The organism is Pseudomonas sp. 21 (assembly GCF_000955805.1).
Taxonomy (GTDB): Bacteria; Pseudomonadota; Gammaproteobacteria; order Pseudomonadales; family Pseudomonadaceae; genus Pseudomonas.
Map to the genome: position 1 here is coordinate 84,389 of NZ_JYOA01000009.1, position 43,691 is coordinate 128,079.

Annotated in this window: 49 protein-coding genes and 1 riboswitch (1 of these 50 cut by a window edge); of the genes, 17 read left to right on the forward strand and 32 right to left on the reverse strand. The window is 66.8% G+C overall.

Features of this window, described 5'->3' with window-relative positions; genetic code table 11:
• On the forward strand, nucleotides 1–283 hold the 3' end of the coding sequence (locus tag UB43_RS21445) for a lytic murein transglycosylase (RefSeq protein ID WP_045215119.1). Its footprint begins 980 nt before the window's first position; 283 of the gene's 1,263 nt are visible here — the last part of the coding sequence; the start codon falls outside the window, past its left edge; its stop codon occupies nucleotides 281–283.
• A 47-nt stretch (nucleotides 284–330) separates the two neighbouring features.
• Here UB43_RS21445 and lipA read toward each other — a convergent pair whose 3' ends face one another.
• The 12 genes from lipA to UB43_RS21505 all read right to left on the reverse strand — a co-directional run bounded on the left by lipA (nucleotide 331) and on the right by UB43_RS21505 (nucleotide 11,598).
• Nucleotides 331–1,326 (reverse strand): lipoyl synthase, encoded by a 996-nt coding sequence (gene lipA, locus UB43_RS21450; protein ID WP_024763986.1) that lies wholly within the window; start codon nucleotides 1,324–1,326, stop codon nucleotides 331–333.
• Nucleotides 1,323–1,976 carry a lipoyl(octanoyl) transferase LipB gene (lipB, locus tag UB43_RS21455; protein ID WP_045215121.1) on the reverse strand — a complete coding sequence of 218 codons (654 nt, stop codon included), beginning with the start codon at nucleotides 1,974–1,976 and terminating at the stop codon, nucleotides 1,323–1,325. The genes lipA and lipB overlap by 4 nt, the downstream gene beginning before the upstream one ends.
• Nucleotides 1,976–2,275: a DUF493 domain-containing protein gene (locus UB43_RS21460; RefSeq protein WP_045215124.1), complete on the reverse strand. Its 300-nt coding sequence runs from the start codon at nucleotides 2,273–2,275 to the stop codon at nucleotides 1,976–1,978. Before UB43_RS21460 ends, lipB begins: the two co-directional genes overlap by 1 nt.
• Before the next feature lie 190 nt (nucleotides 2,276–2,465).
• The gene (locus UB43_RS21465; RefSeq protein WP_045215126.1) at nucleotides 2,466–3,623 is read right to left on the reverse strand and encodes a D-alanyl-D-alanine carboxypeptidase family protein; all 1,158 of its coding nucleotides are present in this window, start codon (nucleotides 3,621–3,623) and stop codon (nucleotides 2,466–2,468) included.
• Between the two features lie 98 nt (nucleotides 3,624–3,721).
• Nucleotides 3,722–4,747 (reverse strand): septal ring lytic transglycosylase RlpA family protein, encoded by a 1,026-nt coding sequence (locus tag UB43_RS21470; protein ID WP_177329816.1) that lies wholly within the window; start codon nucleotides 4,745–4,747, stop codon nucleotides 3,722–3,724.
• The gene (mltB, locus tag UB43_RS21475) at nucleotides 4,744–5,766 is read right to left on the reverse strand and encodes a lytic murein transglycosylase B (RefSeq protein WP_156160470.1); all 1,023 of its coding nucleotides are present in this window, start codon (nucleotides 5,764–5,766) and stop codon (nucleotides 4,744–4,746) included. The genes UB43_RS21470 and mltB overlap by 4 nt, the downstream gene beginning before the upstream one ends.
• Nucleotides 5,767–5,774: 8 nt before the next feature.
• Entirely contained in the window at nucleotides 5,775–6,878 is a 1,104-nt protein-coding gene (gene rodA / locus UB43_RS21480; RefSeq protein ID WP_156160474.1) for a rod shape-determining protein RodA, read from the reverse strand.
• Nucleotides 6,879–6,922: 44 nt separating this feature from the next.
• Entirely contained in the window at nucleotides 6,923–8,812 is a 1,890-nt protein-coding gene (gene mrdA, locus UB43_RS21485; protein WP_045215132.1) for a penicillin-binding protein 2, read from the reverse strand.
• A 15-nt stretch (nucleotides 8,813–8,827) separates the two neighbouring features.
• Nucleotides 8,828–9,295, reverse strand: coding sequence for a 23S rRNA (pseudouridine(1915)-N(3))-methyltransferase RlmH (rlmH, locus tag UB43_RS21490; RefSeq protein ID WP_045215135.1), 468 nt, complete (start codon nucleotides 9,293–9,295; stop codon nucleotides 8,828–8,830).
• Between the two features lie 7 nt (nucleotides 9,296–9,302).
• Entirely contained in the window at nucleotides 9,303–9,656 is a 354-nt protein-coding gene (rsfS, locus tag UB43_RS21495; RefSeq protein WP_045215138.1) for a ribosome silencing factor, read from the reverse strand.
• Nucleotides 9,657–9,676: 20 nt separating this feature from the next.
• Nucleotides 9,677–10,333, reverse strand: coding sequence for a nicotinate-nucleotide adenylyltransferase (gene nadD / locus UB43_RS21500; RefSeq protein ID WP_045215141.1), 657 nt, complete (start codon nucleotides 10,331–10,333; stop codon nucleotides 9,677–9,679).
• On the reverse strand, nucleotides 10,333–11,598 hold the full coding sequence (locus tag UB43_RS21505) for a glutamate-5-semialdehyde dehydrogenase (protein WP_045215345.1): 1,266 nt from the start codon (nucleotides 11,596–11,598) through the stop codon (nucleotides 10,333–10,335). The genes nadD and UB43_RS21505 overlap by 1 nt, the downstream gene beginning before the upstream one ends.
• Before the next feature lie 352 nt (nucleotides 11,599–11,950).
• On the opposite strand from UB43_RS21505, the gene UB43_RS21510 reads away from it, so the two are divergent.
• On the forward strand, nucleotides 11,951–13,177 hold the full coding sequence (locus UB43_RS21510) for an alpha/beta fold hydrolase (protein ID WP_045215143.1): 1,227 nt from the start codon (nucleotides 11,951–11,953) through the stop codon (nucleotides 13,175–13,177).
• Nucleotides 13,178–13,456: 279 nt separating this feature from the next.
• On the opposite strand, the gene UB43_RS21515 is transcribed toward UB43_RS21510, so the two are convergent.
• Nucleotides 13,457–14,311, reverse strand: coding sequence for a class I SAM-dependent methyltransferase (locus UB43_RS21515; protein WP_045215146.1), 855 nt, complete (start codon nucleotides 14,309–14,311; stop codon nucleotides 13,457–13,459).
• A gap of 63 nt (nucleotides 14,312–14,374) precedes the next feature.
• On the opposite strand from UB43_RS21515, the gene UB43_RS21520 reads away from it, so the two are divergent.
• Nucleotides 14,375–15,094 (forward strand): DNA-3-methyladenine glycosylase, encoded by a 720-nt coding sequence (locus UB43_RS21520; RefSeq protein WP_045215148.1) that lies wholly within the window; start codon nucleotides 14,375–14,377, stop codon nucleotides 15,092–15,094.
• Nucleotides 15,091–16,407 carry a bifunctional DedA family/phosphatase PAP2 family protein gene (locus UB43_RS21525; RefSeq protein ID WP_045215151.1) on the forward strand — a complete coding sequence of 439 codons (1,317 nt, stop codon included), beginning with the start codon at nucleotides 15,091–15,093 and terminating at the stop codon, nucleotides 16,405–16,407. Before UB43_RS21520 ends, UB43_RS21525 begins: the two co-directional genes overlap by 4 nt.
• Before the next feature lie 7 nt (nucleotides 16,408–16,414).
• Here UB43_RS21525 and UB43_RS21530 read toward each other — a convergent pair whose 3' ends face one another.
• Entirely contained in the window at nucleotides 16,415–17,329 is a 915-nt protein-coding gene (locus UB43_RS21530; RefSeq protein ID WP_045215153.1) for a LysR family transcriptional regulator, read from the reverse strand.
• 103 nt (nucleotides 17,330–17,432) lie between these two features.
• Here UB43_RS21530 and UB43_RS21535 point away from each other — a divergent pair, with 103 nt between their 5' ends.
• Both UB43_RS21535 and UB43_RS21540 read left to right on the forward strand, forming a co-directional pair.
• Nucleotides 17,433–17,720, forward strand: a complete 288-nt coding sequence (locus UB43_RS21535) for a putative quinol monooxygenase (RefSeq protein ID WP_017521835.1) — start codon at nucleotides 17,433–17,435, stop codon at nucleotides 17,718–17,720.
• Nucleotides 17,721–17,745: 25 nt separating this feature from the next.
• The gene (locus UB43_RS21540; protein ID WP_045215160.1) at nucleotides 17,746–18,759 is read left to right on the forward strand and encodes a zinc-binding alcohol dehydrogenase family protein; all 1,014 of its coding nucleotides are present in this window, start codon (nucleotides 17,746–17,748) and stop codon (nucleotides 18,757–18,759) included.
• A 189-nt stretch (nucleotides 18,760–18,948) separates the two neighbouring features.
• On the opposite strand, the gene UB43_RS21545 is transcribed toward UB43_RS21540, so the two are convergent.
• From UB43_RS21545 to nrdR, 13 genes are all read right to left on the reverse strand, one after another.
• Nucleotides 18,949–19,755, reverse strand: a complete 807-nt coding sequence (locus tag UB43_RS21545) for a cobalamin-binding protein (RefSeq protein WP_045215163.1) — start codon at nucleotides 19,753–19,755, stop codon at nucleotides 18,949–18,951.
• The gene (locus tag UB43_RS21550; RefSeq protein WP_045215165.1) at nucleotides 19,755–20,171 is read right to left on the reverse strand and encodes a hypothetical protein; all 417 of its coding nucleotides are present in this window, start codon (nucleotides 20,169–20,171) and stop codon (nucleotides 19,755–19,757) included. The genes UB43_RS21545 and UB43_RS21550 overlap by 1 nt, the downstream gene beginning before the upstream one ends.
• Nucleotides 20,168–20,797 carry a GTP cyclohydrolase II gene (gene ribA, locus UB43_RS21555; RefSeq protein WP_045215168.1) on the reverse strand — a complete coding sequence of 210 codons (630 nt, stop codon included), beginning with the start codon at nucleotides 20,795–20,797 and terminating at the stop codon, nucleotides 20,168–20,170. The genes UB43_RS21550 and ribA overlap by 4 nt, the downstream gene beginning before the upstream one ends.
• A gap of 133 nt (nucleotides 20,798–20,930) precedes the next feature.
• The gene (locus UB43_RS21560) at nucleotides 20,931–21,575 is read right to left on the reverse strand and encodes a TIGR02281 family clan AA aspartic protease (protein ID WP_045215171.1); all 645 of its coding nucleotides are present in this window, start codon (nucleotides 21,573–21,575) and stop codon (nucleotides 20,931–20,933) included.
• A 5-nt stretch (nucleotides 21,576–21,580) separates the two neighbouring features.
• On the reverse strand, nucleotides 21,581–22,366 hold the full coding sequence (locus UB43_RS21565) for an ABC transporter substrate-binding protein (protein WP_045215174.1): 786 nt from the start codon (nucleotides 22,364–22,366) through the stop codon (nucleotides 21,581–21,583).
• A 9-nt stretch (nucleotides 22,367–22,375) separates the two neighbouring features.
• The gene (locus tag UB43_RS21570) at nucleotides 22,376–22,891 is read right to left on the reverse strand and encodes a phosphatidylglycerophosphatase A (protein ID WP_045215177.1); all 516 of its coding nucleotides are present in this window, start codon (nucleotides 22,889–22,891) and stop codon (nucleotides 22,376–22,378) included.
• Between the two features lie 2 nt (nucleotides 22,892–22,893).
• Nucleotides 22,894–23,853: a thiamine-phosphate kinase gene (gene thiL / locus UB43_RS21575; protein ID WP_045215180.1), complete on the reverse strand. Its 960-nt coding sequence runs from the start codon at nucleotides 23,851–23,853 to the stop codon at nucleotides 22,894–22,896.
• 3 nt (nucleotides 23,854–23,856) lie between these two features.
• Nucleotides 23,857–24,336, reverse strand: coding sequence for a transcription antitermination factor NusB (gene nusB / locus UB43_RS21580; protein ID WP_045215183.1), 480 nt, complete (start codon nucleotides 24,334–24,336; stop codon nucleotides 23,857–23,859).
• Complete coding sequence (ribE, locus tag UB43_RS21585; protein WP_015475395.1) at nucleotides 24,333–24,809, reverse strand: 6,7-dimethyl-8-ribityllumazine synthase; 477 nt, start codon at nucleotides 24,807–24,809, stop codon at nucleotides 24,333–24,335. Before ribE ends, nusB begins: the two co-directional genes overlap by 4 nt.
• A 97-nt stretch (nucleotides 24,810–24,906) precedes the next feature.
• Nucleotides 24,907–26,004: a bifunctional 3,4-dihydroxy-2-butanone-4-phosphate synthase/GTP cyclohydrolase II gene (gene ribBA, locus UB43_RS21590; protein ID WP_045215185.1), complete on the reverse strand. Its 1,098-nt coding sequence runs from the start codon at nucleotides 26,002–26,004 to the stop codon at nucleotides 24,907–24,909.
• Between the two features lie 16 nt (nucleotides 26,005–26,020).
• On the reverse strand, nucleotides 26,021–26,689 hold the full coding sequence (locus UB43_RS21595; protein WP_045215187.1) for a riboflavin synthase: 669 nt from the start codon (nucleotides 26,687–26,689) through the stop codon (nucleotides 26,021–26,023).
• A gap of 154 nt (nucleotides 26,690–26,843) precedes the next feature.
• Nucleotides 26,844–27,006, reverse strand: a riboswitch (FMN riboswitch).
• A 122-nt stretch (nucleotides 27,007–27,128) separates the two neighbouring features.
• The gene (gene ribD, locus UB43_RS21600; protein ID WP_045215190.1) at nucleotides 27,129–28,229 is read right to left on the reverse strand and encodes a bifunctional diaminohydroxyphosphoribosylaminopyrimidine deaminase/5-amino-6-(5-phosphoribosylamino)uracil reductase RibD; all 1,101 of its coding nucleotides are present in this window, start codon (nucleotides 28,227–28,229) and stop codon (nucleotides 27,129–27,131) included.
• On the reverse strand, nucleotides 28,226–28,690 hold the full coding sequence (nrdR, locus tag UB43_RS21605) for a transcriptional regulator NrdR (protein ID WP_045215192.1): 465 nt from the start codon (nucleotides 28,688–28,690) through the stop codon (nucleotides 28,226–28,228). Before nrdR ends, ribD begins: the two co-directional genes overlap by 4 nt.
• A gap of 141 nt (nucleotides 28,691–28,831) precedes the next feature.
• Between nrdR and UB43_RS21610 the strand changes: the two genes are divergently transcribed.
• From UB43_RS21610 to trxA, 3 genes are all read left to right on the forward strand, one after another.
• Complete coding sequence (locus UB43_RS21610) at nucleotides 28,832–29,287, forward strand: YbaY family lipoprotein (RefSeq protein WP_371319008.1); 456 nt, start codon at nucleotides 28,832–28,834, stop codon at nucleotides 29,285–29,287.
• On the forward strand, nucleotides 29,284–29,940 hold the full coding sequence (locus tag UB43_RS21615; RefSeq protein WP_045215197.1) for a methyltransferase: 657 nt from the start codon (nucleotides 29,284–29,286) through the stop codon (nucleotides 29,938–29,940). The genes UB43_RS21610 and UB43_RS21615 overlap by 4 nt, the downstream gene beginning before the upstream one ends.
• Nucleotides 29,941–30,179: 239 nt before the next feature.
• Complete coding sequence (trxA, locus tag UB43_RS21620; protein ID WP_045215200.1) at nucleotides 30,180–31,049, forward strand: thioredoxin; 870 nt, start codon at nucleotides 30,180–30,182, stop codon at nucleotides 31,047–31,049.
• 78 nt (nucleotides 31,050–31,127) lie between these two features.
• Here the strand turns inward: trxA and UB43_RS21625 are convergent, their stop codons facing one another.
• Entirely contained in the window at nucleotides 31,128–31,478 is a 351-nt protein-coding gene (locus UB43_RS21625) for a hypothetical protein (RefSeq protein WP_045215202.1), read from the reverse strand.
• Nucleotides 31,479–31,607: 129 nt separating this feature from the next.
• On the opposite strand from UB43_RS21625, the gene UB43_RS21630 reads away from it, so the two are divergent.
• From UB43_RS21630 to UB43_RS21655, 6 genes are all read left to right on the forward strand, one after another.
• On the forward strand, nucleotides 31,608–32,177 hold the full coding sequence (locus UB43_RS21630; protein WP_045215204.1) for a DUF2796 domain-containing protein: 570 nt from the start codon (nucleotides 31,608–31,610) through the stop codon (nucleotides 32,175–32,177).
• 15 nt (nucleotides 32,178–32,192) lie between these two features.
• Nucleotides 32,193–32,900 carry an ABC transporter ATP-binding protein gene (locus tag UB43_RS21635; RefSeq protein WP_045215206.1) on the forward strand — a complete coding sequence of 236 codons (708 nt, stop codon included), beginning with the start codon at nucleotides 32,193–32,195 and terminating at the stop codon, nucleotides 32,898–32,900.
• A 2-nt stretch (nucleotides 32,901–32,902) separates the two neighbouring features.
• On the forward strand, nucleotides 32,903–34,168 hold the full coding sequence (locus UB43_RS21640) for an ABC transporter permease (RefSeq protein WP_045215208.1): 1,266 nt from the start codon (nucleotides 32,903–32,905) through the stop codon (nucleotides 34,166–34,168).
• A 53-nt stretch (nucleotides 34,169–34,221) separates the two neighbouring features.
• Nucleotides 34,222–34,740: a DUF3299 domain-containing protein gene (locus UB43_RS21645; protein WP_045215210.1), complete on the forward strand. Its 519-nt coding sequence runs from the start codon at nucleotides 34,222–34,224 to the stop codon at nucleotides 34,738–34,740.
• Between the two features lie 137 nt (nucleotides 34,741–34,877).
• Nucleotides 34,878–35,597, forward strand: coding sequence for an OmpW family protein (locus UB43_RS21650; protein ID WP_045215213.1), 720 nt, complete (start codon nucleotides 34,878–34,880; stop codon nucleotides 35,595–35,597).
• A 57-nt stretch (nucleotides 35,598–35,654) separates the two neighbouring features.
• Complete coding sequence (locus tag UB43_RS21655; protein ID WP_045215215.1) at nucleotides 35,655–36,011, forward strand: SirB2 family protein; 357 nt, start codon at nucleotides 35,655–35,657, stop codon at nucleotides 36,009–36,011.
• Here the strand turns inward: UB43_RS21655 and UB43_RS21660 are convergent.
• From UB43_RS21660 to UB43_RS21675, 4 genes are all read right to left on the reverse strand, one after another.
• Complete coding sequence (locus tag UB43_RS21660) at nucleotides 35,992–36,939, reverse strand: NAD-dependent epimerase/dehydratase family protein (RefSeq protein ID WP_045215219.1); 948 nt, start codon at nucleotides 36,937–36,939, stop codon at nucleotides 35,992–35,994. The two genes, UB43_RS21655 and UB43_RS21660, sit on opposite strands and share 20 nt — an antisense overlap.
• Nucleotides 36,932–37,816 carry a sugar nucleotide-binding protein gene (locus tag UB43_RS21665; RefSeq protein ID WP_045215221.1) on the reverse strand — a complete coding sequence of 295 codons (885 nt, stop codon included), beginning with the start codon at nucleotides 37,814–37,816 and terminating at the stop codon, nucleotides 36,932–36,934. The genes UB43_RS21660 and UB43_RS21665 overlap by 8 nt, the downstream gene beginning before the upstream one ends.
• Nucleotides 37,817–37,955: 139 nt before the next feature.
• Nucleotides 37,956–38,519, reverse strand: a complete 564-nt coding sequence (locus tag UB43_RS21670; protein ID WP_045215223.1) for a DUF934 domain-containing protein — start codon at nucleotides 38,517–38,519, stop codon at nucleotides 37,956–37,958.
• The gene (locus UB43_RS21675; protein WP_045215226.1) at nucleotides 38,516–40,180 is read right to left on the reverse strand and encodes a nitrite/sulfite reductase; all 1,665 of its coding nucleotides are present in this window, start codon (nucleotides 40,178–40,180) and stop codon (nucleotides 38,516–38,518) included. Before UB43_RS21675 ends, UB43_RS21670 begins: the two co-directional genes overlap by 4 nt.
• A gap of 345 nt (nucleotides 40,181–40,525) precedes the next feature.
• Here UB43_RS21675 and ccoG point away from each other — a divergent pair, with 345 nt between their 5' ends.
• Together ccoG and mapR are read left to right on the forward strand one after the other, a co-directional pair.
• A complete protein-coding gene (ccoG, locus tag UB43_RS21680; RefSeq protein WP_045215229.1) occupies nucleotides 40,526–41,935 on the forward strand; it encodes a cytochrome c oxidase accessory protein CcoG in 1,410 nt (469 codons plus the stop codon).
• Between the two features lie 86 nt (nucleotides 41,936–42,021).
• Nucleotides 42,022–43,431, forward strand: coding sequence for a GntR family transcriptional regulator MpaR (mapR, locus tag UB43_RS21685; protein ID WP_045215348.1), 1,410 nt, complete (start codon nucleotides 42,022–42,024; stop codon nucleotides 43,429–43,431).
• Nucleotides 43,432–43,691 lie beyond the last annotated feature (260 nt).

Genomic DNA, 43,691 nt, shown 5'->3' on the forward strand with positions numbered 1-43,691 from the left:
CTCGACATCCTATGCCCTCGCCGTCGGCCTGCTGGCGGACAGCTTCAAGGGCGGCGAACAACTGGTGGCGAGCTGGCCGGAGGAAGACATTCCGTTGAGCCGCTCTGAGCGCATCGAACTACAACAATTGTTAGTGCAGCGAGGGTATCAACCGGGAACTGCCGACGGCATCATCGGCGCCAACACACGCAAGGCGATCCGTGCCTTCCAGCAATCGATCGGCTCGCCGGCGGATGGTTATCCGACCCCGGCCCTGCTGGAGTTGCTCCGACAGAAAAGCTGAATGAAAAAGGCGCCCTCGGGCGCCTTTTTCATTCAAGAGCTGGCCATTCAGCCGATCTTGGTGCCGTGAGCTTGCTGGTCGGCATGGTACGAGGAGCGTACCAGCGGGCCGGAGGCGACGTTCTTGAAGCCCATCTTCTCGCCTTCCTCGGCGAACCAGGCGAAGGTGTCCGGGTGGACGAAGCGCTGCACCGGCAGGTGATTGCGCGAGGGCTGCAGGTACTGGCCGAGGGTCAGCATGTCGATGTCGTGCTCGCGCATGCGGTGCATGACTTCGATGACTTCCTCGTCGGTCTCGCCCAGGCCGAGCATCAGGCCGGACTTGGTCGGTACGTGCGGCACCATCTGCTTGAACTTCTGCAGCAGGTCCAGCGACCACTCGAAGTCGGAGCCCGGACGGGACGACTTGTACAGGCGCGGCACGGTTTCCAGGTTGTGGTTGAACACGTCCGGCGGCTCGTTGGCGGTGATTTCCAGGGCGATGTCCATGCGGCCGCGGTAGTCCGGGACCAGGGTTTCCAGCTGTACGCCGGGGGACAGCTTGCGGATCTCCCGCAGGCAGTCGGCGAAGTGCTGGGCGCCGCCGTCGCGCAGGTCGTCGCGGTCCACCGAGGTAATTACCACGTACTTCAGGCGCAGGTCGGCGATGGCGATGGCGAGGTTGGTCGGCTCATCGACATCCAGCGGCTTCGGACGGCCATGGCCGACGTCGCAGAACGGGCAGCGACGGGTGCAGATGTCGCCCATGATCATGAAGGTGGCGGTACCGCCGGAGAAGCACTCGCCCAGGTTCGGGCAGGAGGCTTCCTCGCAGACGCTGTGCAGCTTGTGCTTGCGCAGCAGTTGCTTGATGCGGTCGACCTCGGGGGACACGGGGATGCGCACGCGAATCCAGTCGGGCTTCTTCGGCAGTTCGTCGGTGGGGATGATCTTCACCGGAATGCGCGCGACCTTCTCTGCGCCGCGCAGCTTGACGCCGACTTCTACCTTGCCGGGCTTGGCGGCCGGGGCGGCCTGACCGGAGTTCTCCACAACAGTGCTCATCTAGGTTGGATCCCGCCCGTTAGGGTCTTCTGTGCCGCGTAGCCAAGGCGTTCGACGAGTTCGCCACGCAGGCGCTCGCGCACATCGGCCAATGCGATGGGGCCGGCCAGCTGGCTGAGCTGGGTCATGGCCATGCCTGCGTAACCGCAGGGATTGATGCGTCGAAAGGGTTCCAGGTCCATGTCCACGTTCAGAGCCAGGCCATGGAAGGAACGGCCGTTGCGGATGCGCAGGCCGAGGGATGCGATCTTCGCGCCGTCCACATAGACGCCCGGAGCATCGGGTTTGGACACAGCCGTGACGCCGTAGCTGTCGAGCAGGCCGATGAGGCTCTGCTCGATGCGCGAAACCAGGTCGCGCACGCCAATGCCGGAGCGGCGCACGTCGAGCATCAGGTAGGCGACCAACTGGCCAGGGCCGTGGTAGGTCACCTGCCCGCCGCGATCGACCTGGACGACCGGGATGTCGCCGGGGAACAGTACGTGCTCGGCCTTGCCGGCCTGGCCCTGGGTGAACACGCGCTCGTGTTCGAGCAGCCAGACTTCATCGGGCGTGACGGGTTCGCGCTCGGCGGTGAAGCGCTGCATGGCGTGCCAGGTCGGCTCGTAAGGAAGGATCCCCAGCTCACGAAAGCCCAGCGTTTCGCCCATCAGAGCACCATGTGGACGCGGCCGGTGGCGCGCAGGTCTTTATGGATGTTCTGCAGTTGGTCGACGCCGGTGGCGGTGATCAGCACCTGCACGGACAGGAAGCGGCCGTTGCGGCTGTCACGGGTGACCAGGGTGGTGATGTCGAGGTCCGGCGCGTGGCGCTGGATGACTTCGACGACCAGGTCCGGGAAACCTTCCCCGGCGTCGCCGATGACCTTGATCGGGTAGCGTTCGCAGGGGAACTCGATCTTCGGTGCGGGCTGTTCGCTGGTGTCGACGGAATCAGGGGTATCAGTCATGGCTCTCGCGGGCGTGTGGCCCGCCTCCGCATGAGCGTCCGGGATGGGGGCGCTCCGGGTGGATCGGACGACGGCCGCCGGGCCACGGGGGGACCCGGCAGTCGCAGGCGGGCATTTTACCCGAGTTTGCGACTGCGCGGGCGGGTCAATCCCGGTCTTGTATACAAAAGTGCAAGACCGGGACAGGCGGTCAGTTGAACAGGCCGTAGAAGAACAGGCGGATGCTGTCCCAGATGCGGCGGAAGAAGCCGCCTTCTTCCACCGCGTTCAGGGCGACCAGGTCGGCGGTGCGGACGACCTTGTCGTTCAGCTTGACCTCGACCTTGCCGATGACCTGGCCCTGCTGGATCGGCGCCATCAGGTTCGGCTCGACGACCATGTTGGCCTGCAGCTGCTTGAGCTGGCCGCGCGGCACGGTCATGGTCAGGTCTTCGGACAGGCCAGCCTTGACTTCATGCTCGGAGCCTTTCCAGACCATGGCCTTGGTCAGCTCGGCGCCCTTCTTGTAGAAGGTCTGGGTTTCGAAGAAGCGGAAGCCGTAGGTCAGCAGCTTCTGGGTCTCGGCGGCGCGGGCCTGTTCGCTGTTGGTGCCGAACACCACGGCGATCATGCGCTGGCCGTCACGCACGGCGGAAGCCACCAGGCAGTAGCCGGCTTCGTCGGTGTGGCCGGTCTTCAGGCCGTCGACGGTCTTGTCGCGCCACAGCAGCAGGTTGCGGTTGGGCTGCTTGATGTTGTTCCAGAAGAACTCTTTCTGCGCGTAGATGGCGTAGTGGGTCGGCTCGCCGTAGATGATGGCGCGGGCCAGGGTGGCCATGTCCTTGGCGGACGAGTAGTGGTCCGGGTTGGGCAGACCGGTGGCGTCCATGAAGTGGGAGTTGGTCATGCCCAGCTTCTGCGCGGTGGTGTTCATCATGTCGGCGAAGGCATCTTCGCTGCCGGCGATGTGCTCGGCCAGAGCGACGGAGGCGTCGTTGCCCGACTGGATGATGATGCCGTGCAGCAGGTCGCTCACCGAGACCTGGGAGCCGACCTTGATGAACATGCGCGAGCCACCAGTGCGCCAGGCGTGTTCGCTGACGGTGACCAGGTCGGACTCGGCGATGCGGCCGCCTTCGATTTCCTTGGTGGCGATGTAGGCGGTCATCAGCTTGGTCAGGCTGGCGGGCGGCAGGCGCTCGTCGCCGGCGTTCTCGACCAGGATGTTGCCGCTGGCGCCATCCATCAGCACCCAGGCCTTGGCCGCGAGCTGCGGGGCGGCGGGAACGACTTCAGCTGCCCAGCTGGCCACGGGGGCGCTGAACAACACGAGCAAGGACAGGCGTTTGGCGAAGTTGAAGATGTTCATCCGTCTCTCTGGGGTTCACTAATGGTCAAACAATCCCCTTGAGGGGAACTCGGGTGCTGCAACCTCTGACAGGCCGCTGCGGCACGTGCGGTGGAATCTCAGTCCAGGCGCACGAGCTTGGGTTGGCCAAGGTTGGCCACGCGGATGCTGTCCTGCATCCGGCTTGCTTCATCCTGCGTTCCGATCGGTCCCAGGCGCACTCGGTACAAGGTCTGCTGGTTGACCACGACCGAGCTGATAAAGGATTTCGCCCCCGTCAGGCCGCCGACCTTCTCCTTGAGAAGCTCCGCAGCGTCCGGGTTGGCGAAGGCACCCACCTGGAGATACAGGCCATCGGCTGGTAATGAAGCGTTTTTTTTTGAGTCGATCTGGACCGGCGCCACAGGCGCGGCGTGCTGCGCCGGCGGCGGCGTGTAGGTTTCGATGGGCTGGGCCATGGCGACCGCCTGCGGCTGCGCGGCGGCAGGCTGCGAGGCCATCTTCGGCAGGGCCATGATCATCGGCGGCTGCTTGCCCTGGGAGGCCCACCAGCGGTCGGGGTCGATGCCCTCGACCTTCACATGGGCGGTGCCCGTCTCGGCGTAGCCGAGCTTCTTGGCGGCGGCGAAGGACAGGTCGATCACCCGGTCGGAATAGAACGGACCGCGGTCGTTGACGCGGACGATGACGCTCTTGCCGTTGTCCAGGTTGGTCACGCGGACGTAGCTGGGCAGGGGCAGGGTCTTGTGCGCGGCGGTCATGCCGTAGAGGTCGTACTGCTCGCCGTTGGCGGTGGCCTGGCCATGGAACTTGGTGCCGTACCAGGAGGCGGTGCCGACCACGCTGTAGGTGTTCGCGTTGTTGAGCGGGTAGTAGGTCTTGCCCAGCACGGTGTAGGGGTTGTTCTTGAACGGCCCGTTGTGCGGCATCGGCACGGCATCGGGGATGCGCGAGACGTCCACGTCCCACCAGGGCGCGCCGTCGCGGTGCGGGCGGTTGTAATCATAGGGACCGGAAATGCCGCTGCTGGCCACCGGCTGCTGCTGGGGCGCACGGTTGCCGGTGCAGCTGGCGAGGAACACGGTGCTCAGGCCAACGCAGGCGGCCAGCGACCAGAGGCCGGGACTTGCGATTCGCTTGCTCAATGGACACCTCGTGCCTTGGCGATCTCGCCGGCCAGCTGATGGACCGCCATGGCGTACATGGCGCTGCGGTTGTAGCGGGTGATCACGTAGAAGTTCGGCAGACCGACCCAGTACTCGGTGCCCTGTGCGCCTTCCAGGCGCATGGCGGTCACCATCAGGTCGTCGCGGATCACGTCATGGGTTCGCCAGCCCTGAGAGCGTAGCTGACCGAGGTTCATCTGCGGCTCCAGGCCCTGGGTGAGCGCGTCTTCGGCGGTGGAGGTACCGATTTCCGCCTGCGACACCACCGGCTCGCCGGTATGCCAGCCGTGCTGCTTGAAGTAGTTGGCGACGCTGCCGATGGCATCGGTGGGGTCGCTCCAGATATTGATGTGGCCGTCGCCGTCGAAATCCACGGCGTAGGCCCGGAAGCTGCTCGGCATGAACTGCGGCAGCCCCATGGCGCCAGCGTAGGAACCGGTCAGGCTGAGCGGGTCGACCTGCTGTTCGCGGGCCAGCAGCAGGAACTGCTTGAGTTCCTTGCGGAAGAAGTCGGCGCGCGGCGGGTAGTCGAAGCCCAGGGTGGACAGCGCGTCCATCACCTTGAAGTTGCCGGTATTGCGGCCGAAGAAGGTCTCCACGCCAATGATGGAGACGATGTACTGGGCCGGCACGCCGTATTCCTGCTCGGCGCGGGCCAGGGCTTCGGCATTCTGGTTCCAGAAGTCCACGCCGCGGTTGATGCGCGCGTCGGTGACGAAGATCGGGCGGTATTCCTTCCAGGTCTTCACCCGCTCGGCCGGGCGGGAGATGGCGTCGAGGATGGACTGCTTGCGCTCCACGTCGTGGAAGAGGCCCATGAGCTGCTCGCCGGCGAAGCCGTAGTCACGGGTCATCTCGCTGACGAACTCGGCGACCTGGGGCGAACCATCGTAGTCGCCCGCGGCCGCGACGCCGGACATGCCGATCGCCCCCGCGATTCCGACCCAATGCACCCCCCTGGCAGCCCAGGCGCGCAGTACTTGCATTCCTTTCTTCACTCTTGTCATCAAACCTGGGCGATCCACTTCCGGTGGGTGTGGATCGACATCAAAACGCCGAACCCTGACATCAGGGTCACCAGCGAAGTTCCGCCGTAACTGATAAAGGGCAGCGGTACCCCCACCACTGGCAACAATCCGCTGACCATACCAATGTTGACGAACACATACACGAAGAAGGTCATGGTGATACTGCCGGCAAGCAGCTTGCCGAACAGCGTCTGCGCCTGCGCCGTGATCACCAGCCCCCGGTAGATCACCAGCAGGTACAGCACCAGCAGGAGGCACACCCCGACCAGGCCGAACTCTTCGCCGAGCACGGCAATGATAAAGTCCGTGTGGCTTTCGGGCAAAAAATCCAGATGGGACTGCGTGCCCAGCAGCCAGCCCTTGCCGAAGACGCCGCCCGAACCGATGGCCGCTTTTGACTGGATGATGTTCCAGCCGGTGCCCAGCGGGTCGCTTTCCGGATCGAGGAAGGTCAGTACGCGCTGCTTCTGGTAGTCGTGCATGACGAAGTACCACATGCCCACCGCGACCGGCACCGCCGCCGAGACGGCGGTGATGATCCAGCGCCAGCGCAGGCCGCCGACGAACAGCACGAAGGAACCGGAGGCCAGCACCAGCATGGCGGTGCCCAGGTCCGGCTGCTTGAGGATCAGCACGAAGGGCACGACGATCAGCGCCAGGCCGATCACGCTGTGCTTGAAGCCCGGCGGCAGGGCGCGCTTGGACAGGTACCAGGCGATGGTCATGGGCATCAGCAGCTTCATGAACTCCGCCGGCTGGAAGCGGATCACCCCGGGAATGTTGATCCAGCGGGTCGCGCCCATGGCGTTGTGGCCCATCACGTCCACCACCACCAGCAGCGCCACGCCGATCAGATAGCCCAGCGGCACCCAGCGGGCGAGGAAGCGCGGTTCGATCTGCGCCAGCACGAACATCGCGCCCAGGCCCAGGCCGAAGGACGACGCCTGCTTGATCAGCAGGTCCCAGCTCTTGCCGCTGGCGGAATACAGGACGAACAGGCCGACCGAGCCGAGGGTCACCAGCAGCAGGAGCAGCAGGCCGTCGATGTGCAGGCGCTGCAGCAGGCTGGAGCGCCGCTTCATCACGTCTTCGCTGGACAGCGTGCGGTCGAAATTTCCGTTCATGGTCATGGTTTTGGCGCCTCCGCCGTAGCCTGAGGTGCGTATTCGGGTTTGAGCTTGCCGGTCTCGTCGAGCAGCCAGGCATCGGTCACGGCCTTGAGCACGGGAGCGGCGACGCCGGAGCCGGATTCACCGTTCTCCACCATTACCGCCACGGCGATCTGCGGACTGTCCGCCGGGGCGAAGCCGACGAACAACGCATGGTCACGATGGCGCTCCAGCAGCTTGGAGCGGTTGTACTTCTCCCCCTGCTTGATCGCCACGACCTGCGCGGTACCGGACTTGCCGGCAATTCGGTAGACGGACGTGGCACCGACCTTGTGCGCGGTACCGCGGGCACCGTGAACCACCTGCTGCATGCCGTAGTCCACCAGGTTCCAGTTGTTCGGGTCCTTGAGCTGGATGTCCGGCATCGGGTCCTCGTCCACCGGCGGCTTGCCATCGATGGTCTTGGCCAAGTGCGGGCGGATCCACTTGCCCTTGTTCGCCAGCAGCGCGGTCATCTGCGCCAGTTGCAGCGGGGTCGACTGCATGTAGCCCTGGCCGATGCCCAGAATCAGGGTTTCACCCGGGAACCAGGCCTGCCGCCGCAGGGCGCGCTTCCACTGGCGGGATGGCATCAGGCCGTCGGCTTCGCCATACATGTCCAGGGCAACGCGCTGGCCGAAGCCGAACCGGCTCATGTAATCGTGCAGCCGATCGATTCCCAGCTTGTGGGCGAGATCGTAGAAGTAGGTGTCGTTGGACCGCATGATCGCGGTTTCCAGGGTGACCCAGCCGTCGCCGGTGCGGTTCCAGTTGCGGTACTTGTGGTCGTAGTTGGGCAATTGATAGAAGCCCGGATCGAACACACGGCTGGTGGGCGTCACCACACCGGCGTCGAGCCCCGCGATGGCCACCGCCGGCTTCACCGTCGAACCCGGCGGGTACAGGCCGCGCAGCACGCGGTTGTACAGCGGGCGATCCTCGGAATCGCGCAGCGCCGCGTAATCCTTGAAACTGATGCCGGTGACGAACAGGTTGGGGTCGTAGGCTGGCTGGCTGACCATCGCCAGCACCTCGCCGGTGGACGGCTGGATCGCCACGATGGCGCCACGTCGGCCGGCCAGTGCGGTTTCGGCGGCGGCCTGCAGCTTGCTGTCGATGCTCAGTACGATGTCCCGGCCGGAGATCGGCTCGGTACGCCTGAGCACGCGCAACACGCGGCCACGGGCGTTGGTCTCGACTTCTTCGTAGCCCACGGTGCCGTGCAGCGCATCCTCGTAGAACTTCTCCACACCCGTCTTGCCGATGTGGTGGGTACCCGAGTAGGCCACCGGATCAAGCCGCTTCAGCTCCGCCTCGTTGATTCGCCCGACATAGCCAACCGAGTGGGCAAAGTGCTCACCCAGCGGGTAATGGCGGACGAACTGCGCGGCGACGTCGACGCCGTTCAGGCGGTACTGGTTCACCGCGATGCGGGCGATCTGCTCTTCGGACAGCTCGAACATGATCGGCACCGGCTCGAACGGCCGCCGTCCCTGCTTCATGCGCTTCTCGAAGATGGCCTTGTCTTCCTCGGTCAACCCCAGGATTTCGACGAGGTTCTTCAACGTATCCTGCAGGTTCTCCGTACGTTCGCGGGTAATCGTCAGGCTGAAGCTGGGACGGTTGTCGGCGATGATCACGCCGTTGCGGTCGAAGATCAGCCCGCGATTGGGCGGAATCGGCTGCACATGGACGCGGTTGTTCTCCGACAGCGTCGAGTGGTAGTCGTACTGCGTCACCTGCAGGTGATACATGCGCGCCACCAGCACCAGCGCGAGCAGGAAGATCGCTACCCCGCCGACGATGACGCGGGCGCGGACCAGGCGGGCGTCCTTCTCGTGGTCCTTGAGCTGTATCGGCTGCGGCATCGAAAACGGCTACGACTACTTGTGGTAGGGGTGCCCGGACAGAACCGTCCAGGCGCGGTAGATCTGCTCGCCGACCAGGATCCGCACCAGCGGGTGCGGCAGGGTCAGCGGCGACAGCGACCAGCGCTGCTCGCTGCGCGCGCAGACCTCCGGTGCCAGGCCTTCCGGCCCGCCAACCATGAGGTTGACGGTTCGCGCGTCCAGGCGCCAGCGGTCGAGTTCCTGCGCCAGCTGGGGGGTGCTCCAGGGCTTGCCTTCGACTTCCAGGGTGACGATGCGTTCCCCGGGCTGGACCTTGCTCAGCATGGCCTCGCCTTCCTGGCGGATCAGCCGCGCCACGTCGGCATTCTTGCCGCGCGTGTTCAGCGGGATTTCCACCAGTTCCAGGGACAGCTCCGAGGGCAGGCGCTTGACGTACTCCGTCCAGCCCTCTTCCACCCAGCGCGGCATGCGCGAGCCGACCGCGATCAGACGCAGACGCACGGCAGGCTTACTCGGCGCTGTGGTGTGCGCGGCTCTGCTCGGCGCCCTGCCACAGGCGCTCCAGGTCGTAGAACTGGCGGGTGGCCGGCTGCATGACGTGAACCACGACGTTGGCGAGGTCGATCAGGACCCATTCGCCGCCTTCCTGGCCTTCGCTGCCGATCGGGCGCACGCCCTGTTCCTTGACCTTTTCCAGGACGTTGTCGGCCAGCGACTTGACCTGACGGCTGGAGGCGCCGGTGGCGATGACCATGACGTCGGTGATGCTGGTCTTCTCGCGCACGTCGATGACGGTGATGTCCTGCGCCTTGAGATCTTCCAGGGCGGCGATGGTCAGTTCGACCAGTTGTTCGGTTTGCATTGAATGACTCTCTAACGTGATCAGTGAGACGCCTGGTACAGGCCGTGCGCCTCGATATAGTTCAATACCGCATCCGGCACCAGGTAGCGCACCGAGCGCCCCTGCGACAGGAGTTGGCGGATCTGGGTGGCGGATACTGCCAGCGGCGTCTGCCAGACGAAGGTGATCTGCCCGGCGGGGCCGGTCATCGCCTTCGGGTCGGCAACACTGCGCGCCGCCAGCAGGTCGCGCAGGTCTTCCGGCGGCTCGCTGTCGGCATCCGGGCGCTGCAGCACGACGATATGACAGTGCTCCAGCAACTCTTCCCAGCGATGCCAGGTCGGCAGGCCGCAGAATGCGTCCCAGCCGACCAGCAGGAACAACTGGTCCTGCTCATCCAGCTCCCCACGCAGCGACTCCAGGGTGTCGATGGTGTAGGAGGGTTTGTCACGCTTCAGCTCGCGGTCATCGACCACCAGCGGGGTCACGCCGGCTACCGCCAGCTCGACCATCGCCAGCCGCTGCTCCGGTTTCACCTGGGGGGTGTCGCGGTGCGGCGGGCGGAAGTTGGGGATCAGGCGCAACTCGTCGAATTCGAACTGCTCGGCCATCTCCAGCGCACTGCGCAGGTGGCCGATGTGCACCGGGTCGAAGGTGCCGCCGAACAGCCCGACACGACGGGAACGCGCCTTGTTCATCAGGTCCGCACGTGTCCGTCGCCGAACACCACGTATTTCTCGCTGGTCAGGCCTTCCAGGCCGACCGGGCCGCGGGCGTGCAGCTTGTCGGTGGAAATGCCGATCTCCGCGCCCAGGCCGTACTCGAAGCCATCGGCGAAGCGGGTCGAGGCGTTGACCATGACCGAGGCCGAGTCCACTTCGGTGAGGAAGCGGCGGGCATCGGTGAAGTTCTCGGTGATGATCGCGTCGGTGTGTTGCGAGCCGTAGGTGTTGATGTGCTCGATGGCCTGGTCCAGGCCGTCGACGATGCGGATCGACAGGATCGGCGCGTTGTATTCGGTGCGCCAGTCTTCCTCGGTGGCTTCCAGCACATCGGCGCCCAGCAGCGCGCGGGTGGCGGCGTCGCCGCGCAGCTCCACGCCCTTGTCACGGTAGATAGCGGCCAGCGGCGGCAGCACGCGGTCGGCGATGCCGGCGTGCACCAGCAGCGTTTCCATGGTGTTGCACGGCGCATAGCGCTGGGTCTTGGCGTTGTCGGCGACGCGGATGGCCTTGTCGAGGTCGGCGGCGACGTCGATATAGACGTGGCAGATGCCGTCCAGGTGCTTGATCACCGGGACCTTGGCGTCGCGGCTGATGCGCTCGATCAGGCCCTTGCCGCCGCGCGGAACGATGACGTCCACGTACTCGGGCATGGTGATCAGCGCGCCGACGGCGGCGCGGTCGGTGGTTTCCACGACCTGCACGACGCTGGCCGGCAGGCCGGCCTTGGCCAGGCCGGTCTGGATGCACGCGGCGATGGCCTGGTTGGAATGGATCGCCTCGGAGCCGCCGCGCAGGATGGTGGCGTTGCCGGACTTCAGGCACAGGCTGGCGGCGTCGATGGTCACGTTCGGACGGGATTCGTAGATGATCCCCACCACACCCAGCGGCACGCGCATCTTGCCCAGCTGGATACCGGACGGCACGTAGCGCATGTCACGGATCTCGCCGATCGGGTCCGGCAGCGTGGCGACCTGGCGCAGGCCCTCGATCATGTCGTCGATGCGCGCCGGCGTCAGGGCCAGGCGGTCGAGCATGGCTGGCTCCAGACCGTTGGCACGGCCATTGGCCAGATCCCGTTCGTTGGCTTCGGTCAACTGGGCGCGGGCGGCGTCCAGGGCATCGGCTGCGGCCAACAGGGCTTGGTTCTTCTGCGCGGTCGTGGCGCGCGCGACAACGCGCGACGCTTCACGGGCGGCGCGGCCCAGGCGGCTCATATAGTCGAGAACGGACTCGGTCATGATCAAACGCGTCTGCGTGAGGGAAATGCGCAAGTATAGCGGGAGCGCGCCCTCAGCGGCCAGCCACAGCAGCCGGCCGGTCAGCGACGCGCTTCGCGTAACGCCAACCACCTCGCACGCCACGCCCCATCGGTGAAACGGTGACATCCGCAGGTCCCCCGGCCCCCTCCGCCGCCCGAAGGTTGGGTAACCAAATTCGTATCGGCTGGTTACCTTGCTCGGGGCACGCTGTCGTTTTGCATTGCCCCAAACGGCAGCGGGCCCCGTTGCTAATTGCCCCCGCAGTGCTCGCGTGCCAGGGAAACATGCCAGGGAAGAACAACAAGAGGCGGCCCACCGCCGGAGAACTGCCATGCGCTATCGCACTGATTACAGCGCCCAGGCCCTGACCGCCGCCCCGGCGGTGCTGGAACTGGACGGTTGGCAACTGCACTACCAGGCCTTCTCCTCCAGGGAAGATGACACCCGCCCGCCTGTCCTGCTGCTGGGCGGCGCGTTCCAGAGCTTCCGCTCCTTCGCCAGCGAGGTTTCCGAGCTGCTCGCCGGGCACCCGGTGATCCTGCTCGACCTGCCCAGCCAGGGCGGCAACCTGCAACTGGCGCCCGAGCTGAGCCTGGAAGACCTGGCCGACCTCATCGCCGCTTTCGCCGAAACCCTGCACTTGCCGCCGCTGATGCCCATCGGGCTGTCCTACGGCTCGGCGCTCGCCGCGCTGTTCGCCGCCCGCCACCCGGCGCGCTGCGGCCGCCTGCTGCTGGCCGGCATCACCGCCTTCGGCCGACCCGGCGCTCGCGCGCTGCTGGTGGAAGCCCTGGCGCGCCTGGAACTGGGCGAGCAGACGCCTTTCGCCCACGGCGTGCTGACCGGCCTGATAAACCCGCTGCGCCTGGCCGATACCGGCGTTTCCCCGGTATTCCGCAAGGCCTTGCTGCGCCAGTTGCAGCGCCTGACCCCGGCGGAAATCGAACGCTACCGGCAGAACAGCCAGCGCCTGCTGGCCTTCGGCGGCTTCGACCGTCACCCGCAATGCCCGACCCTGGTGCTGGCCGGCGAGTACGATCATTTCACCCAGCCGTGGGAACATGCCGAATTCGCCCATGCCTGCGCCGATGCAGAGTTTGCGCTGATCCACGACGCCGACCACCTGGCCCAGTTCGAACGCCGCGATGCCTGTGCGCGGCTTTACAACCCGTTCCTGCTCGGCGAGCCACTGCCACGCAGTGCCGCCGGTAGCACGCGTTTCCAGCGCCAGCAGCTGCTGCACCTGGAGCGCCGTTTCGAGGCGCGCCTGGCGCCGGCCGATCAGCGCGCCGTATTGCGCAACAGCGAGGGCGGCGAATGGCGCTGCGAGCTGGCGGAGCTGGGGTACTTCGGTGGCCTGATCCGCGTCGAGCTGCCGGCCGATCGCCCTGCGCGCGGCTGGAAGCTCGCCGCCGCCGGACTGCCGGAGCTGGACATCCTGCCGCTGCGCTACAGCGGCGACGGCCTGGCCTTCATCTTTGCCCACGGCGACCCGCAGGCCAGCGCGGCGCTGGCGGCAATGGTAGTGCCGATGCAGCAGGGGGCGTGTGCGGCCTGAGCAGAAACTCTCATGGTCCAGATTTCGGCTCCCGGCGCATCCCCTCACCCTAACCCTCTCCCAGAGGGAGAGGGGACTGTTCGGCATGAGGCAAAACCACAGCCGGCACCATCGGTCCCCCTCTCCCTCCGGGAGAGGGCTGGGATGAGGGGGATACCCCGGCACAGACCTCAGGCATTGGCACTGTTCGCGAGCAAGCTCGCTCCTACAAAAGAGCCTCGGCAGTGCATCGGGGCCGTTGTAGGAGCGAGCTTGCTCGCGAACCGCCCAGCCCCGAGCCTAAAGCCGCGCTTCGATCACCCGCACCAGACTCGGCATCCGCCCTTTCGGCAAGCCCAGCCCTGCGCCATCCACCTGCGGATCGAGCACGCCCACCCGGCCAAATCCGCAGCCGATGAACGCCTGCTCGATCTCCGCGGCGCTGCGGTAATGCAGCGGATAGCCGCCACGGGTCAGCCGTCCGATCAGCCCGACGCCCCAGCGGATCTGGCGGTAGCGCGGGTGTTCGCGCAGGTCGGGGTAGAGTTCGGTCAGGTAGGTCGCTTCCGGGAACACCCGCAGCGCGGCAGCCAGGCGGCGCCAGAAGCCCTCGATCACCGGGCGCTGGAAGTAGTTCACCAGCCCCTCGGTAATCACCGCCACCGGGCGGTCGGGGTCCAGCTCGCCGAACAGAGCGGCCAGGCTTTGCTCGCCTCGTTCGGCGAGGATATCCACAGCCCGCACGCGGTGCTTGCCGTCCAGCCAGCCCTGTTCCTGCAGCAGCGCGGACTTGCGCGCGGCCATCGGTGGCAGGTCGGCCTCAATATAAGTCAGCTGGGGATAGCGCTCGCGGAAGCGCCGGCCACGGGGCGAAAGCCCGCAGGCGATCTCCACCACCTGGGTGACACCGCGCGATTCGATGGCCTGGGTCAGCCGGGCATCGATCAGCAGATGACGTTGTAACAGGAAGTCTTCGATATTCAGCCCGAAGCCGATCCGCGCCCCCCAGTTGATCGGCGCCACGCAGCCATGCACCCAGCGGCCGAACGCCGTGGCAAAGGCCGGGTCCGCCAGTTGATGGCGATACCAGACGTAACCGGTGTAGTGCGCGCTGGGGGTGATGTGGGCGCTGTCGGCCCGGATCCGTTCAGCCATGCTTAAGAATCTTGTTGTTATGATTCCCCAGCCTAAGACCGGCCCGAGAACCGCGACAATCCGATGCCCGCCGAACCCAACCTAAGTTTGCCCTGGCCCGAGGCCAATCCCCTGCCGGACGCCTTCTTCAACCGCGATGCCCTCACCGTCGCCCGCGAACTGCTGGGCAAGGTGATCCGCCACCGGGTCGGCGAGCTGTGGCTGTCCGCGCGGATCATCGAGACCGAGGCCTATTACCTCGACGAGAAAGGCAGCCACGCCTCGCTGGGCTACACCGAGAAGCGCAAGGCGCTGTTCCTCGATGGCGGGCACATCTACATGTATTACGCGCGCGGCGGCGACTCGCTGAACTTCAGCGCCGGCGGCCCGGGCAATGCGGTGCTGATCAAGTCCGGCCACCCCTGGCTCGATCGCATTTCCGGTGACGACGCCCTGGCCTGCATGCGCCAGCTGAACCCCGCCGCCGACGGTAGCGAACGCGCGCTGGGCAAGCTGTGCAACGGCCAGACCCTGCTCTGCCGCTCCATGGGCCTGAAAGTGCCGGAGTGGGACGCCCAGCGCTTCGACCCGCAGCGCCTGTTCGTCGACGACATCGCCGAGCAGCCCGCGCTGATCATCCAGGCCGCGCGCCTGGGCATTCCCCACGGCCGCGACGAACACCTGCAGTACCGCTTCGTCGATGCCGCCTTCGCGCCCTTCTGCACACGCAACCCAATGCGTCGCGGCCAGGTCGAAGGCCATGACTACCACCTGCTCGGAACCCAGGACGCCACCTTCCGATGATCGATCTCGCCGCCTTCAACACCTGGATGGCCACCCATCCGCAATGGCTCGCCCTGGTCCTGTTCCTGGTCGCCTTCCTCGAGTGCGCTGCCGTCATCGGCATCATCCTGCCCGGCGTGGTGATGCTCTTCGCCATCGCCGTGCTGGCCGGCAGCGGCGCCCTGGGCCTGGGGGAAACCCTGGCGCTGGCATTCTTCGGCGGCTTGCTGGGCGATGTGTCGTCCTACTGGATCGGCCGCCACTTCCACCAGGACATCCGACGCCTGCCGGTGCTGCGCCACCACCCGGAATGGATGGCCGCCGCCGAAGGCTTCTTCCACCGCTACGGTGTCGCCAGCCTGCTGGTGGGCCGCTTCATCGGTGCGCTGCGGCCGTTCCTGCCGATGATCGCCGGCATGCTCGACATGCCCTTTGGGCGCTTCCTGGCAGTCTCCGTCGTGGCCGCCGCCGGGTGGTCGATCGCCTACCTGGTGCCCGGCTGGGCCACCGGCGCAGCCATGCGCCTGCCGCTACCCGAGGGGTTCTGGCCGGAAGCCGGGGTCGTCGCCGCCTGCGTCGCCGCGGTGCTGACGCTGATCATCCACGCCGAGCTGCGCCAGGAGCGCAAGGCTGCGCTGCTCGGCGCCGTCGGCTGCTTCGCGCTGCTGATCGCCATGTTGATCGGCTGGCCGCACCTCGACGCCCTGGACAAGGGGCTGATGACCCTGGTGCAGGAACACCGTCACGCCTGGCTGGACGATGTGATGGTGGCGGTCACCCGCGTCGGCGACTTCCGCACGCAGTTCATTGCCGGTGCGCTCCTGGCAGTGCTGCTGGCCGCGCTACGACTGTGGCGCCATGCGTTCTTCGCCGCCGGCACCATGGTCGGTACCGCGCTGCTCAATACCGTCCTCAAGCACCTGTTCAGCCGCGCGCGTCCGGAAGTGATCGCCGATCCGCTGTCCGCCTTCAGCATGCCTAGCGGCCACAGCTCGGCGTCCTTCGCCTTCTTCCTGGTGCTTGGGGTACTGGCCAGCCGGGAGAAATCCCCGCGCGTACGCCTGACCTGGATGCTGCTGGCGGTGATCCCCGCCGCCAGCATCGCGCTGTCGCGCGTGTACCTGGGGGCCCACTGGCCCAGCGACATCATCGCCGGCGCCCTGCTCGGCGCCTCGGTGTGCGCCGCCAGCCTGTGGATAAGCCAGCGCCGCAGCGAGCTGCCGGCCCTGGCGCCGCGCATCTGGTGGAGCCTGTTGCCGACCGCCATGGTGCTGCTGGCGGTGGCCAGCGCCTGGGGCCTGTCAGCGGCGATTCACCGCTACACGCCGCTCTGACCCGGTATCAGGCCCAGGGGCGCTCGCGCATCAGCTCGGCGCAGCGCAACTGGACGAACTCGCGCAGCTGGGTCACCGCCCGGCTGAGCTGGGCGCGGTGAGTGCAGAACAGGTTCATCGGCGTGGCTTCGCCCAGGTAATCCGCCAGCGCCACCTCCAGCCGGCCCGCGCGGACGTCGGCCGCCACGTCCAGCCAGGACTTGTACACCAACCCCTGCCCCGCCACTGCCCAGCGCCGGACCACGTCGGCGTCATCGCAGAGGCGATCGCCGCGCACGGTCACTTCGTGCTGCTTGCGGCTGTCGCTGAAGCGCCAGCGCTCGTGGGCACGCCCGCCTAGCATGTACAGCAGGCAGTTGTGCTTCTGTAGCTCGTCCGGGTGCGCCGGCTTGCCATGGCGGGCGAAATAGTCGGGCGCGGCGCAGAGCACCCGGCGGTTATCCGGGGCCAGCGGCAGCGCCACCAGGTTCGAATCCCCCGGCAGGCCCAGGCGGAAAGCCACGTCCACCGGCTGGCGGTAGAGATCGGCCTGGCGGTCGCTGATCAGCAGGCGCAGGTTCATCCGCGGGTGCAACGCCTGGAATTCGTCGAGCCAGGGCAGCAACACGTTGCGCCCGAAATCCGAGGGCGCCGAGACCTGAAAGTTGCCGGCAATCTCGCTCTTGCCGCCGGCCAGCAGTTGGCGCCCATCATCCAGGCTTTGCAGCGCGGCACGGGCGTGGGCCAGGTACAGCTCACCTTCGGCGGTCAGGCGCAGGCTGCGGGTGGAGCGGGCGAACAGGCGCACGTCCAGCTCGCTTTCCAGGCGCTTGAGCGCGGCGCTGGCCACCGCCGGCGACAGTTCCAGCTCGCGGGCGGCGGCGGAAAGGCTGCCACGCTCGGCGGTGCGAACGAATATCTGCAGGTCGTCGAAGCGCAGCATTTTCAAAAATCCTTTGAAAGAGACTCTCTACTTACGCGGTTTTTCTTCCCGGCGAAAGAGAGCAGCATGCCCTCACCTACCCCGCCCCACTGGAGATACCCGGATGAGCCTGACCCTGATCGCCATCATTCGCGCCAAGCCCGGCCGCGCCGACAGCCTGCAGGAGCGCCTGCACGGCATGCTCGCGCCGTCCCGCGCCGAGGCCGGCTGCCTGCAGTACGACCTGCACCGCGATATCAAGGACGCCGAGCTGATCTACATGATCGAGCAGTGGCGCGACGAGGAAGCCCTGGCCGAGCACGAGGCCAGCCCGCACTTCCAGGCCTTCGTGAAGGCCGCAGAACCTGACCTGGCGGAACTCGATATCCGCCTGATGAACCGCATCGACTGATCGTTCAAAGCGAATAGGAATCCCCATGAAAGCCATCGGCTACACCCAGAGCCTGCCCAGCAGCGACGCCAACTCCCTGCTCGACATCCAGCTGCCCGAGCCCACACCCGGCCCGCGCGACCTGCTGGTGGAAGTGCGCGCCATCTCCGTCAACCCGGTGGACACCAAGGTGCGCCAGCGCGCCCAGCCCGCCGACGGCCAGTACAAGGTGCTCGGCTGGGACGCCGCCGGCGTGGTCCGCGCCGTGGGCAGCGAGGTCAGCCTGTTCAAGCCGGGCGACAAGGTCTGGTACGCCGGCGACCTGACCCGCCCCGGCAGCTACGCTGAGCTGCAGCTGGTGGACGAGCGCATCGTCGGCGCCATGCCCAAGAGCCTGGACTTCGCCCACGCCGCCGCCCTGCCGCTGACCACCATCACCGCCTGGGAACTGCTGTTCGACCGCCTGCAGGTGGCCGAAGGCAAGGCCAGCGCCGGGCAGAGCCTGCTGATCGTTGGCGCAGCCGGCGGTGTCGGCTCGATCCTCACCCAGCTGGCGCGCCAGCTCACCGGCATGACCGTGATCGGTACCGCTTCGCGTCCGGAAACCCAGGAATGGGTGCGCAACCTCGGCGCGCACCATGTGATCGATCACCGCAAGCCGCTGAGCGAAGAGCTCAAGCGCATCGGCGTCGGCGAAGTCACCCACGTGGCCAGCCTCAACCAGACCGAGGAGCACCTCGCCGAAATCGTCGCCAGCCTGCGCCCCCAGGGCCGCCTGGCGCTGATCGACGACCCGCTGAACCTCGACGTGCGCCTGCTCAAGCAGAAGAGCCTGTCGCTGCACTGGGAGTTCATGTACACCCGCTCGATGTTCCAGACCGACGACATGATCGAGCAGCACAAGCTGCTGCAGCGCGTGGCCGGGCTGATCGACAGCGGCGTACTGAAGACCACCCTGGGCGAGCACTTCGGCAAGATCGACGCCGCCAACCTGCGCCGCGCCCACGCGCTGCTGGAGAGCAATACGGCCAAGGGCAAGATCGTGCTGGAAGGGTTCTGATCTCAGGCACCGATGGGCGTGGCCGTAGGACGAATAACGCCCAAGGGGTTATCCGCCCTACGGTCTGCTCCTTGTCGCTGGTGACAGAGGTTCGCGAGCAAGAACTAGGCGTCCCCCTCGGTCCTACAAAGAGCGCACCGGTGCTTCCGGCTACCTGTAGGAGCGAGCTTGCTCGCGAACCCGGCCGACTCAGTCGTCCGCCTTGGCACCCGCGAGCAGCCGGCAAAGCTGCTCGGTGGCATCGAGCATCGCGAAGCTGGGTTTCTCCAGGTTGCGATCCGGCACTACCCAGAGCTGCTTGAGCCGCGTGGCACTGAGTTGCCGCATGCCATTCCAGCTGCGCAACTGGTCCTCGCTGGCCGCCAGGATCACCTGAGGATCGCGCGCCAGCACCGCCTCCTGGCCCACCTGCGGCGCCGGCAGAGCTAGATCCGCGAACAGGTTGCGACCACCACAGACTTCCAGCGCCTCGCTGATGATCTGCCGACCGCCCACGGTGTAAAGCGGGCGGTCCCACACCTGGTAGAACACCCTGAGCGGCGGCTCGCGGCGGTACTGTGCCCGCAACTGTGCCATGCGCGCATCGAACGCTTGCGCCAACTCATGCCCCTTCTCCGCCCGCCCCAGGCGCTCGCCCAGTTCGCGGAATTGCCGGGAGATATCCTCCAGGCGGTGCGGATCGGCCACATAGACGGGAATGCCCACGGCCTTCAGGCGCTGCAGTTGCGCTTCAGGCACGGCGCCAGGCCAGACCAGCAGCAGGTCGGGCTGCAGAGCCAGGATCTGTTCGAGGTTGACCTGGCCGTAGCGACCGACGGACGGCAGGCCTTTCAGGGATTGCGGGCGCGGCCCGCCATCGAGCAGGCCGGCCAGCCGGTCGGCGGCGCCCAGTTCGAGGACCATGTCGGTGAGCGAGGGCGCCAGGCTGACCACCCGCTCCGCCGCCACCACGGGCAGACCGGCAAGCAGCAGGAGCAGGCAGAGGAAGCGGCGCATCAGGCCAGTTGGCGCGGCAGGCGGTACAGCCAGAGGATGACCAGGCTGGCGAAGCCCAGCAGCAGGACGGGAACGCCATGCAGGTCGACCAGCACCGCCAGGGCGCCGATCCACGCCGGCAGGCTGCCGACCAGTGCACCACGGCGCTGCGCGGCGCCCAGCGCCTGCCAGGCAGCGGGCTCATCCGAGCCGTCGCGGGCCTTGCCGGCGGCAATCAGCGCATGCTTGTAGCGACGGAACAGCGGCAGGGTGAGGAACATCGACAGCAGGCCGACGACGAACACCGGCGTGGCCAGCGTATCGCCGAAGGGCGCCTCGCCCACCAGCGCCAGCATCAGGTGCTGCGGCGCCAGCGCGAGCGCCAGCAGCAACCACCAGAGCAGATTCAACCGGCGCCGGGCAGCGGCGCGATTCACGAAGCGGACGCCTCGGCCTCGGCTTCGCCCTGATGCATGTTGCCCAGCATGTGGCCCAGCTTGCCTGCCTTGGTCTGCAGGTAGCGCTTGTTGTGCGGGTTCAGGCCCTTCTGCAGCGGCACGCGCTCGGCAACGGTCAGGCCGTAGCCTTCCAGCGCCTTCACCTTGCGCGGGTTGTTGGTCATCAGCCGCAGCGAGCAGACGCCCAGGTGCTTGAGCATCGGCAGGCACATGGCGTAGTCACGCTGGTCGGCACCAAAGCCCAGGGCCAGGTTGGCTTCCACGGTATCGGCGCCTTCGTCCTGCAGGGCGTAGGCGCGGATCTTGTTGAGCAGGCCGATGCCACGGCCTTCCTGACGCAGGTACAGCAGGACGCCGCGGCCTTCCTTGGCGATGGCCGAGAGTGCGCCCTCGAGCTGGAAACCGCAGTCGCAACGCAGGCTGAACAGCGCGTCGCCGGTGAGGCATTCGGAATGCAGACGCCCCAGCACCGGCTGGCCGTCGTCGAGCTTGCCCATGGTCAGGGCGACGTGTTCCTTGCCGGTTTCCTCGTCGAGGAAGCCATGCATGGTGAATTCGCCGAAGGGGGTGGGCAGCTTGGAGGCGGCGACGAAAACGACAGACACCGGAAACTCCTGAAAGATTTATCTAAGGAAAGAGGACCGGGATTGTAACAGCTGCGCCGGCCGCACCGTCATTGCGAATTCTGCAAGATAAGCATCGATGCTTTTGATAGAAGCGCCGATGCTACAGGCTCGATCAGTGCTTGGCCTGGATGTACATCATGCCCTGGTCTTCCCGCCAGCCAACGCGGTTGAGGTAGCTCATGCCCAGCAGGATGTCGGTGGGGAAATCGCCTTCGAGCACCACCGCCTCGACCCCCAGCACCTCGACGCCGCCGAGCTTCACGCTGTTGAGGGTCACCCGCCAGCCCTTGGCCGTGCCGCTGGCGGTGGAGGCCATCATCGGCGTGCCGCCGGCGCGGTAGTCGAGGCCCAGGCGCCGGGCCTGGCCTTCGTTCATGGCGATCGAGGTCGCACCGGTGTCCACCAGGAACTGCGCATTCTGGTTGTTGATCGTGCCGGCCACCCAGTAATGGCCGCCGGTACCGCGGGCGATGCTCGTCTCGGTATGCGCGGCCGGCGTGGCATAGCCGGCACTGTTGTACTCGCGGCTCAATTCATAGGTCTGCTCGACCCCGCCCACGCGGAGCACCGCCTTGTGGCTGTCGGCGCTGACGACCTGGACGCCTTCCGGACCGGTCTGGCCGACCTTCACCAGCTTGCGCTGGCCGTCGATATTGAGCACTGCGGCGCCGGGGAACAGACCCACCACCTGCACCTGGGGTGCCGCCACGGCAGCGAGGGAGCAGAGGGACAGGCAGATCAGGGCGGACAGGCGCATGGCAATCACTCCTTGGGCGGCAGCAGCGGTATCAGCGGGGCGTAGGGCCAGTGCCAGCGGGCGAAGATGCGTTCCAGCTCGCCGCTGCGGTAAAGCACCTGCATGCGTGAATCATAGAGTTTCGCCAATGCCCGCCCACGGTCATTGCTGGCGAAGCCAAGATACAGAGGAATCGAGCCGACATCGGTGATGTGGTAGACGCTGGCATCAACGCCCTTGGCCTCGATCATCTCTTCCAGCTCGGGCCGCGCGTCGATGAAATAGTCGATGCGGTGGCCGTCGAGCATCGGCAGGGCAGAGCTGCGCCGTTGCAGCTCGTTGCGCTGCTTGAGGTGGTCCAGGTAGCGGTCGAACGCATAGCCGCGCATCCACGCCAGTCGGTAGCGGTCGAGCGTGGCCAGGGTCGGCCGGGGAGAAGTCTTCAGGCCCAGCGCGCCGATGGGATCGACGTCATAGGGCCAGTGCGGATAGATGATGTGGTCGATTTCGTTGCGGTAGGAGCCTACCCAGGCGTCCGCCTCGCCGCGCTGCACCAGCCCGACCGAGCGCACGTAGGGCTCGCTGCGCAGGCTCAGGCGCACGCCTTCGGGCTCGTAGATGGCCCGCAGCAGGTCCCAGGCCAGGCCACGGCCGTCGGCCTGGCTGTAGTTGACCCAGACCTCGCTGACCACCCGGACTTCCGCGGGCAGCCCGGCAGGCGTTTCGGCGGCCTTGTCAGCGGCCCGGGCCGACGTCAGGGAAATCGCCGGCAGCCAGCACAGGCAGAGGAGCAGGCACAGCAGTCGGCGCATCGATCTTCCTCAGATCAGCCAGTGGGCCCAACCCCATGTCAGGCCTTGCATCACCAGCCAGGCGAAAACGCCGGCCAGCACATCGTCCAGCATGATGCCGACGCCGCCATGGACGTTGCGGTCGATCCAGCTGATCGGCCAGGGCTTGGAAATGTCGACGATGCGGAACACCACGAAACCGACCAGCAGCCACCACCAGCCTTCCGGCACCAGCCAGAGGGTGATCCACATGCCGACCATCTCGTCCCAGACGATGCCCTCGTGGTCATGCACGCGCAGGTCGTCGGCGACCTTGCCGCACAGCCAGAAGCCGAACAGCATGGTGACGCCCAGCATCAGCCAGTAACCCCAGTCCGGCAGCATCTGCCAGAGTGGTATGAAGGGTAGCGCAACCAGCGAACCCCAGGTGCCCGGCGCCTTGGGCAGGGTACCCGAGCCGAAGCCGAAGGCCAGGAAATGCCAGGGATTGCGCCACACCGAGTGGGGCACGGGTTGGGCCGGGGCCTGGTTGGGGTGTTCTGTCACGGTCACTCCATGAAATGCAGGTAGCCGCCCTGACGCGGCGTGATATCGACACCGTTGCCGTCGAGCACGCGCACGCCCGAGCCGGCCTCCACCCTACCGACCACGCACAGGGCCGGCCAGTTCGCCGCCAGTGCCGGCAGGTGCTCAGGCGGCAGCGTGAAGGCCAGGACGTAGTCGTCGCCGGCGCCCAGCTTGAGCTGCAGTGCGCGCTCGGCGCCCAGCAAGGCTTCCAGCGCAGGACTTGCAGGCAGCTTGTCGGCCTCGACAACCAGCGCCACAGCCGAGGCGCGAGCGATATGCCCGCAGTCGGCCAGCAGCCCGTCGGAAATATCCAGCGCCGCCGACGCTTTGCCGCGCAATGCCTGGCCAAAGTCCAGCTGTGGTTGCGGCGACCAGTAGCGCGCCAGCAGCGGCTCGGCGACGGACGGCTCGGCGGTCATCTCGCCCAGCACCAGCGGCAAGGCCCCGCCCGCCTCGCCCAGCGGGCCGCCGACACACAGCAGGTCGCCGGGACGCGCGCCGGAGCGGGTCAGCGCCTGTCCGGCGGGCACGCCACCGAACACGGTGACGGTCATCGCCAGCGGGCCACGGGTGGTATCGCCGCCGATCAGCGCCAGCGCACATTCCTGCGCTTTCTGGTTCAAACCACGGGCGAAACCCTCCAGCCAGGCCGGGTCGGCCTCGGGCAGGGTCAGGGCAAGGGTGAAACCGATGGGCGATGCGCCCATGGCCGCCAGGTCGCTGGCGGACACCGCCAGGGCGCGCTGGCCGAGCAGGAAGGGATCGCAGACGGCGGGAAAGTGCACGCCGACGACCAGGGTATCGGTGGAGATTGCCAGCTGTTCGCCGGCGCGGGGTGCGAGGAGCGCGCAGTCATCGCCGATCCCCAGGGCCACTGCCTCGCCGCCGGCCGCACAGGCGGCCGAGGCGAAGTAGCGACGGATCAGCTCGAACTCACCCATGCCTCAGCGCTTGGCGCCACGCAGTTCGGCGGCGCGCAGGCGCGGAGCGAGCTTGTCCAGCACGCCGTTGACGAACTTGTGTCCGTCGGTGGCGCCGAAGGTCTTGGCCAGCTCGATGCCTTCGTTGATGACGACCTTGTAGGGTACGTCCAGGCGGTTGCGCAGCTCGTAGGTGGCCAGGCGCAGGATCGCCAGTTCCACCGGGTCGACCTCTTCCAGGGCGCGGTCCAGGCAGGGAGTGAACTCCTCGTCCAGATCGGTCTTCAGGCGCGGCACGCCGTGCAGGATCTCGTGGAAGTACGCGCCGTCGACATCGCTGAAATCGTTCTCGGTGCGGAAGGACGCCTCGATCTCGTTGAGCGGCTGGCCAGCCATCTGCCAGGAGTACAGGGCCTGCACCGCGAGGCTGCGGGCCTTGCGACGCATGGCGATCTTGTTCGGCTTGGCGGGCTTGGCCGGAGTGTTGCCGTCCTGGGTGCTCACTTGGCCTCCAGCTGCGACAGCAGGCTCACCATTTCCAGGGCGGACAGGGCAGCCTCGGCGCCTTTGTTGCCGGCCTTGGTGCCGGAGCGCTCGATGGCTTGTTCGATGGAGTCGACAGTCAGTACGCCGAAGGCGACCGGCACGCCGAACTGCAGGGAAACCTGCGCCAGACCCTTGGTGCACTCACCGGCAACGTATTCGAAGTGCGGGGTGCCGCCACGGATTACCGCGCCGAGGGCGATGATGGCGTCGAACTCGCCGCGCTGGGCGACTTTCTGCGCTACCAGCGGGATTTCGAAGGCGCCCGGAGCACGGATCACGGTGATGTCGCTCTGGGCGACGCCGTGGCGCACCAGCGCGTCGATGGCGCCTTCCACCAGGCTTTCCACCACGAAGCTGTTGAAGCGGCCAACCACCAGGGCGAAGCGGCCTTTGGGGGCGATGAAGGTACCTTCGATGGTCTTCAGGGTCATGGGCAAGTCTCACTGTTAAAGAGCCGGAGCGTCACAGTGGCGCTCCGCAAATAGGGTAGAAGAACGGCACCGCCGTGCCAGGGCACGGCGGCGAGGTTCATTCAGCGGGCAGGTATTCTACAACTTCCAGGTCGAAACCGGATATCGCGTTGAAGCGCATCGGTGCCGACATCAGGCGCATCTTGCGCACGCCCAGGTCGCGCAGGATCTGCGAACCGGCACCCACGGTGCTGTAGGTGGTGGTCGGCTTCTGTGCCGGCGCCGGGGTATTGGTGATCTCGCGGACATGCGCCAGCAGATCGTCGCCGCCGACCTGGTGGCCCAGCAGCAGGACCACGCCGGTGCCGGCCTCGGCCACCTTGGCCATGGCCGCGCGCAGGCTCCAGCGGCCCGCCTGGTTGACCATCAGCAGGTCGCGCAGCGGGTCGGGGTTGTGCACACGCACCAGGGTCGGCTCTTCCGGGCAGACGTTGCCCAGGGTCAGCGCCAGGTGCACGTCGCCTTCCACGGAGTCGCGGTAGGTGATCAGCTTGAACTGGCCCAGTTCGGTATCCAGCGGCTGTTCGGCGAGGCGCTCGACGGTGCGCTCGTGGATCAGGCGGTAGTGGATCAGGTCGGCGATGGTGCCGATCTTGATGCCGTGCTGCTGGGCGAACTCTTCCAGTTCCGGGCGACGAGCCATGGTGCCGTCGTCGTTCATGATCTCGCAGATCACCCCGGACGGCTCGAAGCCGGCCATGCGCGCCAGGTCGCAGGCGGCTTCGGTGTGGCCGGCGCGAGCCAGCACACCACCGGGCTGGGACATCAGCGGGAAGATGTGGCCGGGGCTGACGATATCGGCGGCGACGGCGTTCTTCGCGGCGGCGGCCTGCACGGTGCGGGCGCGGTCAGCGGCGGAGATGCCGGTGGTGACGCCTTCGGCGGCCTCGATGGAGACGGTGAACTTGGTGCCGAAGCCGGAGCCGTTGCGCTGCACCATCAGCGGGATGCCCAGGCGCTCGCAGCGCTCGCGGGTCATCGGCATGCAGATCAGGCCACGGGCAAAGCGGGCCATGAAGTTGATGTCTTCGGTGCGGACACACTCGGAGGCGATGATCAGGTCGCCTTCGTTCTCGCGGTCCTCGTCATCCATGAGGATGACCATCTTGCCCTGACGCATGTCGTCGAGCAGTTCTTCAATGCTGTTGAGTGCCATACGGGGAAGAGCCTTATCAGTGTTTCATGAAGCCGTTTTCGGCCAGGAATGCTTCGCTGATGCCGCCAGCGCCGGCTGCGGGGTCCGCCGCCTTGTCGCCGAGCAGCAGACGCTCGAGGTAGCGTGCCAGCAGGTCCACTTCGAGGTTGACCAGGCGACCACCGCGGTAGTCGGCCATGATCGTCTCCTGCACGGTGTGCGGGACGATGGTCAGCTCGAACTCGGCGCCGTTGACCGCGTTCACCGTCAGGCTGGTGCCGTCCACGGTGATCGAGCCCTTGAGCGCGATGTACTTGGCCAGCTCACGCGGTGCGCGCACGGTGAACTGGATGGCGCGGGCGTTTTCCTCGCGCTTGACGATCTCGCCGACGCCGTCGACGTGGCCGCTGACCAGGTGGCCGCCCAGGCGGGTGGTCGGGGTCAGGGCCTTTTCCAGGTTGACCCGGCTGCCGATCTTGAGCTGCGCGAAGGCGGTGCGCGCCAGGGTCTCGCGGCTGACGTCGGCCCAGAAGCCATCGCCGGGCAGCTCCACCGCCGTCAGGCAGATGCCGTTGACCGCGATGCTGTCGCCGAGCTTGACGTCGGCGAGGTCGAGCTTGCCGGTCTTCACGTACAGGCGCACGTCACCGCCTTTCGGGGTGATGGATGCGATGGTGCCGATGGATTCGATTATGCCGGTGAACATGAGGCCTCCCGCACGGCGAAGGCCGCTGGCCGGCAAGGCCGCGTAGCCAACTGGGAAAGATGATGCATGTGGCGAACTCCTGTTTTGATTAAAAAACAGGGCGTATCGATCGAAGGGATTTCACGGGCGCGCGCAGGCACGCCCCGATGGCTCATCCCGTTCTCTCTTCATCCGGACTATGACCGTCGGCCCCGGAATCACACCGGGTCTGCTGACCCTGGCCATCCGGCGAACCGGTCTGGACAGGCGCTCGCGGGCTAGACGCATTGCGCGTCATTACCGCCGGTGGGGACTTGCACCCCGCCCTGAGAACGTCAATCGCGGTCGTTACAGCGTCGACCGCGTGTGGCGTTTTACCACAGGCCGGCGCAAGTCGGAAGCTTCCTATTGATCGCTCCGCGCCCGGCGGCAAGCCGAAGCCGGTGGCGCCAGCGCGCCATCACAGCGGTCTGGCCGTGACCAGCCAGTCGTCTCCCACGGCACGGATGTCGACGATCTTCAGCTCGCGGGATTCGCTCATGCGCTCCAGCGGCAGTTCCAGCAACGGCCGGGCGGAGGAGCCGAGCAGCTTGGGCGCCATGAAGATGCTGTACTCGTCCACCAGCCCGAGGCGGGCAAAAGCGCCGGCCAGGCGCGGGCCGGCTTCCACCAGCACCTCGTTGACGCCACGGCGGCCCAGTTCGGTGAGCAACGCCAGCAGGTCGACCTGGCCATCGAGACCGGCCAGGTTCAGCAGTTCATGGCCGACCACCGCGTAGTTCGGGTCGTCCTGGGTGCTCACCACCAAGGCGGGGCCGGCCTGGAAGAAGGTGGCGGTCAGCGGCACCCGCAGGCGGCCATCGATCAGTACGCGCAGCGGCTGGCGCTGGGAGGCCAGTTCGGTCTGTTCGGCATCCAGGCCCAATTCGTCCGGGCGCACGGTCAGACGGGCGTCGTCGGTCAGCACGGTATCGGCGCCGGAGAGCACCACGCTGGCCTGCGCGCGCAGGCGCTGCACGGCGCGACGCGCGGCCGGGCCGGTGATCCACTGGCTCTCGCCACTGGCCATGGCGGTGCGACCGTCCAGGCTCATCGCCAGCTTCACGCGGACGAAGGGCAGGCCGGTCTCCATGCGTTTGAGGAAGCCCTGGTTCAGCGCGCGGGCTTCGTTTTCCAGTACGCCGGAGCGCACTTCGATGCCGGCTTCGGCGATGCGCCGCATGCCGCTGCCGGCGACCTGCGGGTTCGGGTCCTGCATGGCCGCGACGACGCGGGCGAGGCCAGCGCCGATCAGCGCATCGGCGCACGGCGGCGTGCGGCCGAAGTGGCTGCAGGGTTCCAGGGTGACGTAGGCGGTGGCGCCACGGGCCTTGTCGCCGGCCTGGCGCAAGGCGTGAACTTCCGCATGGGGCTCGCCGGCGCGAACGTGCCAGCCTTCGCCGACCACCTCGCCATCGCGGACGATGACGCAGCCGACGCGCGGGTTGGGATGGGTCGTGTACCAGCCCTTGCGGGCCAGCTCGATGGCGCGGGCCATCCAGAGCTCATCCATGCCACTCATTCCTTCGACGGCTCGCGAGCCAGGCGCTCGATTTCCTCGCGGAATTCGTTGAGGTCCTGGAAGCGGCGATAAACCGAGGCGAAGCGGATATAGGCAACCTCATCGAGTTTCTGCAGCTCGGCCATCACCAGTTCGCCCAGCACCCGCGACTTGATCTCGCGCTCGCCGGTGGCGCGCAGCTTGTGCTTGATGTGCGCCATCGCCTCCTCGAGCCGCTCGATGCTCACCGGGCGTTTCTCCAGCGCACGCTGCATCCCGGCGCGCAGCTTGTCCTCGTCGAAGGGCTGGCGGCTGCCGTCCTGCTTGATCAGGCGAGGCATGACCAGTTCGGCAGTCTCGAAAGTGGTGAAACGCTCGCCGCAGTTCAGGCACTCACGGCGCCGGCGGACCTGGTCGCCCTCGGCGACCAGGCGCGAATCGATGACTTTGGTGTCGTGGGCGCCGCAGAAAGGACAGTGCATGGCGAGTCTTGGGCAGTCCGAGAAGGTAAGAGGCTCATGGTAGCGCATCGTCTGGCCGAATAAACCCCGCTCCCACGAGACAGGCCGCAGGCATTAGGCTATACAGGCGCCCGCCTGGAATCTGTTGCGATGGAGCCCGCCATGTTCGCCCGCCTGCTCTGCCTGTCCCTTACCGTCCTGCTGGCCGCCTGCGCCAGCGAAAAACCCGTGCCCGCCGCTGCGCCGGCGCCCGCACCGAAAAACTCGGCGCCTGCCGCACTGGAACCGGTGCCGGCGCACATGCGCGCCCTCTCCGGCCAGCTCAGCAGCTCCCAGGGCTACCTGCCGGCGGGCAGCGAAGTGGAAGTGGCGCTGCTGGTGATCGACGAGCGCGACCGTCCGCAACAACTGCTTTCCAGCGAGAAGCTGATCGCCAACGGCCAGGCGCTGCCCTTCCGGCTGATCTTCAACCCGCAGTCCTTCCCGGCCAATGCCCGCGTGGAACTGCATGGCCGCGTCTCGCAGTCCGGCCAACTGGCCTGGCGCCTGCCGCCGGTACGCATCACCCAGCCGGAAACCCGCACCCTCGGCGAGCTGCGCCTGGAGCGCGCGCCGTGACGCCACCGTTTTCCCTGCAGACAGCCCTCGGTGAACTGCTCGGCGACGCGCGCCTGTCCGCCGAAACACTGCCCGGCACCGACATCCGCCTCTGGCTGATCGACGCGCAGAACATGGACCGCGAGTTCAGCCCCGACGAAACCCGGCGCATCCTCGAAGAACCGCCCTACTGGTGTTTCTGCTGGGCCAGCGGCCTGGTGCTCGCGCACTGGCTGGCCGAGAAACCCGAATGGGTGCGCGGCAAGCGCGTGCTGGATTTCGGCGCGGGCTCGGGCATCGCCGCCATCGCCGCCGCCAAGGCCGGTGCCGCCGAGGTGGTGGCCTGCGACCTCGACCCGCTGGCGCTGGACGCCTGCCGTGCCAACGCCGAGCTGAACGGCGTGGAGCTGAGCTACTCGGCGGACTTCTTCCAGGAAGAGGACCGCTTTGATCTGATCATCGTCGCCGACGTGCTCTACGACCGCGCCAACCTGCCGCTGCTGGACGAGTTCCTCAGCCGCGGCCGCGAAGCCCTGGTGGCCGACTCGCGGGTCCGCGACTTCAGCCATCCGCTGTACCAGCGCCTGGGGATTCTCGATGGCTGCACCTGGCCAGACCTGGCCGAGCCGGCCGAATTCCGCCATGTGAGCCTGTATCACGCGCGTCGCGGGTGACATCGGCGCGTTGGGTGGGACGATCGCGGACGAAGTCCGCTCCTACCTAACCGGTAGGCACGGCGCAAGCGCGAGCGTAGGAGCGGACTTCGTCCGCGATCGCTCCCCGGCCGCATCATCGGCCCATATTGCTCCTGAAGGGAATTACGCTGCCCGACCGGCCCGGGTTGTTTCCGTCAGGCAGCGCCCCCACTTATAGTGGCAACCACCTTCATCGCCCCACTCGCCCGAGATTTCCCATGAGCGATACGCCCTACATCTTCGACGCCAGCATCGCCAACTTCGATCAGGTCGTCATCGAGAACTCCTTCCACAAGCCGGTGCTGGTCGACTTCTGGGCCGACTGGTGCGCCCCGTGCAAGGCGCTGATGCCGCTGCTGGCGCAGATCACCGAGTCGTACCAGGGCGAGCTGCTGCTGGCCAAGGTCAACTGCGACGTCGAGCAGGACATCGTGATGCGCTTCGGCATCCGCAGCCTGCCCACCGTGGTGCTGTTCAAGGACGGCCAGCCGGTGGACGGCTTCGCCGGTGCGCAGCCGGAGTCGGCAATCCGCCAGATGCTGGAGCAGCATGTCCAGCCGCCCGCGCCAGCCGCCGGCAACCCGCTGGATCTGGCCCAGGCCGCCTTCAACGAAGGCCGTTTCGCCGAGGCCGAGGCGCAACTGAAAGTGCTGCTGGGCGAGGACAACAGCAACGCCGCAGCGCTCATCCTCTACGCCCGCTGCCTCGCCGAGCGCGGCGAGCTGGGTGAGGCCGAAACCGTACTCGACGCAGTGAAAAGCGACGAGCACAAGCAGGCGCTGGCCGCCGCCAAGGCCCAGCTGACCTTCCTGCGCCAGGCTGCCGACCTGCCCGACGCCGCCACCCTGAAGACCCGCCTGGCCGCCGACGCCAACGACGACGAAGCCACTTACCAGTTGGCCGTGCAGCAACTGGCGCGCCAGCAGTACGAGGCGGCGCTGGACGCCCTGCTCAAGCTCTTCGTGCGCAACCGCAGCTATGGCGAGGACCTGCCGCGCAAGACACTGGTCCAGGTGTTCGACCTGCTGGGCAACGACCACCCGCTGGTGATCGCCTACCGCCGCAAATTGGCGAACGTCCTTTACTGATCGCCCACGGCAGCAATACCTGTAGGAGCGGGCCATGCCCGCTATCGCGCCCATGGGGCGCTCCTACAGGGAGCCCGGTTACTCCCCTTCGACCCAAGTGAAGACCTGCACTCCTTCGCGCACCTCGATCTTCACCTGCGGGCTGTGCCGCAGGCGCACCAGCAATCCCTTCGCCGCCCCTGAACTTCCCGCCAGCGCCACCAGCTCATCCAGCAACTGCGGCCCTTCGCTGCTGCCACTGCGTCGCAGCAGGTCCTGCGCCGCCAACCACAGCTGATCGACCGGCCCGCTTGCGACGGGGGCCGGCGCCGCAGCGGGCGCAGGCGCCACGGCCGGCAGGTTCTGCGCCAGCTTCGCCCAGTCGGCGTCATCCATTTCCACAGTCAGGTCCACCGGCCAGTCGCCGATGGTGCCCTTGATTCTCAGCATCGCCCTTCTCCTCGCGCTGTTTCGCGCATGCTCCCACGACACCGGCGCCACGCCAAACGCACGCTAAGCTGGCCTTAATTTTTCATCTGTTATAACGTAACAAAATCATTCACCAGACCGGAGTCTCCCATGCGCCCCCTGCTGCTCGCTGTCGCCCTGCTGCCCCTCGCCGCCCAAGCCCACGACGAACATGAACACGGCAGCCTCGGCAAGCACGAGCATGGCGTCGCCCAGCTCAACGTCGCCCTCGACGGCAAGACCCTGGAACTGGAGATGGACAGCCCGGCGATGAATTTCGTCGGTTTCGAGCACGCCGCCACCAGCGACGCCGACAAGGCCACGGTCGCCGCTGTACAGGCCCTGCTCAAGCAGCCGCTGCAACTGCTCTCGCTGCCCGCCGCGGCCCAGTGCAGCGTGCAGTCGGTCGAACTCTCCAGCCCGCTGTTCGGCGATGCGCCCAAGGCAGAAGAGCATGACCATGACGACGGCGACCATGACGAACACGAAGGCCATCATCACGCCGACATCGACGCCCACTACCAGCTGACCTGCGCCCAACCGCAGGACCTGGCCACGCTCGACTTCGCGCCACTGTTCAAGCGCTTCCCGGCGACCCAGAAGATTCAGGTACAACTGATCGGCCCGAGCGGCCAGCAAGGTGCAGAATTGACCGCCGCCAACCCGACCCTGAACTTCTGATCACGACGCGCTGAAATGACCGCATTGCTCGAACTCGACAATCTCGGTTTCGCCTGGCCCGGCCAGGCGGAACTGCTGGACATCCCCGCCTTCACCCTGGCCCGTGGCGAAACCCTGTTCCTCAAGGGCCCGTCCGGCAGCGGCAAGACCACCCTGCTCGGCCTGCTCGGCGGCGTGCAGCGCCCGCAGCGCGGCAGCGTGAAGCTGCTGGGCGAGGACATCGCGCAGATGAAATCGGCGCGCCGCGATCATTTCCGCGTCGACCACACCGGCTACATCTTCCAGCAGTTCAACCTGTTGCCATTCCTCTCGGTGCGGGAGAACGTCGAGCTGCCCTGCCACTTCTCCCACAGCCGCGCCGAACGGGCGACCCTGCGCCATGGCAGTGTCACCAGGGCTGCCGAGGCATTGCTCAAGCACCTGGGGCTGGGCGATGCGACGCTGATCGAGCGCCGCGCCGACAGCCTGTCCATCGGCCAGCAGCAGCGTGTCGCCGCTGCCCGAGCGCTGATCGGCCAGCCGGAACTGGTGATCGCCGACGAGCCCACCTCGGCGCTGGACGCCGACGCCCGCGCCGCCTTCCTCCAGCTGCTGTTCGCCGAATGCCGCGAGGCCGGCGCCAGCCTGCTGTTCGTCAGCCACGACCAGAGCCTGGCAGCGCTGTTCGACCGCAGCGTTTCCCTCGCCGACCTCAACCGCGCCGCCCGCGCTCCGGGAATCTGAGCATGTACCTGTTGCGCCTGGCGCTCGCCAGCCTCTCCAACCGCCGCTTCACCGCGCTGCTGACCATCTTCGCCATCGCCCTCTCCGCCTGCCTGCTGCTGGCGGTGGAGCGCGTACGCACCGAGGCCAAGGCCAGTTTCGCCAGCACCATTTCCGGCACCGACCTGATCGTCGGCGCCCGCTCCGGCTCGGTGAACCTGCTGCTCTACTCGGTGTTCCGCATCGGCAACGCCACCAACAACATCCGCTGGGAAAGCTACGAGACGGTCACCCACAGCCCGCTGGTGAAGTGGGCCATCCCGATTTCCCTGGGCGACTCGCACCGCGGCTACCGCGTGATGGGCACCGACACCGGCTACTTCGAGCACTACCGGTTCGGCCGCGGGCAGACGCTGGAACTTGCCGAGGGCCGGCCGTTCGGCCAGGACCTGTTCGACGTCGTGCTCGGCGCGGAAGTCGCCCAGGCGCTGCACTACAAGCTGGGCGACAAGATCGTCCTGGCCCACGGCGTCAGCACCATCAGCCTGGTACAGCACGACGACAAGCCGTTCACGGTGGTCGGCATCCTCAAGCGCACGGGTACGCCGGTGGACCGCACCCTGCACATCTCGTTGCAGGGCATGGAGGCGCTGCACGTCGACTGGAAGAACGGTGTCCCCGCACGCGGCGCCGACCGCGTCAGCGAGGACCAGGCACGCGGCATGGACCTGCAGCCCAAGGCGATCACCGCCTTCCTGCTGGGCCTCAAGAGCAAGGTCGCGACCTTCACCCTGCAGCGGCAGATCAACGAATACGACGGCGAACCGCTGATGGCGATCCTGCCGGGCGTGGCGCTGCAGGAGTTGTGGGGCCTGATGGGCACGGCGGAGAAGGCGCTGTTCGTGGTCTCGCTGTTCGTTGTGCTGACCGGCCTGATCGGCATGCTCACCGCCATCCTCACCAGCCTCAACGAACGCCGCCGCGAGATGGCCATCCTGCGCTCGGTGGGCGCGCGACCCTGGCACATCTTCAGCCTGCTGGTAGCCGAAGCCTTCGCCCTGGCGCTGGCAGGCGTGGCACTGGGCGTCGGGCTGCTCTATGCGGGCATCGCCGGCAGCCAGGCCTTCGTGCAGGCGAACTACGGCATCTTCCTGCCACTGGCGCTGCCCACTGCCTATGAATGGTCGCTGCTGGGCGGCATACTCCTGGCAGCGCTGCTGATCGGCTGTGTGCCGGCGTGGCGTGCCTATCGACAATCGCTGGCCGACGGCCTGTCGATCCGTCTCTGAGCCGGCCCCTGCGAGCCATCCCCGTGCAAGCCCTCCCCGTACAGAGAAGCCCCATGCGCCGCCTGCTGTTCCTCCTGCTGCTCGCCACCAGCGCCGCCGTCTGCGCGGCGCCGCGTGAGCTGACCTGGCCCGAGCTGATCCCCGAGGGCGCACCGCCGCCCCCGCCGCCGGTGCCGCTGCACGATATGTCCAAGCTTTCCGATGTACTCAATTCGGAGAGTGGCCCGGCGGTGAAGCAGCAGATACCCAACGCACCCGTGGTACAGCAACTGGATGGCCAGGAAGTGAAGATGCCGGGCTACATCGTGCCGCTGGAAATGGAAGACGACGGCCAGACCGTTCGCGACTTCCTGCTGGTGCCCTATTACGGCGCCTGTATCCATGTGCCAGCACCGCCGTCCAACCAGATCGTCTATGTTCGAGGCGGCAAGGGCGTAAAAGTCGACGAGCTTTACCAGCCGTTCTGGATCATCGGCAAGCTGAGCGTGAAGGCGGTGGAAAGCGACCTCGCCGAGGCCGGCTACCAGATGCAGGCCAGCAGCATCGAACCCTACGAATACACCGGCCAGTGACAGGGCGCGGCGCTTTGTCGCACGCCTTGACCCCGTTCGGTCTGGGGTCTTTATTGAGCCAAGTCAAAAGTGCGCTTTTAGCGCTGTCTACTATTCTGGGCACCAACACTTATACCAAAGAGATATTGGAGCTCATCATGCGTAAGTCCTGGCTCACCACTTCGCTTCTCTCACTTGCTGTCGCAGCGCCGGTCGCAGCCCAGGCCGCCGACATTCGCGGCCACCAGGCCGGCGACTTCCTGGTTCGCGGCGGTTTCGCCACCGTGGCGCCCGATGACAGCAGCTCCAACGTCAAGCTCGACGGCACCAAGGTCAGCGGCACCAAGGCCACCGTCGACAGCGACACCCAGCTGGGCCTGACCTTCGCCTACCTGCTCACCGACAAGATCGGCATCGAGCTGGTCGCCGCCACTCCGTTCAAGCACCAGGTCGACGTCAAGGGCCTGAACAAGGCCACCGGCCTGACCGGCCTGGACGGCAAACTGGCTGATATCAAGCAACTGCCGCCGACCGTGCTGCTGCAGTACTACCCCATGGGTGGTACCAACTCTGCCTTCCAGCCTTACGGCGGCCTGGGCATCAACTACACCACCTTCTTCGACGAAGATCTGGCCAGCAACCGCAAGGACCAGGGCTTCAGCAACCTGAAGCTGCAGGACTCCTGGGGCCTGGCCGCCGAACTGGGCATGGACTACATGCTCAACGAGCACGCCTTCGTCAACGCCGCCGTCTGGTACATGGACATCGACACCAAGGCCACCGTCAACGGCCCTTCCGCACTGGGCGTGCAAAAAACCAAGGTCGATGTCGACGTCGACCCCTGGGTTTACATGGTCGGTTTCGGCTACCGTTTCTGACGGAGCAAACATGAAAAAGGCGCCCAAGGGCGCCTTTTTCACTTTCAGGGAACCGGTATGTACCTCGAACTCAAAGCACTGCACGTCAGCCTGGCGATCATCAGCACCCTGCTCTTTGTCCTGCGCCTGGGCCTGAGCTGGTGGGGCAAGCGCCCTTCAGGCTGGCAGCGTGGGCTGCCCCATCTGATCGACACACTGCTGCTGCTCAGCGCCCTGGGCCTGGTGCACCTGGCGATGCCCTGGCCGCTGCCGGTATGGCTGCAGGTGAAGCTCGGCCTGCTGGTGCTCTACATCGTGCTGGCGGCCTTTGCCCTGCGCAGCGCAGCGAAACCGCGCAAGGCACTGCTCAGCGTGCTCGCGCTGGGTTCGCTGGCCAGCATCTTCTACCTGGCCGTCAACAAACCCTGGTGGTGATCAGCTGAGCCAGGCCCTCGGCCAACGGCGTGGGCGTATCCAGGCTGTAGCGCTGCAGCAGGCGGCGGTTATCCGCGCGGGAATGGCGGATATCGCCGTGGCGCGCCGGCTGGTAGGTGACCGGGGGCAGCCCGCCGGTGAGCTTGCCGATCTCGGCCAGCAACTGGTTGAGGCTGGTGGACTGGTCCAGGCCGACATTGATCGCCGACTCGGCCACGTCATCGGCCAGCAGGGCTGTCACCAGCAGCTTCACCAGGTCACCGACGTAGATGAAATCGCGGGTCTGCTCACCGTCGCCGAACACGGTGATCGGCAGCCCCTGCTCCGCGCGCCGGGCGAAGATGCTGATCACCCCGGAATAGGGCGAAGACGGGTCCTGGCGCGGGCCATAGACGTTGAAGAAGCGGAAGATCGCCGGCTCCAGGCCGTGTTCGCGACGGTAGAAGTCCAGGTAGTACTCGCTGGCCAACTTGTCCGCGGCATAGGGCGTCAGCGGCGCCTTCACCACGTCCTCGTCGATGGCGGAGCCTTCGCCGTTCTGCCCATAGACCGCAGCGCTGGAAGCGAACAGCACCCGCTGAATGCCCTCCTGGCGCATCGCCTCGCAGAGGTTCAGGGTGCCGATGAAGTTGGCGCGGTGGGTGCCCACCGGGTCTTCCACTGAAGCCTGCACCGAGGCGATGGCCGCCAGGTGCACGACGCCCTGGCAACCGCTCAACGCACCACGCAGGGCGGCTTCATCGGCGACGTCGCCGACTAACAGTTCGACGCGGCTGTCGAGGTTCTCGCGCTTGCCGGTGGACAGGTCGTCCAGCACGCGCACGGCGAACCCCTGCGCCAGCAGCGCGTCGGCCAGATGGGAGCCGATGAACCCCGCGCCGCCGGTGATGAGAACGGGCTGCGCAGAGGGGGAAAGACGATCAGACATGGCGGTAGTAGCGATCCAGCAAGGCGGGCAGGCCGGCGCGCCAGGCGCGCGGCTTGATACCGAAGGTATGGAGGATTTTCTTGCAGGCGAGCACCGCGTGCTGCGGTTCGTCGCCGGCGTCCGGGCGCGCGGCGTGGGCCTGCGGGCTCGGTTCCTGGACGGCCAGGGTATGGAAGGCGCGGGCCTCGCCGAGCACCACCTGGCCCAGGGACAGGGTGGTCGTGGCCTCCAGGCCGCCGTAGTGGTAGGTCCCCCACAGCGGCGCCTGGCAGTCGAGCTGCTTGAGCACGGAGAGGATCACCCGCGCCGCGTCATCCACCGGGGTCGGGTTGCCGCGCCGGTCGTCGGCCAGGAACAGCACCTGTTCCTTCTCGGCCCGCCCGAGGAAGCGGCCAAGCACGCCGTCGGCGCTGTCATCCAGCAGCCAACCAAAACGCAGCAGCACATGGCGCGGGCAGGTCGCCCGCACCCACTGCTCCATGCGCCACAGCGCCTGGCCACGCGGGCCCAGGGGCAGCGGCTCGTCCTTCTCGCTGTAGGCAGTGGCGCGGGCGCCATCGAACACGCGGTAGCTGGACGGCTGGATCAGCAGGATCTCGTGGTGCTGGCAGAGTTCGGACAGACGCTCCACCGCGCGTTCCTGGCTGGCCAGGCGAGCGGCGTCGACGGCCTCGGCCTGGAACCAGTCGTAGTAGTAGGCCAGGTTGATCACCGCGTCGGGGCGGGTCTCGTCCAGCAGGACGGTGAGGCTGGAAGCGTCCCAGCCCTGTTCGGGCGGCCGGGGGGCGAGGAAGCCGATGTCTTCCTCGGCGCCAAGGCGGATCAGCGCCTGTCCAAGGGCATTACCGCCACCCAACAGCATCAGGCGCATGCGCATATTCTGGGGGTCACTCGAATACGTGGGTTACCCCGGCGCACGCGGCATCGGGGATGATGCCCGCATTTTTCCTGCCCCCCGGCACAGCGTCAAGCTTGGCCGACCCGCTGCAGCCTTGGCCGCGGGCGGCGGTGACGTGCTAAGTGCGACGACGGAACAGCGGACGCGGCTCGATGACCGAGCGGCCGTAGAGCACGCTGAGCCCTGCGAGCCCCTTCAGGGCGTCCTCCACGGACTTGTCCTCGCGCACGGCGAAGGCATCGAAACCGCACTGGCGCATATGCGCCAACTGGTCACGCAGCACATCGCCCACCGCACGCAATTCCCCGCGCCAGCCCAGGCGGCTGCGCAGCAGGTAGGCCAGGCTGTAGCCGCGACCGTCGCGGAAGCTGGGGAAGTCGATGGCGATCAGCGCCGGTTCCTTCAGGCGCCAGATCAGGTCCTCGGGATCGTCGTCCGGCGCCAGCCAGACGCCGAAGGGCTGTAGGAGCGAGCTTGCTCGCGAACCACCCGGCTGCGGCGCCACCGGGGATTCCGGTTCGCGAGCAAGCTCGCTCCTACAGGCGCCCCGTGCCAGCCAGTCCTTCAGCGGCAGGATCAGATTGCCTTCGGGTAACTCGTCCGGCACTTCGCGCAGCAGAGTCCAGGGATCATGCGGCGCTATTTCGGCAGCACCGTCACGCAAACGAATCAGATTCTTCATGCCGGCACCTCCGCCTGGCGGTAGACCCGCGCCTTGAATGGCTCCAGGCCGATGCGCTCGACCGTTTCGACGAAGCGCTCGCCGGCGCCTCGCTGCTCCACGTAGGTCTGTACCAGCGCCTCGATCACGTCCGGTACCTCGGCGGCGCTGAACGACGGGCCGATCACCTTGCCCAGCGCGCTTTTCACGCCTTGCGCGCCGCCCAGGGTAATCTGGTACCACTCGCTGCCGTTCTTATCGACACCGAGGATGCCGATGTTGCCGATGTGGTGGTGGCCGCAGGCGTTCATGCAGCCGGAGATGTTCAGGCTGAGGTCACCCAGGTCATGCAGGTAGTCCAGGTCCTCGAAGCGCTGCTGGATGCCCTGGGCGATGGGGATCGACTTGGCATTGGCCAGCGCGCAGAAGTCGCCGCCGGGGCAGGCGATGATGTCGGTCAGCAGCCCCTGGTTCGGCGTGCCCAGGCCTGCCGCGCACGCTTCCTGCCAGAGTGCGTGGAGATCGGCTTTGCGTACGTCCGGCAGCACCAGGTTCTGTTCATGGGCGACGCGGATTTCGCCGAAGCCGAAGCGCTCGGCCCAGTCGGCCACCAGCTCCATCTGCTCGGCCGTCGCATCCCCCGGCGGCGCCTCGGCGCCCGGCTTGGTGGAGAGCACCACGCTGGCATAGCCTGGTACGCGGTGCGGGCGCACGTTGCGCGACACCCAGCGGGCGAATGCCGCATCGGCGGCCAACGCCGTACCGTAGGCGAGATCGTCAGAAGGCGCGTAGACCGGCGGATCGAACGCCGCCGCGACGCGGTCGTACTCATCGAGCGTCAGCTGCGCCTCGCCATCGCGCAGGTGCTGCCACTCTTCCTCCACTTCGCGGGAGAACGCCTCGATGCCCAGCGCCTTCACCAGGATCTTGATCCGCGCCTTGTACTTGTTGTCGCGCCGGCCATGGCGGTTGTACACGCGCAGGATGGCCTCGACGTAGGACAGCAGATGCCACCAGGGCAGGTCATCGCGGATCACCTGGCCGAGCATCGGCGTGCGCCCCAGCCCGCCGCCCACCAGCACCTTGAGGCGCAGCTCACCATCCTCGGCGCGGCGCAGGTAGAGGCCGATGTCGTGCATCATCACGGCGGCACGATCTTCCTCGGCGGCGCAGAGGGCAATCTTGAACTTGCGCGGCAGGAAGAGGAATTCGGGGTTCACCGTGGACCACTGGCGAAGGATTTCCGCCAGCGGGCGCGGGTCGAGGAACTCATCGGCGGCGACGCCGGCGAACGCCTCGGTGGTGATGTTGCGTACACAGTTGCCGGAGGTCTGGATGGCGTGCATCTCGACCTCCGCCAGGCGTTCGAGGATGTCCGGTACGCGCGCCAGCTCGACCCAGTTGAACTGGATATTCTGCCGCGTGGTGAAGTGGCCGTAGCCGCGGTCGTGCTCGCGGGCGATCCAGGCCAGGGTGCGCATCTGCTCGCTGGACAGGGTGCCGTAGGGAATCGCCACCCGCAGCATGTAGGCATGCTTCTGCAGGTACAGGCCGTTCTGCAGGCGCAGTGGCAGGAATTCCTCTTCGCTCAGCTCATCGCTCAGGCGCCGCTGCACCTGGTCACGGAACTGCGCCACCCGTTCGCGCACCAGGGCGCGGTCATATTCATCGTATCGGTACATCGCCAGGCCACCTTCGGATCGTTGCGTGGCGGCCTGCTTCTGTCGTCGGGCGCGCCACGTTGCGGTTGACCGAACTATGGCCGGCGCCTGTCGTGCAAAACAGCGGCAGATAACGCGGGAAAAACCAGATCAGATGCAGGGGACGCCTGCCCCGGCGGGCCTGCGACCGGTTGCCGCAACAGGCCCGATCAGCTGCCTCATGGCGCTTGGCGCCAACCCTGCAACGGCGCGGCGCGGAGCGGATTTCACCATCTGATATGGTTTTTTCCGACGAACCTGAATCTGTTTCGGGTGCAGACCCGTTCGTACAGTCGCGGCGCCTCTTCTGCCTGATGGGCCACGATAATGAGCGAAAGAATCCCCGCGAAGGTCATCGAGATCGACGCACCGCAACGCTTCACCCCGCCGCCGAAACCACTGTCGGCGGTCACCCCGACGGTCTACACCAAGCGCTTCGCCGGACGCTTCCGCGACCTCCGCCGTCTCGGCGGTGCGCTGCTGTTCCTGCTGTTCTTCGGCACCCTGTGGCTACAGTGGAACGGCCGCCAGGCTGTGCTCTGGGACCTGCCCGAGCGCAAGTTCTACATCTTCGGCGCAACCTTCTGGCCGCAGGATTTCATCCTGCTCTCGGCAATCCTGATCATCGCCGCCTTCGGCCTGTTCTTCATCACGGTGTTCGTCGGCCGCGTGTGGTGCGGCTACACCTGCCCGCAGAGCGTGTGGACCTGGATCTTCATGTGGGCCGAGCAGGTCACCGAGGGCGACCGCAACCAGCGCATGAAACTGGACAAGGGCCCCGCCAGCGCCGAGAAAGTCCTGCGCAAAAGTGCCAAGCACGGCCTCTGGCTGCTGATCAGCCTGGCCACGGCGGTCACCTTCATCGGCTACTTCACCCCCGTGCGGCCGCTGGTGGCGGACCTGCTCACGCTGAAGCTGGACCTGGAAAGCACCTTCTGGGTCGCGTTCTTTGCCGCGGCCACCTACGCCAACGCCGGCTGGCTGCGCGAGCAGGTGTGCATCCACATGTGCCCGTACTCGCGCTTCCAGAGCGTGATGTTCGACAAGGACACCCTGATCATTTCCTACGATGCAGCGCGCGGTGAATCTCGCGGCGCACGCAAGAAGGACGCCGATCCCAAGGCGCTGGGCCTGGGCGACTGCATCGACTGCCACCAGTGCGTGCAGGTCTGCCCCACCGGCATCGACATCCGCGACGGCCTGCAGATCGCCTGCATCGGCTGCGCCGCCTGCATCGACGCCTGCGACTCGGTGATGGACAAGATGGGCTACGACCGCGGCCTGGTGCGCTACACCTCGGAAAGCGCGCTGGAAGGCGGCAAGACCCACCTGCTGCGCCCGCGCCTGATCGGCTACGCGGCGGTGCTGCTGGTGATGATCGGCGCCTTCGTCTGGGCGCTGGAAGCGCGGCCGCTGATCAACCTCGACGTCGCCCGCGACCGTGGCCTGTTCCGCGAGAACGCCGCCGGCGAGATCGAGAACATCTACAACCTCAAGCTGATCAACAAGACCCAGCAGCCGCAGCATTACCACCTGAGCCTCGCCGATGGCGCCGGCTACCGCCTGCAGGGCGTGCCGGAGCTGATGCTGCAGCCGGGCGAGATCCGCGACTTCGCCGTCTCGGTGGCCAGCGAAGCGCAGCGCAGTGCCGGTGGTTCGCTGCCGCTGCACTTCAGGGTCAGCGACGGTAACGAGGCCATCGACGCCGCCAGCACCTTCGTCTCGCCGAGGCGCTGAACATGGCACGGGAGCTTGGCGTGACCTCGGCGCAGCGCCTAGAGTGGGCGGATTCTTCCGCCCCCCAGGCCGCCGTGCAGGACAAGATGAAGCGCTACGAGAAATTCGCCGACGAGATCGCCGGCCTGATCCGCAGCGGCGTGCTCGCCCCCGGCCAGAAGGTCCCCTCGGTGCGGCATGCCAGCCGCACTTACGGGGTCAGCGCTTCGACGGTGTTCCAGGCTTATTACCTGCTGGAGGACCGCGGCCTGATCGTCGCCCGCGCGCGCTCGGGTTACTTCGTCCGCGAACACGTACAGCGCGCCCTGGCCGAGCCGGAGATCGCCCGCCACGACGCGCAGACCACCGAGGTGGACGTCAGCGAACTGGTGTTCTCGGTGCTCAGCTCGATCAAGGACCCGGACACCGTGCCCTTCGGCTCGGCCTTCCCGGCGCCGGAGCTGTTCCCCCTGCCGCGCCTGGCGCGCTCCATGGCCCATGCCGTGCGCGACATGGACCCGCGTTCGGTGGTCGCCGACCTCGCCCCGGGCAGCCATGCGCTGCGCCGACAGATCGCCCTGCGCTACATGGTCGGCGGCATGCCCCTGCCGGTGGAGGAACTGGTGGTCACCAACGGCGCACTGGAAGCGCTCAACCTGTGCCTGCAGGTGGTGACCCAACCCGGCGACCTTGTGGCCATCGAAGCCCCGGCCTTCTACGCCAGCCTGCAGGTGCTGGAACGGCTGAAACTGAAGGCGGTGGAAATCCCCGTGCACCCACGCGAAGGCATCGACCTGGATGTGCTCGCCGACAGCCTGGCGCGCCTGCCGATCAAGGCCTGCTGGTTCATGAGCAACTTCCAGAACCCGCTGGGCGCCAGCATGGCCGAGGACAAGAAGCGCGCCCTCGCCGCGTTGCTGGCCCAGCACCAGGTGCCACTGATCGAGGACGACGTCTACGCCGAACTGTACTTCGCCGCCCAGGCGCCCAAGCCGGTGAAGGCCTTCGACAGCGAAGGGCTGGTGATGCACTGCAGCTCCTTCTCCAAGAGCCTGGCGCCCGGTTACCGCGTCGGTTGGGTGGCCGGCGGGCGCTACGCCGAGCAGATCGAGCGGCTCAAGCTGATGACCAGCCTGTCGGCCTCGGTGCCGGCCCAGGCCGCCATCGCCGACTACCTGCAGCACGGCGGCTACGACCGCCACCTGCGCAAGCTGCGCCACGCGCTGGAAAGCCAGCAGCACGCGATGCTCGCAGCCGTGGCCCGGCACTTCCCCGCCGCCACCCGCGTCACCCGGCCCAGCGGCGGCTACTTCCTGTGGCTGGAGCTGCCCGAGCACATCGACGCGCTCAAGCTGTTCCAGCTCGCCCATGCCCAGGGCATCAGCCTCGCGCCGGGGCCGATCTTCTCGGCGACAAGGCGCTTCGGCCACTGCCTGCGCCTGAACTACGGCCACCCGTGGACGACGGTCAGCGAACAGGCCATGGAAACCCTCGGGCGGATCATTCATTCGCTGTAGGGCCGAACGCCTCCGTTTGACTGATCCGCACATTCGGAAACGATCTGTACCTGTGCGGCAAGTTGTCGCAGGAATAGGCTGTCAGGCAGAACACCCGGACGAGGGAAGCTGCCATGGATGCCGAAGGCCTGATGATCCTGCTCACAGTGAGCGCCGCACTTGGCGTGCACCTGTGGGTGCGCTGGTACCTGCGGCGCGGGATGCTGCCGCGTGGGGAGCAATGGCTGGCATGAACCCTCACCTGCAGGAGCGGGCCATGC

Coding starts and splice junctions, on each gene's coding strand:
- ccoG (WP_045215229.1), top strand. CDS start 40,526: ATGAGCGAAAGAATCCCCGCGAAGGTCATCGAGATCGACGCACCGCAA.
- lipB (WP_045215121.1), bottom strand. CDS start 1,976: ATGGGCGAAACGCTGGGCTTTCGTGAGCTGGGGATCCTTCCTTACGAG.
- UB43_RS21565 (WP_045215174.1), bottom strand. CDS start 22,366: ATGCGCCGACTGCTGTGCCTGCTCCTCTGCCTGTGCTGGCTGCCGGCG.
- UB43_RS21630 (WP_045215204.1), top strand. CDS start 31,608: ATGCGCCCCCTGCTGCTCGCTGTCGCCCTGCTGCCCCTCGCCGCCCAA.
- UB43_RS21535 (WP_017521835.1), top strand. CDS start 17,433: ATGAGCCTGACCCTGATCGCCATCATTCGCGCCAAGCCCGGCCGCGCC.
- UB43_RS21610 (WP_371319008.1), top strand. CDS start 28,832: ATGTTCGCCCGCCTGCTCTGCCTGTCCCTTACCGTCCTGCTGGCCGCC.
- UB43_RS21660 (WP_045215219.1), bottom strand. CDS start 36,939: ATGTCTGATCGTCTTTCCCCCTCTGCGCAGCCCGTTCTCATCACCGGC.
- UB43_RS21515 (WP_045215146.1), bottom strand. CDS start 14,311: ATGGCTGAACGGATCCGGGCCGACAGCGCCCACATCACCCCCAGCGCG.
- UB43_RS21640 (WP_045215208.1), top strand. CDS start 32,903: ATGTACCTGTTGCGCCTGGCGCTCGCCAGCCTCTCCAACCGCCGCTTC.
- thiL (WP_045215180.1), bottom strand. CDS start 23,853: ATGGGTGAGTTCGAGCTGATCCGTCGCTACTTCGCCTCGGCCGCCTGT.
- UB43_RS21525 (WP_045215151.1), top strand. CDS start 15,091: ATGATCGATCTCGCCGCCTTCAACACCTGGATGGCCACCCATCCGCAA.
- rodA (WP_156160474.1), bottom strand. CDS start 6,878: ATGAAGCGGCGCTCCAGCCTGCTGCAGCGCCTGCACATCGACGGCCTG.
- UB43_RS21530 (WP_045215153.1), bottom strand. CDS start 17,329: ATGCTGCGCTTCGACGACCTGCAGATATTCGTTCGCACCGCCGAGCGT.
- UB43_RS21675 (WP_045215226.1), bottom strand. CDS start 40,180: ATGTACCGATACGATGAATATGACCGCGCCCTGGTGCGCGAACGGGTG.
- lipA (WP_024763986.1), bottom strand. CDS start 1,326: ATGAGCACTGTTGTGGAGAACTCCGGTCAGGCCGCCCCGGCCGCCAAG.
- UB43_RS21655 (WP_045215215.1), top strand. CDS start 35,655: ATGTACCTCGAACTCAAAGCACTGCACGTCAGCCTGGCGATCATCAGC.
- mapR (WP_045215348.1), top strand. CDS start 42,022: ATGAAGCGCTACGAGAAATTCGCCGACGAGATCGCCGGCCTGATCCGC.
- ribD (WP_045215190.1), bottom strand. CDS start 28,229: ATGAGTGGCATGGATGAGCTCTGGATGGCCCGCGCCATCGAGCTGGCC.
- UB43_RS21520 (WP_045215148.1), top strand. CDS start 14,375: ATGCCCGCCGAACCCAACCTAAGTTTGCCCTGGCCCGAGGCCAATCCC.
- UB43_RS21635 (WP_045215206.1), top strand. CDS start 32,193: ATGACCGCATTGCTCGAACTCGACAATCTCGGTTTCGCCTGGCCCGGC.
- UB43_RS21560 (WP_045215171.1), bottom strand. CDS start 21,575: ATGCGCCTGTCCGCCCTGATCTGCCTGTCCCTCTGCTCCCTCGCTGCC.
- trxA (WP_045215200.1), top strand. CDS start 30,180: ATGAGCGATACGCCCTACATCTTCGACGCCAGCATCGCCAACTTCGAT.
- UB43_RS21650 (WP_045215213.1), top strand. CDS start 34,878: ATGCGTAAGTCCTGGCTCACCACTTCGCTTCTCTCACTTGCTGTCGCA.
- UB43_RS21510 (WP_045215143.1), top strand. CDS start 11,951: ATGCGCTATCGCACTGATTACAGCGCCCAGGCCCTGACCGCCGCCCCG.
- mrdA (WP_045215132.1), bottom strand. CDS start 8,812: ATGCCGCAGCCGATACAGCTCAAGGACCACGAGAAGGACGCCCGCCTG.
- ribBA (WP_045215185.1), bottom strand. CDS start 26,004: ATGGCACTCAACAGCATTGAAGAACTGCTCGACGACATGCGTCAGGGC.
- nrdR (WP_045215192.1), bottom strand. CDS start 28,690: ATGCACTGTCCTTTCTGCGGCGCCCACGACACCAAAGTCATCGATTCG.
- UB43_RS21670 (WP_045215223.1), bottom strand. CDS start 38,519: ATGAAGAATCTGATTCGTTTGCGTGACGGTGCTGCCGAAATAGCGCCG.
- nadD (WP_045215141.1), bottom strand. CDS start 10,333: ATGAACAAGGCGCGTTCCCGTCGTGTCGGGCTGTTCGGCGGCACCTTC.
- UB43_RS21465 (WP_045215126.1), bottom strand. CDS start 3,623: ATGAACATCTTCAACTTCGCCAAACGCCTGTCCTTGCTCGTGTTGTTC.
- UB43_RS21505 (WP_045215345.1), bottom strand. CDS start 11,598: ATGACCGAGTCCGTTCTCGACTATATGAGCCGCCTGGGCCGCGCCGCC.
- UB43_RS21460 (WP_045215124.1), bottom strand. CDS start 2,275: ATGACTGATACCCCTGATTCCGTCGACACCAGCGAACAGCCCGCACCG.
- ribE (WP_015475395.1), bottom strand. CDS start 24,809: ATGACCCTGAAGACCATCGAAGGTACCTTCATCGCCCCCAAAGGCCGC.
- UB43_RS21625 (WP_045215202.1), bottom strand. CDS start 31,478: ATGCTGAGAATCAAGGGCACCATCGGCGACTGGCCGGTGGACCTGACT.
- UB43_RS21595 (WP_045215187.1), bottom strand. CDS start 26,689: ATGTTCACCGGCATAATCGAATCCATCGGCACCATCGCATCCATCACC.
- UB43_RS21545 (WP_045215163.1), bottom strand. CDS start 19,755: ATGCGCCGCTTCCTCTGCCTGCTCCTGCTGCTTGCCGGTCTGCCCGTG.
- UB43_RS21540 (WP_045215160.1), top strand. CDS start 17,746: ATGAAAGCCATCGGCTACACCCAGAGCCTGCCCAGCAGCGACGCCAAC.
- UB43_RS21645 (WP_045215210.1), top strand. CDS start 34,222: ATGCGCCGCCTGCTGTTCCTCCTGCTGCTCGCCACCAGCGCCGCCGTC.
- UB43_RS21665 (WP_045215221.1), bottom strand. CDS start 37,816: ATGCGCATGCGCCTGATGCTGTTGGGTGGCGGTAATGCCCTTGGACAG.
- rsfS (WP_045215138.1), bottom strand. CDS start 9,656: ATGCAAACCGAACAACTGGTCGAACTGACCATCGCCGCCCTGGAAGAT.